Below are 56,597 nucleotides of genomic sequence, written 5' to 3' on the forward strand. Positions count from 1 at the left end.
TCTGCGCCATCAGCGCGGTATCGACACAGCCCAGCAGCAGCTGTTCGGCACGGCCCAGCTGAGCCTCAGGGCAGATTTGCTGGTGGCGGTTGAAGTCGGCGCAGAATACCCAAAACTCCGCTGCGGCGCTGACCCACGGCTGGCCGCCGGTGAGCTGCACCAGCTGCTCGCGCAGGGCGCGGTCGGTGATACGCACAATGGAAGAACACTGTAAAAAACTGGAGGTCGAGGCCGCCTGCGCCGCAGCGATAATCGCGCTGCGCTGGGCGTCATCAATCCCCTGCTCAGTAAAGGCGCGAATGGAACGGTGGCTGCAAAGCAAATCAATAGTCGGCGTCATAATCCTCTCCGGTTACTTCTTTTTGTGGGTGTGATTGAACAACTGCGGTGCCATCGCCTTTGCGGTGCGCCACATCATCAGCCACGCTGCCGGCAGCATCAGCGCAATGCCGAGGAAAAACAGCAGCGTTGCCAGCGGTTTTTTCGCCATGAATGCCGGTGCCGCCAGCCAGTCGTTGACCAGCAGCAGCGCGCCAATCACTGCCAGCACGCCCAACGCTTCCAGCAGTAGCACGGGTTTGGGCAATGTCGCCAGATTACGCATGGTTCAGGGCTCCTCAGTGTTCATCTGTTTCTGCTGCAGGTGATACCCGAATACTGTAGTACGGCATTGTGACCGGGTATAGACAGCGCGCATTAGAGTAACAGGCAATTTCTGCTTTTCTTAAGCAGGATGGGCGGGCATGATGTGACGCATTATTCACGCTGTGATGTGAGACAAGTCACAAAACAGCAGCGGAAGGAGAGAAGCAATGATTGCAGTGATTTTTGGCCGTTCCAGCTGCCCTTACTGCGTACGAGCAAAAGAGTTAGCCACGAAGTTAACCAGCGAGCGCGACGATTTTAATTATCAGTACGTCGATATTCAGGCGACCGGCATCACCAAAGCCGACCTGGAAGCGCGTGCCGGCAAACCGGTTTCTACCGTGCCGCAGATCTTCCTCGACGACCAGCACATCGGTGGTTACACCGAATTTGCGGCGTGGACCAAAGAAAACCTCGGCATCGAAGCCTGACCTGACGGGCCTGCGGGCCCGTCTTCGCTTCACTCAGCTGGTGCGCATCGCCAGCATAATGCGCAACAGGCGCACCAGCAGCGCACCGCACCCCGCCCAGAATAGAGCACTCAGGCTCCACGCCGTCACCAGCAGCAAGCTGTGCGTCATCGGCATCACCAGCCACACCCACATCATGCCCAGCAGCGTCCCGCCCAGCGCGATCCACAGGGTGCCGATCAGCGGACTGTCCGGCTGCAGCAGCGCCATCACGATGCCCGGCAGCAGAAACAGCAGCAGTTCCGGCTGTCCACGCACCGCCTGCGTCGCGGCGGCGGACCAAAAATGATGTGCAAAAATAAACACCAGCGTATAAAGCATCACGCCCAGAACCGATGCTGGCCAGCGATTATTGCGCTGCAACATACCTCTCCTCAACTTTGACGTTAACAATATTGAAACTTTTAACTGCCCTGATGCGCTTACGTGGAAATAAAAAGAAACAGCTGAAGGCAGAAGGAATGAAAACTGCTGATAGCTGAGGGTGTTAATTATGATTAGAATGGCGCCGCTTTATGTGGGTCACAGATTAAGAACATTCGGTGACCGGGCCGTGCGCTGCCGTCACAAGATAGCGAAAAAATCACCTTCCATCAACCCGTTACAGGTAAATAAGAAGTTAAACCGTGAACATTAACGTCGCAGAATTGTTAAGCGGAAATGACGTTCTGTTATTATTTGTCGTATTAGCCCTCGGCCTGTGCCTGGGTAAATTACGCCTTGGCTCCGTACAACTCGGTAATTCTATTGGTGTGCTGGTGGTTTCGCTGATTCTGGGTCAGCAACACTTCGCGATAAATACTGACGCCTTAAGTCTGGGCTTTATGCTGTTTATTTTTTGTGTCGGGGTGGAAGCCGGTCCCAACTTTTTCTCCATCTTTTTCCGCGACGGTAAGAACTATTTCTTTCTGGCAATCGTCATGGTGGTCAGCGCTCTGCTGATTGCGCTGACGCTCGGCAAACTGTTTGGCTGGGATATCGGCCTCACCGCCGGCATGCTGGCCGGCTCGATGACCTCAACGCCGGTGCTGGTGGGCGCAGGCGATACGCTGCGGCAAAGCATCAGCGACACGCAGCTGCTGGGTCGCATGCAGGATAACCTCAGCCTGGGTTACGCCCTCACCTATCTGATTGGGCTGGTCAGCCTGATTTTCGGCGCACGCTACCTGCCGCGCCTGCAGCATCAGGATTTGCCGACCTGCGCCCAGCAAATCGCGCGCGAGCGCGGTCTGGATGCGGACAGCCAGCGTAAAGTGTTCCTGCCGGTGATTCGCGCTTATCGCGTTGGTCCGGAGCTGGTTGAGTGGAGCGGCGGCAAAAACCTGCGCGAGCTGGGGATTCACCGTCAGACCGGCTGCTACATTGAGCGCCTGCGGCGTAACGGCATTCTCGCTAGTCCGGACGGTGATGCAGTTTTGCAGCTCGGCGACGAGATTTCTCTGGTGGGCTATCCGGATGCCCATGCGCGTCTCGACGCCAGTTTCCGTAATGGTAAAGAGGTGTTCGATCGCGATCTGCTCGACATGCGCATCGTCACCGAAGAGATCGTGGTGAAAAACCACAACGCGGTGAATAAACGCCTGAGCCATTTAAAACTGACCGATCACGGCTGCTTCCTGAACAGGGTGATTCGCAGCCAGATTGAGATGCCGATCGACGACAGCATTATGCTCAACAAAGGCGATGTGCTGCAGGTGAGCGGCGAAGCGCGCCGGGTGAAAAGCCTGGCCGATCGCATCGGCTTCATTGCTATTCACAGCCAGATGACCGATCTGCTGGCGTTCTGCGCCTTCTTTATCATCGGCCTGATGATCGGCATGATCACTTTCCAGTTCAGCAACTTCAGCTTTGGCCTGGGCAACGCCGCCGGACTGCTGTTTGCCGGCATCATGCTCGGCTTCCTGCGCGCCAACCACCCGACGTTCGGCTACATCCCGCAGGGCGCACTGACCATGGTGAAAGAGTTTGGCCTGATGGTGTTTATGGCCGGGGTCGGCCTGAGCGCCGGCAGCGGCCTGCAGCACGGTCTCGGCAGTGCGGGCGCGCTGATGCTGCTGAGCGGCCTGCTGGTGAGTCTGTTACCGGTGGTGATTTGCTATCTGTTCGGCGCTTACGTGCTACGCATGAACCGCGCGCTGCTGTTTGGTGCCATCATGGGGGCGCGCACCTGCGCACCGGCCATGGAGATCATCAGCGATACCGCGCGCAGCAGCATTCCGGCGCTCGGCTATGCCGGCACCTACGCCATTGCCAACGTCTTGCTGACGCTGGCGGGGACGCTGATCGTCATCATCTGGCCGCTTTTGCCTGTTTAAAAATATTTTTACACGCGTCAGAACTAATCGGACGCGATGCAGTCTGATTAAGTGCCACTGCTTTTCTTTGAAATCCCCAAATTGAGGAGCCCGTTAGCCTTCTGCTAGCGGGTTTTTTTATGCCTGCCGCGCGCGCCCTTAAGGTTTCCCTAAGCGTGATTTGCCACCCTGTGACTCTGGTTTCGCTATTTGCAAATATTCATGCAACTTTCATCAAAGTTAAACACTCCAACAACCCGCAGTGAGATTCGGAGCGCGGCTATTTATTCTCTGTCCGCACGCTTCTACGCTATCAACCTTATTTTGCTGGCAATTCTGGCGCTGGCGTTTCTGTGGTGGTCGCGCCACGAAAGCCTCGACATCGCCATCAGCCAGCGCTGGTTTGATCCGCTCACCCGGCGTTTTCCGTGGCAGCACAACCGCTGGCTGGATCTGATTAATCATCGGCTGATGAAGGATGTGATTATCGCTGGCGCGGTGCTGCTGTTACTGCGCGGCCTGCAACAGCGCGACGCCCGGCGCGTGCTGGTGGCCCTGCTGTTTGGCATGGGGCCGCTGGTGGTGGGCATGCTGAAGGCGCACAGCGCGCACTCCTGTCCGTGGGATCTGGCGCTGTTCGGCGGCAACGCCGCGAGCTTTCCGCTGCTGGCGGCGGTACCGGCCAACAGTGGCCCCGGCCAGTGCTTTCCGGGCGGCCATGCTTCCAGCGGCTTTGCGCTGATGGCGCTGTTTTTTTTGTGGTGGCCGGAGCGTCCACGCCGCGCGCTGCTGGCGCTGGCAATGGGTATCGCCTGTGGCCTGCTGATGGGCTATGGCCAGGTGATGCGTGGTGCGCACTTTTTCTCCCACAATTTGTGGGCGGGCTGGTGGGTGTGGCTCAGCCAGCTGCTGATTTTTGCCGCAATTTCTTTTTGGGTAAACAAGACGAGGACGAGGAAACGTGATGGAAGCTCTTAACCACACCCTCTTTTTATGGATTAACGCCACGCCGGATTCACCCGCGTGGCTGCTCAGCCTGGCGACCTTTATCGCCAAAGATGTGATTGCTATTGTACCGTTGCTGATTGTCGCCCTGTGGCTGTGGGGGCCGCGCGATCAGCTGCAGTCGCAGCGCGCACTGGTGCTGAAAACCGGCATGGCGCTGATTTATGCGCTGAGCATCTCCTGGTGCGTGGGCCAGCTGTTGCCACACCCGCGCCCGTTCGCCATTGGCTTCGGTCACCAGTTCCTGTCACACGCTGCTGATGACTCCTATCCCAGCGATCACGGCACCACAATTTTTACCTTCGCGCTGGCGTTTATTTTCTGGCACCGTCTGTGGTCCGGCGTGGTTTTGCTGGCGATTGGCAGCGCTATTGCCTGGTCACGCGTGTATCTCGGCGTGCACTGGCCGCTGGATATGCTGGGCGGTTTTCTGGTGGGGTTGCTTGGCTGTCTGGCTTCGCATCTGGCGTGGCAGCTGTACGGTCAGCGCATGCTGGCGCTGACGCATCAACTCTACCGCGCCCTGTTCGCGATGCCGATTAAAAAAGGCTGGGTGCGCGGATAAACTCAGCCGGCAGGCGGGTTAGCCACGGGCTGACCCGCCGTCCTGAGATTAACTGAACCACTTACCGAACCAGCCGTTGAATTTCATCATAATGAAATCCCAGATACGGCCAATAAAGCCGGCTTCCGGTACATCCTCCATCGCCACCAGCGGACGCTGCTCAATGGTTTTGCCATCCAGCTGGAAATCGATAGTGCCCACTACCTGATTCTTTTTCAGCGGCGCTTCCAGCTGCGGTGTGTTGAGGGTAAAGCTGGCCTTGAGATTTTTCATCTGCCCTTTCGGGATAGTGATCGCCGCATCCTTCGCCACGCCGAGGTTGACCTGGCTGTTTTCGCCAAACCACACGCGCTGCTGGGCAAACGGTTTATCCGCTTTAATCGGCGTAACGGTTTCATAGAAACGGAAGCCCCACGTCAGCAGTTTCTCACTCTCGCGGAAGCGAATGGCATCGGTCTGCGCGCCCAGTACCACCGAAATCAGGCGCATATCGCCGTCGACCGCTGAAGCAACCAGATTGTTGCCCGCCCCCGAGGTATGCCCGGTTTTGATGCCGTCAACCTTAAGGTTGCTGCTCCACAGCAGCCGGTTGCGGTTCATCTGTTTGATATTATTAAAGGTAAATTCTTTTTCGCTGTTCAGCGCATACTCTTCCGGCACATCACCAATCAGGCGCTGGCCGATAATCGCCATATCGCGTGCGGTGCTGTACTGGCCTTCGGCGTCCAGACCGTGCACCGTCATGAAGTGGGTGTTTTGCAGGCCAAAGGCTTTAACATAATTGTTCATCAGGCCAATAAAGGCATCCTGACTGCCGGCGACATAGTCCGCCAGCGCGATACAGGCATCATTCCCCGACTGGATCACCACGCCCTTATTCAGTTCCGAGACCGGGATGCGATCGCCCGGCTTGAGGAACATCAGCGACGACCCGCGCAGTTTCGGATTGCCGGTGGCCCACGCATCCTGGCCGATGGTCACCATGTCGTTACTGGTGATTTTGCCGGATTTCAGCGCCTGGCCGACCACGTAGCTGGTCATCATTTTGGTCAGACTGGCGGGATCAAGACGCTGGTCGGCATTGGACTCTGCCAGCACTTTGCCGCTGCTGTAGTCCATCAGAATCCAGGCCTTTGCCTCAATCTGCGGTGCCGCCGGTGCCTGCTCGGCCTGAGTGGTGACAGGGACGAAAAGCAACAATAATGAACTGGCCGCCAGTGGCCGCCAGACTGAAGTCAGGGATGTTTTTCTCATGAGCGTGACCCAATTGTCCTTGTAAAATCACGGATTTGTGCAGGTAAGACATGTCTTACCAAACGCTAACGGTTCACGCCGGTGAAAAAAACCGCCAAACCGTAAAGTTTTTTAGAGTTTGTTAGAGTAACCCTGGCATTAAGGCCGCTGCGCTGCCAGTGCGCGGGCGTCAGGGCAGAGGAAAAATTGCGAGAAATTCCGAATTTTCGCAGAACAGTTAAGCCAGTCACAAAATTCCGCTAACCTGATGCCAGTCAGCCCGAGGAGAATCATGATGGACTTAGCCGTTTTCGATCTGGATGAAACCCTGATTTGTGAAGACAGCACCAGCCTCTGGCTGCGCTGGCTGGTTTCGCAGGGGTTTGCACCGGAAGAGATCATTCGTCAGGAGCAGGCGCTGATGGCGCAATACCACGCCGGTAGCCTGTCGATTGAAGAGTACATGCGCACCACGCTCTCACCGCTCACCGGCATGGCGACGCTCACCGTCGCAGGCTGGGTGCGACGCTTTATTCATCGCGATATCCTGCCGCGCGTCTTTCCCGCCGCGCGCGAACGCATTCAGTGGCATCAGCAGCGTGGCGACACGGTAATGATTATTACCGCCAGCGGCGATCACCTCGCCGTGCCGATTGCGGAACGGCTGGGCGTACACGGCGCGCTGGCGATTGGCGTGGAAGTGGTCGATGAACGCTACAGCGGTGAGATTTACGGCACCGCCACTTACCGTGAAGGCAAAGTTTCACGACTCAGCGACTGGCGAGCACTGCAGCAGGATCGACGCTTTGAGCGCACCTGGGCGTACAGCGATTCGATGAACGATCTGCCGCTGCTGTCGCATGCCGATCATGCATGGGTGATTAACCCGGATGCGCTGCTGCAGCAGGAAGCGCAGCAGCGCGGCTGGCAGGTGTGTAACTGGGTGCGCTGATTTAACCCCGCGCGGCGCTGGCGGCATCCGCCAGCCCGACTTTCAGCAGCTTGCCATTGGCCTCATCGGTCAGCACATACAGATAACCATCCGGCCCCTGGCGAACATCGCGGATGCGTTCGCCACGGTCACCCAGCAGCCGCTGCGCCTCTTCAACCTTCTCGCCGTTAACGCGCAGACGGATCAGACTTTTATCTTTCAGCGCACCGATAAACAGCGAGTTTTTCCACTGGGGAAAGCGCGCACTATTGTAAAACGCCATGCCGCTGATGGCCGGCGATTGCTGCCAGTAGAACAGCGGCTGCTCAGTGCCGGCGACGGCGCTGCCCTGCGCTTCCGGAACTTTCTGCCCGCTGTAATCAATGCCGTATGTCGCCAGCGGCCAGCCATAATTTTTGCCCTTCGCCGCCAGATTCACCTCATCGCCGCCGCGCGGGCCGTGTTCACTCTCCCACATCTGCTGCGTCCACGGATTGAGCGCCAGCCCCTGCGGGTTGCGCACGCCGTAAGACCAGATCTCCGCGCGTGCGCCCTGACGATGGTTAAACGGATTATCCGCCGGCACCTTGCCGTCCTGCGTCAGACGGACAATCTTGCCCGACAGTTTGTCCAGCTGCTGCGCGCTGCGGCTGGCAAAGTTATCGCCGAACGCGATGTACAGATAGCCCTGGCGATCAAACGCCAGCCGCGTGCCGATGTTAGCACCGCCGGAGAGTTTCGGCGTTTGCTCCAGCACCACCTTAAAATCCTGCAGCTGACGGAGATCTGCGCTGAGCGTGCCGTAACCCACCACGCCGCCCGCGCGGCCGGTGTCATCGGCGGTGGTATAACTGAGCCACACCCGACGGCTTTGCGCGAAGTCCGGCGCCAGCACCACATCCAGCAGACCGCCCTGGCGCCTGGCCCACACGTTGGGTACGCCGCTAATCGGCTGCGATAGCCCCCGGCCCGGCTGCCAGCTGCGCAGCTGTCCGGAACGTTCGGTAATCAGCAGGGTTTGCTGGTCGGGCAGAAACGCCACTGACCACGGATGATCGAGCTTGTCCTGTAACACCTGCACCTGGACATCGGCCGCCAGCGCGGTAAAGGAACCGCTGAGCGCGCCAGCCAGCAGCGCAACACGCCATAAACGCATAGGATTCTCCTTTTCACAGTCTGCCGTTAAGGGTAGTCAGCCAGTAAGAAAGGATGTGCAGGATTTACAAAACATTAAGCCCGGCGCAGTGGCCGGGCTTGTAGCAGGCAGGATTATTCGAAGCAGGTTTCCGGGTTTTCCGACAGTGAAATGAAGGATTCACCGCCTTTGGTCAGGGCAATAATGCCGCCGCTTTCAATATCATAAACCCAGCCGTGCAGGCGCAGCTTGCCTTTGCGCAGCGCGACCGAAACGGAAGGATGCGTTTTGATATTGTTGAGCTGGGCAATCACGTTCTCTTTCACCATTTCGTTGAGACGTTTCTCAACTGATTCGTAGTTGCGCTCTTCCACCACCGCTTTTGCCGCATTGGCGTAGTGCAGCCAGTGATCAACCGCCGGCATGCTCTCGAGATCGGCGTTGGACGCAATCGCGTTCATCGCACCGCAGTTGGAGTGGCCACAAATGATAATTTCGGTTACGCCCAGCGCGACCACCGCGTACTCGATGGTTGCTGACACGCCACCCGGCTCCGGACCAAACGGCGGGACGATATTACCGGCGTTACGGATCACAAACAGCTGGCCCGGCTCCGACTGTGTCACCAGCTCTGGCACCAGACGGCTATCCGAACAGGAGATGAATAAAGCTTTAGGATTCTGGTTGGACGCCAGACTCTTGAAAAGATCCTTCCTTTCAGGAAACACATTCTGTTGAAAATTCAGAAAACCTTTGACGATCTCTTGCATTTGTCTGCTCTCACATTATCCACTTCAGCCCCGGCAGAGAGAAACTCACCGCTGGCGCGCTTTAAAATTCTGTAATGTCGATAATAACTTACAATTATCAACCCGATATTTAAGCAAAATCGACCCGCTTGCACAACCCGGATGTCCGCCACCCTGTGACTATTGAACGTGGGTTACCCTCAGCAAGCATAGCGTTAACATCAATTTTTGCCGCCGATCAGATTCTCACGCAGCCTATACATTTTCCCCGTCAACCTCTGTACAATCGCGCTCCTGTCCACCTTAATTATGATGAATTTTTATCCTTATGAGCCATGTCAAAAATCCGCCGCGTGTAGGCTTCGTCTCTCTCGGCTGCCCAAAAAACCTCGTCGACTCTGAACGCATCCTGACGGAGCTGCGGACAGAAGGCTACGACGTGGTGCCACGCTACGATGATGCGGAGATCGTCATCGTTAACACCTGTGGATTTATTGACAGTGCCGTACAGGAATCACTGGAAGCGATTGGTGAAGCGCTGAACGAAAACGGCAAAGTGATCGTCACCGGCTGCCTCGGCGCCAAAGTGGATCAGATTCGCGAAGTGCATCCGAAAGTGCTGGAGATCACCGGCCCGCACAGCTACGAGCAGGTGCTGTCGCACGTGCACACTTACGTGCCAAAACCCGAGCACAACCCGTTCCTCAGCCTGGTGCCGGAACAGGGCGTGAAACTGACGCCGCGCCACTACGCTTACCTGAAAATTTCCGAAGGCTGTAACCATCGCTGCACTTTCTGCATCATCCCGTCAATGCGTGGCGATCTGGACAGCCGTCCGATTGGCGCAGTACTTGATGAAGCTAAACGTCTGGTGGAAGCCGGCGTAAAAGAGCTACTGGTGATCTCGCAGGACACCTCCGCGTATGGCGTCGATGTTAAACACCGCACCGGTTTCTGGAACGGTTCGCCGGTGAAAACCAGCATGGTCAGCCTGTGTGAGCAGCTGGCGAAACTCGGCGTCTGGGTGCGTCTGCACTACGTTTATCCGTATCCGCACGTGGATGATGTGATCCCGCTGATGGCCGAAGGCAAAATCCTGCCTTACCTCGATATTCCACTGCAGCACGCCAGTCCGCGTATCCTGAAGCTGATGAAGCGTCCGGGCGCGGTTGAGCGCACGCTGGAGCGCATCAAACGCTGGCGTGAAATCTGTCCGGAGCTGACGCTGCGTTCCACCTTCATCGTGGGTTTCCCGGGCGAAACCGAAGAAGATTTCCAGATGCTGCTCGACTTCCTGCGTGAAGCGCGCCTCGATCGCGTTGGCTGCTTCCAGTACAGCCCGGTTGAAGGCGCCACGGCTAACCAGCTGCCGGATCAGGTTCCGGACGACGTCAAGCAGGCGCGTTTTGACCGCTTCATGCAGCTGCAGCAGCAGATCTCCGCAGAGCGTCTGCAGGAGAAAATCGGTCGCGAGATTCTGGTGATCATCGATGAAGTGGATGAAGAAGGCGCAGTCGGCCGCAGCATGGCCGACGCCCCGGAAATCGACGGTGCGGTGTACCTAAATGGCGATCGCCAGGTGAAGGTCGGCGAGGTGGTGCGGGTCAAAGTCGAACACGCCGACGAATACGACCTGTGGGGCACGCGCGTTTAACCGTACTTTTGCTGGTGCGCTTTTTTGCGCGCCAGATAATCGTTATCGGCGCGCAGCCGGTCCCAGCACGCTTTGAACACGGCCGCCGCAGCGGCCTTTTCTTTTTCTACCGTACGCGGCAGCTCTTTGCCGTCGGCATCGTATTTCCGTCCGCCCTGATGATTGCTGTAGCGGCGCGCGCGGGTGTAGCCCATCTGAATAAATTTGCGCGCCATATCCATACCGACAAAATCATCCTGCGCGCGATACGCCTCGAACAGCTGCATGATTTTTTCTGATGACTGCTGCGCCAGCTCGACGGTGCGAAAGCGCCAGTGCGGCAGAATTTCGCTTTTATAAGGTTCCACCATCAGCACCCCCTGCTCGCCGCGCCCGACCTGATACAGCTCCGGATGCTGACGGAAGTCGAGCTGTTTAAAATCCTGCTGGTAATTGAAGGGTTTCATCCCCTGGCCTCCTGTCCGTAACCATTACTGCGGTGAATTATTTCGCTGCCGCACTTTAGTGATGCTTTTTTCCACCGATAACATAACTACCGGCTCATTTGCTAAGAGATGCTCACATGTTCAACAAGATGAAAATTGTGACCGCCATTGTGGTTATTCTGGTGGTATTCACAGCCATGCAGGCCATATCCGGCTCGCTCTTTTTCTCCTCGCTGCGCGCGGGACAACATAATTTCACCGCCAGCAATCAGTTGTCTCATCAGCAGCGCGAGCTGGGCGACGGCTGGCAAACGCTGGTGAAAACCCGCGTCACCATCAACCGCGTGGCGATCCGTATTCTGAAAAATCAGACCGACGAGCAGTCGCTGGCGGCGATCAACAAGCTGCTACTGGCAGCCGGTGCCTCGCTGGAAGCGGCGCAGCAGCACTTCAATCAGTATAGAAGCTATCCGCGCATCGACGGCCAGAGTGCGTCGACTGCCGATCTGATCGACAATAAATTCAAAGCGTTTGCCGCGCTGCTGCAGCAGTCCGCCGTGTTTCTGAAAGCCAATAACTACGCGGCCTACGGCAACCTCGATGCGCAGCAGGCGCAGGATGAACTGGAACAGGCTTATCAGCAGTGGCGCGATGAAAACATGCAGCTGATCAATCAGCGCAGCCTGCAAAATGACAGCAACTATCAGCAGGTGCTGATCATGATTGCCGTCATCGCGCTGGTGGTGGTGCTGATGGTGGCGGCTGTATGGACGCTGGTACGCCGCGTGCTGCTGGCACCGATGCAGCAGGTGCAGCAGCAGATCGAGCGCTTTGCCGAAGGCGATTTGTCAGCCAGCCTGCAGGTGGCAGGCCGCAGTGAAATGGCGGCCATTGCCGCCAGCCTGAATCATATGCAGCAGGCGCTGCTTGGTACCATTAATAACGTGCGCGACAGCGCGGATGCCATTTTTGGCAGCGCTAGCGCCATCGCCAACGGTAATAACGATCTCTCGGCGCGGACCGAACAACAGGCTGCCTCACTGGAAGAGACCGCCGCCAGCATGGAACAGCTGACCGCGACCGTGAAGCAGAATGCTGACAACGCGCGTCAGGCCACGCAGCTGGCGAAAACCGCGTCGGACACCGCCGATAAAGGCGGTAACGTGGTGGAAGGCGTGGTGAAAACCATGCGTGACATTGCGGACAGCTCGAAGAAAATCGCCGACATTACCAGCGTCATTGACGGTATCGCTTTCCAGACCAACATTCTGGCGCTTAACGCCGCGGTAGAAGCAGCGCGTGCCGGTGAGCAGGGGCGCGGCTTTGCGGTGGTAGCGGGCGAAGTGCGCAACCTGGCCCAGCGCAGCGCGCAGGCGGCGAAAGAGATCAAACTGCTGATTGAAAACTCCGTGCAGCGCGTGGATCTCGGTTCGCAGCAGGTCAGCAGCGCTGGCGATACCATGCAGGAGATTGTCAGCGCGGTGACGCGCGTCACCGATATCATGGGCGAGATTGCCTCGGCCTCCGATGAGCAGAGCCGCGGTATTGACCAGATTGGCCAGGCGGTGAATGAGATGGATCGCGTGACGCAGCAGAACGCCACGCTGGTGCAGGAATCGGCCAGCGCCTCGGCGTCGCTGGAGCAGCAGGCCAGCCGATTGTCATCGGCGGTGGCGCGTTTCAACACCGGCGCGCGCGCGCCCGCTGCGGTAACCGAGCGGATGGTGAAACCGGTGCTGCCCGCCCCGACCCGCGCTCTGCCCGCGGCGGTGAGCCACGGTAACGATAACTGGGAAACGTTTTGATGCGCTGAAGTGTTAATAAAATCAATGGATTGAACAAAAGTCATACGCCAGGCATTGCAGTTATCGTAGCGGCGCAATTTATTGCGCGATGAATCGCGCCGCTACAACTGCAATGCGGTGTTCACCCTCAGCTCTTCAATTTGGGGTCCAGCGCGTCGCGCAGGCCGTCGCCCAGCAGATTGAACGCCAGCACGGTGAGAAAAATCGCCAGGCTGGGGAAGATCGCCACGTGCGGTGCAATCACCATATCGGCGCGCGCTTCGTTGAGCATCGCGCCCCACTCCGGCGTCGGCGGCTGCGCGCCCAGGCCGAGAAAGGACAGGCTGGCAGCGGTGATGATCGAAGTACCGACACGCATGGTGAAATAGACCACAATCGACGACACCGTACCGGGCAAAATGTGACGCATGATAATGGTCCAGTCGGAAGCACCAATACTGCGCGCCGACTCGATATAGGTCTGATGTTTCAGCACCAGCGTATTGCCACGCACCAGACGGGCAAATGCCGGAATACTGAAAATCGCCACTGCCACAATCACGTTGCTCATGCCGCTGCCCATGATCGCCACCACCGCGATCGCCAGCAGAATGCCGGGAAAAGCAAACAACACGTCGCAGATGCGCATGGTGATACGATCCCACCAGCCTTCGTAATAGCCCGCCAGCAGCCCCAGCACGGTGCCGATCACCGTGCCAATCGCCACCGAGAAGAAGCCGGCGATCAGCGAAATGCGCGTCCCGACCAGCACCCGGCTAAAGATATCGCGCCCAAGGGAATCGACGCCAAACAGATGCATCCACGACGGACCTTCGTTGAGCCGGTCGTAGTCAAAATAGTTTTCGGCATCAAACGGGGCGATCCATGGGGCGATAAACGCCACCACAATCAGCAGCAACACAAACGCGCCCGCCAGCAGCGCCACATGCTGACGGCGAAAGCGCCGCCAGAATTCACGCCACGGCGTGCGAACCCGGTTTTCCGTCATCAGCGGCAGGGATTTCAGTGCCGCCTCGCGTCGCCAGTTCTTCAATTGCGACTCCTTACCTGTAGCGAATAGCCGGGTTGATCGCCGCGTAAAGCATATCGACGATCAGGTTAATCAGAATGAACTCCAGCGAGAACAGCAGCACCTCGGCCTGAATCACCGGGTAATCGCGCATCTCCACCGAATCCACCAGCAGACGGCCCAGTCCGGGCCAGTTAAACACCACTTCCACCACAATCGAGCCGCCGAGCAGAAAGCCGAACTGCAGCCCCATCATGGTGACCACCGGAATCATGGCATTGCGCAGCCCGTGTTTGACCACCACCAGCGATTCGCGCACCCCTTTGGCACGTGCGGTGCGCATATAATCTTCCTGCATCACCTCAACGAACGAAGCGCGGGTAAAGCGCGCCATCACCGCGGCCACGGCGGCACCGAGCGTAATCGACGGCAGAATGTAGTGCTGCCAGCTGTCGGCGCCCACCGTCGGCAGCCAGCCGAGCTCGACCGAAAAGACCTGCATCAGCAGCATACCCAGCGCAAACGCCGGAAAGGAGATGCCGGAAACCGCCAGCGTCATGCCGATGCGGTCCGGCCAGCGATTGCGCCATACCGCCGAAACGATGCCGATCGCCATGCCAAACACCACCGCCCACACCATGCTGCTCAGCGTCAGCCACAGAGTAGGAAAAAAGCGCGCGGCAATTTCGGCAGAGACCGGCCGCTTTGACACCATCGACTGACCAAAATCACCCTGCAAGGCATTGAGGATAAAGTGCCAGAACTGCTGAATCAGCGGCTGATCGAGTCCCAGCTCCTGACGCACCAGCGCCACCACTGAGGCATCCGCTTCCGGTCCGGCAATCAGGCGCGCCGGGTCGCCCGGCAGCAGATGCACGAACAGGAACACCAGCACTGCGACAATCAGCAGCGTGGGAATCAGCCCGAGCAGGCGTTTAAGAAAATAGTTGAGCATGCGAAATCCCGCGCAGCATCGGCCAGCCCCGTAAGGCTGGCCGCGTCTGTTACTTCAGATCCGCCTCATCAAAATTGAATGAGGTATCGGGCATGACGTAAAAACCGGTCAGGTTTTTATTGTTCGCAGACAGCAGCTGCTCCACCACCAGCGGAATCCACGGGTGATCGTTCCAGATGCGGTCCTGCGCGTCTTTATACAGTCTGGCTTTCTGGTCGCGATCGGTGGTCTTCAGCGCATCCGCCAGGTCTTTATCCACCTGCGGGTTGCTGTAGAACGCGGTGTTGAAGATCGCCGGTGGCCACGAGCTGGTGGCGAACAGCGGCGTCAGCGCCCAGTCGGCTTCGCCGGTGGAGGCTGACCAGCCGGTGTAGAACATGCGCACCCCGCTCTCTTTCTGCCCTTTACTCTCCACTTCCGCCGCGCGCTGGCCGGCATCCATCGCCGTGACTTTCACCTTCACACCCACCTGCGCCAGCTGCTGCTGGGTGAACTGCAGCACTTTCTGCGCGGTGCTGTGGTTATGCGATGACCACAGCGTGGTTTCGAAACCATTCGGGTAGCCCGCTTCCTTCAGCAACTCGCGCGCTTTGGCCGGATCGTATTTGATGGCCGGATAGCTCTGGGCAAAATCAATGCGCGGCGGCACGATGCCGGTGGCTGGCGTGGCGTAACCGGCAAAGGCCACTTTAGCCAGCGCCTGGCGATTGATGGCGTACTCCAGCGCTTCGCGCACTTTCGGGTTATCGAACGGCTTTTGCGTCACGTTGAGGCTAATGTAACGCTGCATGATCGATGGTGTGGTCACCACATCCAGCTTGCTATTGCCCTGCAACAGTTTGGCCTGCTCTAACGGCACCGGGAAGGCAAAGCTGGCCTCACCGGTTTGCAGCATGGCCGCGCGGGTGTTGTTATCCACCACCGGACGCCAGGTAATGCTGTCGAGTTTTGGATAGCCCGGCTTCCAGTAGCCCGACCACTTTTTCACTTTGACAAAGTCGGTCTGGTTCCAGGTGTCAAAGGTATAAGGTCCGGTGCCTACCGGATGGAAACCGATGTCCTTGCCATATTTTTTCAGCGCGGTTGGCGAGATCATCACCGCAGCAGGGTGCGCCAGATTGTTGATAAACGCTGAGAACGGCTGCTTCAGGGTAATTTTCACCGTGGACGGATCGACCACTTCGGTGGTGGCGATATATTTAAACAGGTTATAGCGCTTGAGATGGTTGTCCGGATTGCTGGCGCGGTCGAGGTTGACCTTCACCGCTTCGGCATTGAAATCCGTGCCATCCTGGAATTTCACGCCCGGACGCAGTTTGATGGTGTAAGTCAGCCCATCGCTGCTGGCCTGATAGCTTTCGGCCAGTACGTTGACCAGCTTCATGTCTTTATCGAAGCCGAACAGGCCCTGATAGAAAGACTTGGCCACCGCCTGCGACAGCGTGTCGTTGGCGTCGTACGGATCCAGCGTGGTGAAGGTCGACGCCACGGCAATCACCGCATCTTTGGCCGCCCAGGCGGGCAGCGCCAGCGCCGAACTCAACAACCCGGCAGTGATAACCCCTTTTCGCATGATATGGTGCATCGTTATCGTTCTCCTGTAGTCCCTGTCTTGCGCGCCCTGCACAGAGGGCGCGGTTGGTTGCTGCTCAGGCGCCGCTAATGGCATGGCGGGCGACAAAATGGCCCGGCGCCACTTCCAGTAACGGTGCCACTTCCGGCTCATCACCCAGCGGGCGAATCGGGCTGGGGATCTCATCGACCATCAGCGCCCGCTCGCGATGCCGATGCGCCGGATCGGCCACCGGCACCGCGGCCATCAGTTTTCTGGTATAAGGATGGCGCGGCTGTTCGAACACCGCCTGACGCGGTCCCATCTCCACAATCTGTCCGAGATACATCACCGCCACGCGATGGCTGATGCGCTCCACCACCGCCATGTCGTGCGAAATAAACAGGAAGGCGATGCCAAATTCACGCTGTAAATCCAGCATCAGATTGATGATCTGCGCCTGAATCGACACATCCAGCGCGGAGACGGATTCGTCGGCGATCACCACTTTAGGATTGAGCGCCAGCGCGCGTGCGATGCAGATACGCTGGCGCTGACCGCCAGAAAATTCGTGCGGGTAGCGCTGCGCGTGTTCGGGTAGCAGACCAACGCGTTCCAGCAGCCAGGCGACGCGTTTCTCTGCCTGCGCGCGCCCCATGCTGCGATGCACCAGCAGCGGCTCCATAATTGAAAAGCCGACGGTAAGGCGCGGATCGAGCGACGCATACGGATCCTGAAAGATAAACTGAATATCGCGGCGCAGCGTGGCCAGTGCCCTGCCCTGCAGCGCATCAATGCGCTGGCCGTCAAAGGTGATGCTGCCGCCCTGGCTGGCGACCAGCCGCAGCAGCGAGCGTCCGGTGGTGGATTTACCGCAGCCGGACTCGCCCACCAGCGCGAGGGTTTCGCCTGCATAAAGATCGAAACTGACTTTTTCCACCGCGTGGACGCGACGCTTAACCCGATTGAGCAGCCCGCCACGAATATCAAAGCGCGTAACCAGATCGCGCACCTGTAAAATCGGCGGACGATCGTGACGCACGGTATCCTGCGGCGTGCTGGCCTCTTCGCGGCCGTTGGTATGCAGCAGCGGAAACTTCGCCGGCAGCGGCTGGCCGCTCATCGCCCCGAGCTTTGGCACGGCCGCCAGCAGCGCGCGGGTATACGGCTGCTGCGGCGCGTCGAAAAGCTGCTGCACTGGCGCGCGTTCAACCACATCGCCGCGATACATCACCTGCACGCGATCGGCCATCTCCGCCACCACGCCCATATCATGCGTAATAAAGATGACGCCCATCTGCATCTCTTTTTGCAGCACGCGAATCAGCTGCAGAATCTGCGCCTGGATGGTGACGTCCAGCGCGGTGGTCGGCTCATCGGCAATCAGCAGCGCTGGCTTGCACGACAGCGCCATGGCGATCATCACGCGCTGGCGCATACCGCCGGAGAGCTGATGCGGATAGCGCGACAGCACATTGTGCGCTTCCGGAATGCGCACCAGATCCAGCATGCGTCGCGCTTCGGCCTGCGCCTGCTGGTGACTTTTCCCCTGATGCAAACGAATGGATTCGGCGATCTGTTCACCGACGGTGAACACCGGGTTGAGCGACGTCATCGGCTCCTGAAAGATCATCGCCATGTCCGCACCCCGCACCCGGCGCATCTGGCTGGCGGACGCCCGCATCACATCCAGCACCTCGCCGTTGCGCCGTCGCAGCAGGATTTCACCGCTGACCGCGCCGCCGGCCTGTGCAATCAGACGCATCAGCGCCAGCGACGTCACCGATTTGCCCGAGCCCGATTCGCCCACCAGCGCCAGCGTTTCTCCGCGGTGCAGATCGAGTGAAAGCTGCCGCACGGCGTCCGTCACGCGCCCTTCATGCTCAAAGCGCACACAGAGGTCGCGTACCGCCAGCACCTGCTGCGGCGCAAACTGCTGCTGTAGATCCGTCATGCCTGCTCCTTAGCTGTCGCGGTAAATCGCCACCTCAACCTCGCCGCCCACGTATGCGAATCCGCGGTACATGCCTTCGCTGTTAAACGGCAGCGCCACGTTGCCGTGGGCATCAACGGCAATCAGCCCGCCGCTGCCCTCCAGCTCCTGCACTTTGTCATGAATCACGCTGGCGGTGGCCTGTTGCAGCGAACGACCGCCATATTCCATCTGCGCTGAGACATCGTAAGCCGCCAGCGTACGAATAAACACTTCGCCGGTACCGGTACAGGAGACCGCCACGGTGGCGTTGTTGGCATAGCAGCCGGCGCCCGCCAGCGGTGAATCACCGACGCGGCCCGCCTGCTTGTTGGTCATGCCGCCGGTGGAGGTGGCGGCCGCCAGATTACCCTGCAAATCGAGCGCCACCGCGCCCACGGTGCCAAATTTGCGATCCGGGTCCAGCGGATCGCTCCCCTGCGCCGCGCCATCATGATCCAGCAGCATTTGTTCGCTGCCCAGCGCGCGCTGCAGCTGCTCCCAGCGTTCTGGCGTCGAGAAGAAATCAGGCTCGACCGGCGTCAGCCCCTGTTGCGCGGCAAAGGCTTCCGCCCCGCTGCCAATAAAGAGCACGTGCGGACTGGCTTCCAGCACTTTACGCGCGGCAAGTATCGGATTGCGGATACGGCTGACGCCAGCGACGGCGCCGATGTCCAGCGTACGGCCATCCATCAGGCTGGCATCCAGTTCATGGGTGCCCTGATGGGTGAACACGGCACCTCTGCCGGCATTGAACAGCGGGCACTCTTCCAGCAGCCGCACCGCTTCGGTCACGGCATCCAGCGCGCTACCGCCGCTGGCCAGAATCTGCTGGCCGGCGCTGACAATCGCGGCCAGTTGCTGACGATAGTGCTGCTCTTTTTCGGCGCTCATTGCCGCACGCGTAATCGCGCCGGCGCCGCCGTGAATTGCGATAACTGCTTTAGCCATAACCGTTACCCTGTCAAGGAATCAGAGCCAAAAACACTGATTTAGAATGGTTTTCATCTTTTTTTGGCAATTTTCGACTATAGAAAGCCCCTCCCTGCTTGTAAAGCAGAAAGTGTATCAGCGGTCATAACCTTTTAATGTGGATTATGCTTTTTTGTGAATAAAGGGAGAAAACGCACCAGCTTTAATATTATGGCTGGCGCGCTTACGTCTGGCACCGGCAAGGCAGTGAACAACCTATTTTCCCTTACTTTCTGTGTGGCTTCAGTGCCGGTTAAAAATCGGGTAAGTTAAAGGCCCATTCATGAAAAGGAATATTCAGTGGAAGATGAAAAAGGGCTAAGGATTGCACTCTCCCCGGTGCAGCTGGCAGCCGTCCTTTCAGATCGCAGCGTCAGCGAGGGTGAAACGACCAGCAACCGCATTTTCGGAGGGCTCGGGCTCGCTGGCGGAGTGATTGAGCTTTTTGGTGCTGGCGCACTGTGCGTCGTGCCTGAGCCCACCATGCTGACCAAAGCTGGCTGCGTCTTTGTCGGCACTCACAGTCTCGACACGCTTCAGGCCAGCCTGCGCCAGGTATGGACTGGCAGACAGGTCGCTACCGACACGTTTAATTCGGCCGTGGCACTCGCAGAATCGCTCGGCGCTGACCGTCAGACCGCCATGAATGTCGGCCTGACGGTAGATATCGCCATTCCGATGGCATTTGCCTTTGCAGCCGGAGCAGAGCGCGTCATCGCGGTGCGTGCCGGGCGGGTCAAAATCGCCGAGCATGAGTCGCTTTCAGGGCGAGCACCCGGTGGGCACACGATTGAGCGACATATCGGCAAAACGCCGGATGAGCTGCGGGAGAGGCTTCGTAACCGGCCTCGTCTCGATGAGGCCAGTAGCTTTAAGTCTCTGAGCGAGGCGGAAGCACTGATCAGTAAGGTGCTGGCAGATAATAAGCATCAAATTCAAATGTGGGTGAAAAATATCCCTCCAGGCTTGCAAGCCCGTATGCGCCTGAGTCGGCGTTTTTCACATCCGGTTGGTATAGTCGTGAGTAAAGGGCGTGAAGAGGTTGAAACCTGCTACGCCGTTCGCGTCATACTGGATTTTAAGCCCTACAACGGCAAACCTTACTTTATCATTACCGCTTTCCCGGAGTTATGATGGACCGTATCAGTATCAGTGAACTGGATAATTTTATTGGCATCTGGTTTGGGCAGGATTATGACCTGTTTGAACCGGGCGATGAGATCGAGCCCAAAATCGAGGCGTATATCAGAGAAGCGCATAAAGGAAACCTGCACGCCATGCTGGCAGACATCGAGCTGTTTCTGGCAGAGTGCGATGACGTCGAATCTGATTTCCGCGACCGCTATAAAAGAGAGTTTGTTCCGGCCAACTGGGATACCACTGCGGGCGCGTTTCTGTCACTGGTGCATAAGAAAGTATCTGCCGCACTCACATCATAACGTCAGCACGGTTGTTAACATGACTATCACTTTCAGTCTGAACAAAGCATGTTCGCCGGCGGATTCGTCACCGCGCACTAATTTCCATTCCCTTTGATCTCGCATGTGACTCAGCCGACAACAGCCACCATAATAGGCAGCATTCGCCTTTAACCCGACAGAGATGGACATGGAACCTTTTACCGCCGGACTGATTTCCCTTGAAGACGCGCAGCAGAAAATGCTGCAGCAGCTGCAACCGATTAGCGATTGCCTGAGCGTCGCACTGGCCGATGCCGCCGGGCGCATTACCGCGAAGCCGGTGATTTCGCCGCTGGACGTGCCGCCATTCGATAACTCCGCGATGGACGGCTACGCGCTGCGCCTGAGCGACCTGTCCGCTGACCGCGTGTTGCCGGTAGCGGGCAAAGCGTTTGCCGGCGCCCCGTTTAATGGCGAGTGGCCAGCCGGCAGCGTGATTCGCATCATGACCGGCGCACCGATTCCTGCCGGCTGTGACGCCGTGGTGATGCAAGAGCAAACCGAATCGCGTGACGGCGGCATTGTCATCACCGCGCCAGTGCGTGCCGGGCAAAATATTCGCCGCATCGGGGAGGATATTCAGGCCGGTAAGCAGGTACTGGATGCCGGCGTGCGGCTCGGTGCCGCCGAGCTGCCGCTGCTGGCGTCGCTGGGTATTGCGGAGGTCAGCGTGCTGCGTAAGCTGCGCGTGGCCATTTTCTCCACCGGTGACGAACTGCAGGCGGTGGGCCAGCCGCTGGCCGAGGGCCAGATTTATGACACCAACCGCTTCACCGTGGCGCTGATGCTGCGCAAACTTGGCTGCGAGGTGATCGACCTTGGCGTGATCGCTGACAATCCTGCGAAGCTGCGCCAGGCCTTCAGCGAAGCCGATCGCCAGGCCGATGTGGTGATCAGCACCGGCGGCGTTTCAGTGGGCGAGGCGGATTTCACCAAAGCGATGCTCGAAGAGCTGGGCGCGATTACCTTCTGGAAACTGGCGATCAAACCCGGCAAGCCGTTTGCCTTTGGCCGTCTGGCCAACAGCTGGTTCTGCGGGTTGCCTGGCAATCCGGTGTCGGCGGCCGTGACCTTCTATCAGCTGGTGCAGCCGCTGCTGGCCACGCTGACCGGCCAGACCACGCGCATCATGCCGCTGCGCCAGCGCGCGCGCGCAACGCAGCGTCTGAAGAAAGCGCCGGGCCGACTCGATTTTCAGCGCGGCATCCTCAGTCGCGGCGATGATGGCGTACTGGAAGTGCGCAGCACCGGTGCGCAGGGCTCGCACGTGTTCAGTTCCTTTGCGCTGGCCGACTGCTTTATTGTGCTGGAGCGCGATCGCGGTGACGTTGAGCCGGGCGAATGGGTTGATGTCGAGGCCTTCAACAGCCTGCTGGAGGGCTAATGCACACAGAGCTGAGCGATGAAGAGATGCTGCGCTACAACCGGCAGATTGTGCTGCGCGGCTTCGATTTCGACGGCCAGGAACGGCTAAAAGCCTCACGGGTGCTTATCGTTGGCCTGGGCGGACTGGGCTGTGCCGCCGCGCCCTATCTTGCCGCCGCCGGCGTCGGTCATCTGACGCTGCTGGATTTTGATCGCGTCAGCCTGAGTAATCTGCAGCGCCAGATTCTGCACAGCGATGCGCGCATCGGCATGGCAAAAGTCGCCTCGGCCCGTCAGCAGCTGGCGGCGCTCAATCCGCACTGCACGCTGGAGCCGATCGATGCGCAGCTGGATGAAGCCGCGCTCGGCGAACTGATTGCGCGTCACGATGCGGTGCTGGACTGCAGCGACAATGTCACCACGCGCGAACAGGTGAACCGCGGATGTTTTCAGCATCGGGTGCCGCTGATCTCCGGCGCCGCCATTCGTATGGAAGGCCAGCTCAGCGTATTTACCTGGCAGCCCGGCGAGCCCTGCTACCGCTGCATCAGCCGCCTGTTCGGCGAGCAGACGCTGAGCTGTGTCGAAGCCGGCGTAATGGCTCCGCTGGTCGGCGTGGTGGGTGCGATGCAGGCGATGGAAACGCTGAAGGTGCTGAGCGCCTTTGGCCAGCCGGCCAGCGCGCGACTGCTGATGTACGATGCGATGAGCGCCGAGTTTCGCAGCCTGAAAGTGGCGCAGGATGCGCAATGTGAAGTGTGTGGCAAGCGTGAGGAATAACGCCGGGGCGTGACATAAGCGTCAGGTATTGCTGAGCGGCGCAAATTATCAGGCGATAAATTGCGCCGCTGATGATGGCGGCTGCTAAACGGCTACGCCATTAGACGATGCCCTGGCTGCGCAGGTAATCTTCGTAGTTGCCGGTGAAGTCAACGATGCGATCGCCTTTCATCTCGATCACGCGAGTCGCCAGCGAGCTGACGAACTCACGGTCGTGCGAGACGAAAATCAGCGTGCCTTCGTACATCTCCAGCGCCATGTTCAGTGACTCGATCGACTCCATATCCAGGTGGTTGGTCGGTTCGTCCATCACCAGGATGTTTGGCTTCTGCATCATCAGCTTGCCAAACAGCATGCGGCCCTTCTCACCACCGGACAGCACTTTTGCTGGCTTCTTGATGTCGTCGTGGCTGAACAGCAGACGACCAAGAATACTGCGCACCGCCTGCTCGTCGTCGCCTTCCTGCTTCCACTGGCTCATCCAGTCGAACACGCTCAGGTCGTCAGCAAAATCTTCGGCGTGATCCTGCGCGTAGTAACCAATGCGCGCATTCTCCGACCATTTCACCGTGCCGCTATCCGGCTGCAGTTCGCCAACCAGCGTTTTCAGCAGCGTGGATTTACCAATACCGTTGGCGCCGAGGATGGCCAGTTTCTCACCCACTTCCAGCAGCAGGTTAAGATTTTTAAACAGCGGACCGTTATCAAATCCTTTGGTCAGCGCTTCCACTTCCAGCGCATTACGGAACAGCTTTTTATCCTGCTCGAAACGAATATAGGGGTTCTGACGGCTGGAGGCTTTTACCTCATCCAGTTTGATTTTATCAATCTGCTTCGCGCGCGAAGTGGCCTGACGCGATTTTGAGGCGTTGGCGCTAAAGCGGCTAACGAAGGATTGCAGATCGGCAATTTGTGCTTTCTTCTTGGCGTTATCCGCTAATAAACGCTCGCGCGCCTGGGTCGCCGCCGTCATATATTCGTCATAATTGCCGGGATAAACGCGCAGCTCACCGTAATCCAGATCCGCCATGTGCGTACACACCATATTCAGGAAGTGACGGTCATGCGAAATGATGATCATGGTACTGTCACGTTCGTTAAGCACCTGCTCCAGCCAGCGAATGGTGTCAATATCCAGGTTGTTGGTCGGTTCGTCGAGTAACAAAATATCCGGGTTAGCAAATAATGCCTGCGCCAGCAGCACACGCAATTTCCAGCCTGGGGCAATTTCACTCATCGGACCGTAATGCTGCTCCACCGGAATGCCCACGCCGAGTAATAATTCTCCGGCGCGTGATTCGGCACTGTAACCGTCCATTTCACCGTAGGCGACCTCAAGATCGGCGACTTTATAGCCTTCCTCTTCGCTCATTTCCGGCAATGCATATATGCGATCGCGCTCCTGCTTCACCGCCCACAATTCCTGGTGACCCATAATCACGGTATCCAGCACGCTATATTGCTCGAAAGCAAACTGATCCTGGCGAAGCTTACCGATGCGCTCATTGGGGTCGAGGGAAACATTTCCGTTAGTCGGAACCAGGTCGCCGCCCAGTATTTTCATGAAGGTCGATTTACCGCTGCCGTTCGCACCGATTAAACCGTAACGATTACCGCCGCCAAATTTAACGGAGATATTCTCAAACAGTGGCTTACTGCCGAACTGCATAGTGATATTGCTGGAAACTAACACGGCATTGACCTTTGTTACGCAGTGGAGGAAAAAACAGCGGGCATTATGCCAGAAGCGGCCTGGATGAGCCACCTCTGCACCCGGATACGCAGAGGCAAGGCGGAGAACACCTTGTTGCCAGAGGTAAAATAATTGCGACCGTGCCGGACAGGTTATCCACGGCGCGGGAAGTGAACCGCCGCCCGTGCCCGGAGCGAGGCCAATAAAAAAGCCGGAGACGCTGACGCCTCCGGCTCCCGCTCCCGCTTACAAGGATTGTGCAGATTATTTGATCAGGAAGCTGTCGAGGCTTTTACCTGCATCCAGCGCTTTTTTAATCGCAGCTGGGGTACGGCCCTGACCGGTCCATGATTTCTCTTCACCGTTTTCGTCGGTGTAAGAATATTTCGCCGGACGCGGCGCACGCTTGGCGCGTTTTTTACCGGTTTCCAGTGCACCCAGTAATTCGTTCGGGTCGATACCGTCTGCCAGCAGCATTTCACGGTATTTAGACAGCTTCTCTTCTTTTTCGCGGTTCTGCGCTTCTTCCGCTTCAACTTCGTCGCGGCGCTCAGTCACCACGACGGTTAATTTTTCCAGAATTTCTTCCAGATCGCTCAGTGGCAGTTCACGAGCCTGTGCACGTAATGTGCGAATGTTGTTCAGAACTTTAAATGCGTCACTCATCACAATGTCCTTGCTTAAGGGGGTTAAATAAACTGTAGTGGCAAGATTACCCAATTCAAATAAAAAAATAAATTAATTTTGCAGACCGGATTAATCCGAATGGATTAGCATATTCCTGGCAGGCGCGTTTAAACCCAATGTGCGGCGTGAATTAACGGTGAATTAACATCAGCGGTTCAGTACCACCGGCTGGAACTGGAATCGATTTCATTGCTTATTCACGCGTAGGAAACAAGCGTTTAGCGCTTATTGTGCGCTGAGGCAGTAGTCAGCATAAAGGTAAAAAAACATTAATAGTGTAAGTAAAATCCTTTTTAACGCGGATGGCATTGGCGTCACAGATGCGAGCAATATCTCATTTTGCCATTAAATAAATAAAAAAAGGCCGGTTGTTAACCGGCCATCATGCAAAAATCGTATGTCTGTGGTTATCCGCTTTTCTTCACTGCCGGTCGCAATAGCTGGGGCGCCGGCGCATCAGACAGCCGGTCGTGCAAATAATGTTCAATCTGCTCCAGCGAACGATGGCGTGTTTCCGGTACCCAGCGAATAACAAAAATCGCGCCGCCTATGCCAATCAGCGCGAAAATAAAGAACGCGCCGGATAAGCCAACCGACGCCAGCAGAACCGGGAACAGCAGAGAAATAAGAAAATTGGCGATCCACAACGCAAATACCGCGCCGCCCATAAAAATACCGCGTAACCGTGTGGGGAAAATTTCTGACAGCAGCAGCCAGGTGACCGGCGATAACGCGCCCTGCTGGAAACTCAGAAACATCAGCATACCCAGCAGCACCATATAACTGCGCAAGATATCCGGCTGACCGTTAACTGTTTCCGGCATCAGGTAACTGACGGTGCCAATAAACACCAGACAGGCGGTACAACCAAACTGACCTATCATCGTCATGGTGCGGCGACCGATGCGCCCCAGCAGCCAGATCCCCACAAAGGTCATTAATACCGAGACCGCGCCATTGGCAATGGTGGCAAACAGCGCAGCGTCATTGCTCATCCCCACCGCTTTCAGCATGGTCGGCGCGTAGTACATGATAGTATTCACGCCGGTCAGTTGCTGGATGGCGGCAATACCGATACCGATCAGGAACAGTTTGATCAGCCACGGCTGGCGCAGTTCCCGCAGACGCGGACGCTGCTGTTGCTCGTCCGACAGCGTCTCTTCGATCTCCATCATCTCCCACTCAACGTCTTCGCGCGCGCGGGTGCGTTCCAGCACCTCGCGCGCCTCAGCGAGACGGCCTTTCATGGCATACCAGCGCGGCGTGTCCGGCATAAACATCATCCCGAACCACAGCAGCACCGCCGGCAGCGTGGCGACCGCCAGCATCCAGCGCCAGGTCGTGTCGCCCCCCCAGGCTGCGTTGAAGCCGGCGTTCGACATATAGGCCAGCATTTGGCCGGAAACGATCATCAGCTCCTGCATGGTCACCAGCTGACCCCGTTTGTTGGCTGGTGCCATTTCGGCGATATACACCGGTACGGTGGCGGACGCACCGCCCACGGCCACGCCAAGGACCAGGCGGAAGAAAATCATCCAGCTGACATCAGGTGCCAGTGCGGTACCCAGCGCGCCGAGTGCAAAAATAATCGCCAGTACCAGAATAATTTTTCTCCGCCCGACCGCGGCGGCAAAGTGACCGGAAGCCAGTGCGCCAAACGCCGCGCCGAACAGCAGACTGCTGGTCACCAGCCCGGTGGTAAATGGGGTGAGATGCAGATCGTCGCCCATGAATAACAGTGCGCCGGAGATCACGCCGGTGTCGTAGCCAAACAGCAAACCACCGAGGGTGGCAATCAGCGCAATGACTTTCACAAAAGGCTCGGTGCGCGTGCTGCTGTTTGGCCCTGATGCCGGATTAGGCGTCATCCAGGTTTCGCGGGACATAACCAACTCCTTTCCTGAGATAAGAAGCCTTAAAATAGATTATTTCCACCACAATGAATAAATATGAAATTTAAATTTTGCGCCACGGGTCATTCTCTTTGCCTTTAATTGAGATAACGATCACACAACCTGATTCAGGGCGCAGAGAAGGCAGTGCAAATTTTGCACAACAAACAGAAGGGAGAATATTTATTTCACGGAAGGCGCTGACCGCACGCCGTGGATGCGGTCAGCGATGTCAGATTAATTGACTGCGGTGGCCGGACCAAAAACGTCATAGTCCGGCAGCGTCACCTGCTGATACGGCTCCCAGCCGCCACCCAGCGCTTTATACAGCGCTACCAGGTCCAGCGCGCTTTGCATGCGCGCCTGGGTGGATTGCGCCTGCGACTGTGCCAGCTGACGCTGAGCATCCAGCACCTCAAGGAAGGTAGAGATGCCCTGTTTGTAACTGTCACTGGCGAGGTCAAAGGCGCGCTGCAGTGCGCCAGTGGTCTCATCCAGCGCAGTAACCTGTTGCTGATCGGCGCGGTAGCTGACCAGCGCATTTTCCACATCCTGCAGCGCCGTCAATACCGTCTGGCGATAATCGAGCGCCGCGCTCGCCTGCTGCGCGCGCGCCAGTTTCACGCTGGAAACCAGACGTCCGCCCTGAAAAATCGGGATCGACAGCGCCGGGCCGACGCTGAAGAAGTGGCTGCTCCAGTCGTCAAGGTAGCTGGCATCGGTGTTACGCACGCCCAGCTGCCCGGTGAGCGACAGGCTGGGGAACAGGTTCGCGACTGATACGCCGATATTGGCGGTCTGCGCATGCAGATTCGCTTCAGCCTGGCGGATATCCGGACGACGACGCGCCAGCGTCGAGGGAATGCCCACCGCCACCAGCTTCGGCAACGCCGGCAGCGCTTTGCTGCTCATCAGTTCGTTATCCAGCGCGCCCGGCGTTTTGCCCAGCAGCACTGCCAGCCCGTTCATCGCCTGACGTTCCTGGGCCTGATACTGTGGCAGCTGCGCGTTAAGGGAGGCCAGCTGCGCACGGGCATTCTCAACGTCGGTGAGTGGCGCCAGACCGTTACGCTGCTGGCTTTGCGTCAGCTCCCAGGTTTGCTGCGCCACGTTGATCTGCTGTTGCAACGTCGCCAGCACCGCCTGCGCGCCGCGCAGCTGCAGATACGCGCGCGCGACCTCGGCTTCCAGCGACACCAGCGCATCGTTACGCTGCTCGATCGCCGCCTGCTGCTGCGCGTCCGCCATCTCCATCTGGCGTCGTACTTTGCCCCATAAATCCAGTTCCCAGCTGGCGTCAAAGCTGCCCTGATACAGCGTGACCGAATGGGTCAGACCGTTGAGCTGATCTGCCACGTCATCATCCACCTGATCGTACACCCCGTTGGATTTCAGCATGCCTTTCAGGCCGAGCTGCTGACGCGTCACTTTGGCCGAGCCGTTAAGCGACGGGAACAGCCCGCCACGTGCCTGCGCCAGCTGTTCGCGCGCACCGGCGATGCGCAGCACCGATTGTTGCAGCGTCAGGTTGCCGGCGATGGCGCGCTCAATCAGGCTATCGAGCTGCGGGTCGTTAAAGCTTTTCCACCATGAAGGATTGGTCGCGGACGCCAGCGGTTTTGAGGCTTCCTGAGAGGGCAAATCACGGTAGCTACCGGGCGTGTGCGCCTGCGGCGGCTGATAATCGGGCCCGACGGCACAACCCGCCAGCAGCATGGACAGCGCCAGCAGCGTCAGCGACGGCGTAACGCGCGAAGAGGTGATCATGTTAATGTGCTCCTGCACTGCCTTCGCTCTTGATCGGCGAAAGCAACCAACAAAAAGGAATCAATAGCACGGCGACAATGCTCAGGCCCATGAACACGTCGATGTAAGCCAGAATACGCGCCTGGGCAATCATCTCCTGATAGAGCTGACCGCTGGCCAGCGTCAGCGGATCGCCCACCGCACTGGTAAAGTCACGAATCGCCTGCGCCCAGTGCTGCAGCGTGAGGTTGAACTGCTCATTGAGCGGCGACATGTTGTGCACCATGTGGGCCGATCGCACCTGTTCACGTTCGGTGATGCCAGCAGTGGCCAGCGAGATGCCGATCGAACCGGCCACGTTACGGAACATGGTGAACAGCGCGGAGGCATCCGCATTCAGGCGCTGCGGCACGGTGATAAAGGCAATGGTGGTGAGCGGCACAAACAGGAAGCCGAGGCCAATCGACTGCGCGCTGCGCATCAGCACCAGCGTGGTGAAATCCACGTTGGGCGTCAGGGTGCTGGAATAGAAGAAGGCCAGCGCCAGACAGGTAAAGCCAAAGGCGATGATGTAGCGCGTCTGCACAATCGGCATCAGCTTCAGCACCAGCGGGATGGTGAGCACGATCAGGACCGCGCCGGGCGACAGCACCAGCCCGGACCAGGTGGCGGTATAACCGAGATCCTGTTGCGCCAGCTGCGGTAACACCACCGAGCTGCCATAAAGAATCATCGCCATGCCCGCCATCAGCAGACCGGCCACCCAGAAGTTGCGATCCTTCATCACCGTGATATCCACCACCGGCTTGCGTGCATACAGCAGCCAGTAAACCGCACCGACGATGCCGACGGCCGCCAGCATGGCAAACAGGCGAATGAAGTGTGAGGCGAACCAGTCTTCATCTTCACCGCGATCGAGAAACACCTGCAAACAGCCGAGACCCAGGGTGATCAGGCTGATACCGATATAGTCGATTTTCAGCCGGCCCTTCGCCCACTTGCGCTCCCACGGCGGATCTTCCAGCAGCTGATAGATCGCCAGCACCGTGAGGATCCCCACCGGAATATTGATAAAGAACACCCAGCGCCAGCTGTAGTTATCGGTGATCCAGCCACCGAGCGTCGGGCCAATTACCGGCGCGACAATAATGGCAATCGATGACAGGCCAAAAGCCTTGCCGCGATCTTCCGGCTTGAAGTAATCCAGCAGCACCGACTGCTGCACCGGTTGCAGCCCGCCGCCGAAGAAGCCCTGCAGCACGCGGAACAGAATGATTTGCCACAGCTCGGTGGCAATGCCGCACAGGAAGGAGCAGATGGTAAACATCACGATGCAGATCAGAAAGAACTGCTTGCGCCCAAACAGGCGGCTGAAAAAGGCCGAGATCGGCAGCACAATGCCGTTGGCGACCAGATAGGAGGTCAGTACCCAGGTGGATTCATCGTAGCTGGATGACAGCGACCCGGCTATGTGCGGCAGCGCGACGTTAACGATGGTGGTGTCCAGAATCTCCATGAACACCGCCAGCGTTACCGTGATGGCAACCAGCCAGGGATTGCTGGCCGGACGCCAGCTTTCGCTCGCACTCATTCCACCGTCACCTTCGGTTCAACCGACAAGCCAAGCGGCAGCGGATGATTCGGGTCGAGTCCTTTATCAATCACAATTTTCACCGGCACGCGTTGCACAATCTTCACGTAGTTACCGGTGGCGTTCTCGGCCGGGAAGGTAGAGAAGCGCGAGCCGGAGCCCATCTGCACGCTGTCGACGTGCCCTTCCAGCTTCATGTCCGGCCAGGCATCAACGCCAATCTCCACTTTATCGCCCGGATTCATGCGCGCCAGCTGCGACTCTTTGAAGTTGGCGGTGATCCAGATATCCGGCGATACCAGCGAAAACAGCGCGCTGCCGGCCTGTACCAGCGTACCGGGCTGCACGTTGCGTTTGGTGACGAAACCGTCATAAGGCGCGCGGACTTCGGTGTAAGAGAGGTTAAGCTCGGCAGTGTTGAGCTGAGCCCTGGCTTGCTCGACCTGCTGCTGCCGCGCTTCGACATTGGTTTCCTGCTGGCGAATCTGCAACTGCACCTGCGAGGCCACTTCGACCTGCGCTTTGGCGCTTTGCAGCTGCGCTTCAGCCGAGCGTAACTGCGCAGCGGCGGTATCGATATTGCGCTGCGAGGTCGCGCGCGGGTCAACCCCGCGCTGACGACGGTAATCCGCCTGCGCATTGAGTAAATTGGCCTGCGCCCGCGCCTGGTCGGCCAGCGCCTGATCGCGCTGCGCCGGATATTGCACCCGTGCCAGCGCCAGCTGCGCCTGCGCCTGATGCAGCTGCGCCTGCGCCAGACCGAGCTGTGCTTTGGCCTGATCGCGCTGTGCGGCGTTATCACGCGGGTCGATCAGCACCAGCAGATCGCCCTTCTTCACCCGCTGGTTATCTTTTACCAGCAGCTGCACCACGTAGCCCGACGCTTTGGGCGCGATGGTCACGGCATCGCCTTCGGTGAACGCATCGTCGGTGGTTTCAATGTTGCGCGTGCTAAACCAGAACCAGAATCCCACCAGCAGCATAATCACCACCACAATCGCCAGAATGATCAGCGGCTTTTTGCCGGGGCGTTTACGCGGTGATTGCTCGTTATCCTGACTGGAATCTGACGTGTTGTTGTCTTTTTGCTCATCGGCGGATGGCGGATTGTGGTTTTCACTCATAATTTGTCATCACTGGCTGGTAATCCCGATCCCCGGGCGAAACGGTCAACTTAACCTTAGATGGGAAATTGACAAATGCCAGTGTAACTTTACATAAGCTAACATCCGACGCATTTTCTGCCACATCACTTAACGCGCTGATAAATCAGCGCGTCTTGCTAAGGCGGACAGGTTGGTCAGGGTTAACGCAGCAGCTGTAACAACAGCCAGCCGCACAGCATCGACCAGGCAAGCATCGGCAGGGAAAACAGATGGAAACGCCACCACACTTTGGCGTCCTGTGCCATGCGCAGCGCAATCAGGTTGGCCAGCGATCCCGGCAGCAGGCCAAAGCCGCCGATATTCACCGCCCAGGCCAGCACTTCGGAAGGCGGGACTTTTTGTAACAGCAGAATAGTGGCCGGCACGTTGCTGATCACCTGTGACAGGCCAATCGCCAGCAGATAGATACCACCCTCGCCCAGCTGACCGATGGCGGCAAAATGCGGCTGCAGAATGGGCAGATGCATCAGTAAAAAGACATCAATGAACATCGCCACGAACACCAGCAGCAGGCTCCAGTCGATGGTCGCCAGCACCTGACGCGCCATCAGCAGAAAACAGCCCGCCACCAGCAGCAGCGCCCAGCCGGTGAGTTTCAGCTCCAGCGCGACGATAAACACCACGTACAGCAGCACGCTGACGATAAACAGCGGTTTCTGCCACTGCTGATTGCCTGGTGCATCATGCTTCTCAATGCTGCGCGCCGGGAAGCTAAACCACGTCAGCCCCACTAGCGTCAGCATCAGCATCGCCGCCAGCGGCGCCATCTGACCGATGAAACCGGCCACGCTGAGCGTGCCGTGGCTCCACAGCAGGATATTTTGCGGGTTGCCGACCGGCGTCAGCAATGAGCCGGCATTGACCGCCAGCGCTTCAAAGATGATCAGTCTGGAGATAGGCAGGCGCGAGAACTTGCGCAGCGTCAGCGTGAGCGGCACCAGGATAAACAGCGCCACATCATTGGTCAGGAAGGTCGAGAGCAGCGCCGCCGCACACACCATAAACAGCGCCAGCGTGCGTTCGTGCTGGAAGCCCTGCGCCAGCCGCGCACCGAGCACATCAAAATAGCCGCTGTTTTCCAGCCCTTTTGTCAGCATCAGCAAACCGGTGAGCGTCATGATGGTGTGCCAGTCAACGGCGGCGGGCAGCTGCGGCCAGCGGTAATCCGCCAGCGGCAACAAAATCACGCCCAACAGCAACAGTAAATGCAAAACGCGGTCACGCATTAAGGAACGAAGCACGATGGGCATGATGGCAGAAGGCCTTGTAGGTTAGCGATTCTCGTAAAATTTCTGGAACACGGCGAGGGTTTCATCACTGACGTGATGCTCGAGCCCTTCGGAATCCCGGCGGGCGGTTTCCGGGCTGACGCCCAGCGCCAGCAGAAAGGTTTCAACGATATGATGGCGCACGCGGCTGGCTTCAGCCAGCTTCTCGCCTTCCGGAGTGAGGAACACGCCGCGATACGGCACCTGCTCAACCAGACCGGTGGTACTGAGACGCTTCAGCATTTTGGCCACGGTCGGCTGCGAAACGCCCAGGCGTGCCGCCATGTCGACCTGGCGCGCCTCGCCAAATTCACGAATTAAATCAGAGATTAACTCAACGTAATCGTCAATCAGCTCACGGCGATGCGCTTCGCGTACCTGACGAAATCCTTCGACATGCTCCTCAATATCTTTCAGCGGCCCCTGGGGCATGTGGGTGGCGCTTTTCGCACGACGACTCATTCAGCTTCCTCTTTATTATCTGCCGCACTTTACCTGCGGTGCGGGCTGGCTGCGCTCATTGTAAACCAGGCACAAATAAGCACAAATTTTTCCTGAATAGTGTTGGCTAAAGAGTATAGCCAGTGCTATCTTTGTACATGTTGTAAGCGAATAGCCTACAAAGGAGGCAACGATGAACGAACCCTGGCTGTTGCTGCTCCTTTTCCTGCTGTTTATTGCAGGGCTGTGCTTACTGTTGGGTTACCCGTTTTCCAGGAGGTAAAGATGAGCACGATGAAAAGCTGCCTCGACTGCGGCAAATGCTTCCAGACCGTACAAAGCAAACCGGCTTTTGAGCTGAAGTCGCTGTTGTGTCTGTTTAGCCGCTCGCCTTTTGCCCTGCGCCTGATGCTGCTTGAGAAACTGACCGGCAAAAAAATCGCCGCGCAGCCCTGCCCGAATCTGATCTGGCGCGGCTGAGTTTCCTCAGGGCTTCACAGTCTGACCCGCTGCCTGCAGCGGGTTTTATTTTGCCTGCGAAAAACGCCCTTCACGGCAGCGTTTTCAGGCATAAAAAAACGGCCCGTAAAGGGCCGTTTCTGTGCAACTCTGGTCTAAGCAAAAACTTAGAAGCTGTAACCTACGCCAGCAATCCAGGTGCCCACGTCGACGTTACGGATGCGGCTCTGCTCGTAGCCCACGTCCAGAGCAACGTTCTGGATTGGGTTGAACTGCATACCTGCGCCGTAAGAGAAGCCTACGTCGCTGCTGTCGGTTTTAGACTGACCGGCAGTCTGGTTCTGCTGGTATTTGCCGTAGCCGATACCTACTACGCCGTAGATGCTGGCCCAGTCGTTCAGACGGTAAGCCGGACCACCGGTGATGCCGTAGTACTGACCTTTGTTGTACACGCCATCTTCAGTGCGATCTTTTTCGGTGTAGGTGAAAGAACCGATCCAACCCAGTGGGTTAGAACCGTCTTCGTAGCGGTATTTCAGGTTGAAGCCGTTAGCTTTGTTAGCAACGCCCTGATAGTCGCTCTGCGCGTAGCCGGCAGAAACGGTGCTCTGTGCCATGGCGGAACCAGCGGAAACTGCCAGTACACAAGCCAGTGCTGAAAGACATGCAATTTTTTTCATAACCACCTCAAATGTGAATATACTTCTCTCCTGACAACGCTAAAAATATAACAAAACTTAGCAAGAAACTCTGCCCGCATTTTGTTGTCTAACAGATTGTTTGGTGTAACAGAAAGTTAATGAACTTTCCTATGTCATTCATTTTTCTTATAAAAAGCATCATCTTTCTGCAATAATCCTGCGCACAGAAAATTATCGGTTTAAGTAAATTCCTAAACTAACCTGACATTTCTTTACGGAAATGGCCCTGAAAACGCTGTTTTTTCAGCCAGTCGCTGGTGCATTTTTTCCACCGTCGCGCTTTATTCGCCGAAATTTCGCCCGAAAAGAGGTGTGAATGAGGCGTCACTGACGCCAGATGATGCGAGGCGGCCGCGCCCGATAAAAAAGCGGCGACAGAAACCCCGCATCATTGCCTCAGCCGCCTCCTTATTTCCCGCCGATTGCTTTACACTGGCTGCCCGTTGCCTGGTTATTCATCATCACAGGAATTGATCACAGGATGTCTGCACCTCTTTCCCACCCCAAACTAGCGCCGGTAGTGCTGCCGGTTGCCGTATTACTGATCGCCATGCTGTCGCTGCAGGGCGGCGCGTCACTGGCAAAATCGCTATTTCCTACCGTCGGTGCGCCTGGCATTACCGCGCTGCGTCTGGGACTGGGCACGCTCATCCTGTGCGCGATTTTCAAACCCTGGCGCCTGCGCTTCAGTGCAAAGCAGCGCAAGCCGCTGCTGATGTATGGACTGGCGCTGGGCTGCATGAATTACCTGTTCTATCTCTCGATCCGCACCGTGCCGCTGGGCGTAGCGGTGGGGCTGGAGTTTCTTGGCCCGCTGACGCTGGCGCTGGCCGGCGCACGCCGTCCGCTGGATTTTCTCTGGGTGCTGCTGGCGGTCACCGGCCTGTGGTTCCTGCTGCCGATTGGCCATGGCCTGAGCCATATTGATCCCACCGGCGCGCTGCTGGCCGTGGGTGCCGGCGCCTGCTGGGCGGTCTATATTCTGACGGGCCAGCGGGCAGGCGCGGAACACGGCCCGGCCACGGTGGCAATGGGCTCGCTGATCGCCTCAGTGATTTTTGTGCCGCTCGGTCTGACCTTTGCCGCGCCCGGTATCTGGCAGTGGGAAATTCTGCCGCTGGCGTTGCTCATCGCCCTGCTCTCCAGCGCCATTCCTTACTCGCTGGAAATGATGGCGCTGACGCGTCTGCCGGCGCGCATTTTCGGCACGCTGATGAGTCTGGAACCGGCGATGGCGGCGCTCTCCGGCATGTTGTTCCTCGGCGAGCTGCTGACGCTGCAGCAATGGCTGGCGCTGCTGGCGATTATCGCGGCGTCTGCCGGCTCGACGCTCACCATGAAACAGAAAGCGGCACATATAAATGAAGTGGATATCAACACGCCGCAATAAGCCGTACCGGTCAGCCGGTTATTTAACCGGCTGTATATAGACACATTCTCATTATCATTTCTTAAATAGCCGCACGGTAAGCAGTTATTATTTTGCAACATGATAGAAAAATAATTAACACATGAAATAAAATATTGATTTTAATGTGTTTTAATAAAGCCGTTATTTTCACGGCTTAACATTAAGCTTTAGCTATTCCTGTCATTGATTTAATCAATCCTGCAGAGTGAAAAACTGCTGCTATACTTATTCCCGTGCTTGATTAGGACAACCATCAATAAGAGGACATTAATGATGAGTACCGCAAAACTGGTTAAAACAAAATCTTCCGATCTGATTTATACCCGCAATGACGTGGCTGATAGCGAGAAGAAAGCTACCATCGAGGTGCTCAACCGTCTGGTCGTGGAATTTATTGACCTGTCGCTGATCACCAAGCAGGCGCACTGGAACATGCGTGGCGCGAATTTCATTGGCGTACATGAAATGCTGGATGGCTTCCGTACCGCGATTACCGATCACCAGGACACCATTGCAGAACGTGTGGTACAGCTGGGCGGCGTTGCGCTGGGCACCACGCAGGTGGTTAACGACAAGTCTCCGCTGAAAAGCTATCCGCTGAATATTCACAGCGTACAGGATCACCTGAAAGCGCTGGCCGATCGTTACGCCGTCGTCGCTAACGATACGCGTAAAGCCATCAGTGAAGTGAAAGACGAAGATACGGCCGATATCTTTACTGCCGCATCACGTGACCTTGATAAGTTCCTGTGGTTTATCGAATCAAATATCGAGTAATGCTCAAACAGGCGGGTTATCCCGCCTTTTTTATGCCTGCTACCCGCCCGGCTTTTTTGACGCCGTTAACAATTCCTTAATCCTTTCTTTCCCTTATTATCACTCTGATGCACACTGTGCCTGCACCACCACAGCACAATGCACCATTTTGGTGATTCATTCTGGTGCAAACTTTTCCCGGCGTGCAGAATCGTGTCAGCCTGCCCCGGCAATCTGTTGATTTCCGCGTTTGAGAAAAGTTGGCATAATTTTTTCATATGATGAGCCGTACATCAGGCCACCAGGCCTGAAGGGTAATAAGGAAAAAAATGATGAAGTCGTTGATTAAAGTCTCCGTGGCCGCGCTGGCGCTGGCCTTCTCGCTTTCCTCCACTGCAGCAGAGAAAAAACTGGTGGTCGCTACCGACACCGCCTTCGTTCCGTTTGAATTTAAACAGGGCGACAAGTACGTCGGCTTTGATATCGACCTGTGGGACGCTATCGCTAAACAGCTGAAGCTGGATTACACCCTGAAGCCGATGGATTTCAGCGGCATCATTCCGGCGCTGCAGACCAAAAACGTTGACCTGGCGCTGGCCGGCATCACCATTACCGAAGAACGTAAAAAAGCCATCGAATTCTCTGACGGCTACTACAAAAGCGGCCTGCTGGTGATGGTGCGTAACAACGAAAACGACATCAAGGGCATCGACGATCTGAACGGTAAAGTGGTGGCAGTGAAAAGCGGCACCGGTTCGGTGGATTACGCCAAAGCGCATATCAAAACCAAAGACCTGCGCCAGTTCCCGAACATCGATAACGCGTACATGGAGTTAGGCACTAACCGTGCTGACGCCGTGCTGCACGACACGCCAAACATCCTGTACTTCATCCACACCGCTGGCAAAGGCCGTTTCAAAGCCGTCGGTGACTCCATCGAAGCGCAGCAGTATGGCATCGCTTTCCCGAAAGGCAGCGACGACCTGCGTGAGAAAGTGAATGGCGCGCTGAAAACCCTGCACGACAACGGTACCTACAACACTATCTATAAAAAATGGTTCGGCAGCGAACCTAAATAATTCAGGCCTGACGCCTTTTTATCAGCAGGGAGCTTTGTTCTCCCTGCTTTTTACATTTCCACTGCAACAGATTCTGGAGTCACACCATGGAGTTTGACTGGAGCGTCATCTGGCCCGCCTTACCGATCCTGATCGAAGGCGCCAAAATGACCCTGCTTATCTCGATCCTCGGCCTGATTGGCGGCCTGGTTATCGGCCTCGTAGCCGGTTTCGCCCGCGCCTACGGCGGCTGGATCACCAACAACATCGCGTTAGTGTTCATTGAACTGATTCGCGGCACGCCGATCGTGGTGCAGGTGATGTTCATCTACTTCGCCCTGCCGATGGCCTTCCCGGACCTGCGCATCGACCCGTTCACCGCCGCCGTCGTGACCATCATGATCAACTCCGGTGCCTACATTGCGGAGATTACCCGCGGTGCGGTGCTGTCGATCAACAAAGGTTTCCGTGAAGCCGGCCTGGCGCTTGGCCTGTCGCGCCGCGAAACGCTGCGCTACGTAATCATGCCGCTGGCGCTGCGCCGCATGCTGCCGCCGCTGGGTAACCAGTGGATCGTCAGCATCAAAGACACCTCGCTGTTCATCGTGATTGGCGTGGCGGAACTGACCCGTCAGGGCCAGGAGATCATCGCCGGTAACTTCCGCGCGCTGGAGATCTGGAGCGCCGTTGCCATCATTTACCTGGTTATTACGCTGGTGTTGAGCTTTGTGCTGCGCCGTATTGAGAAAAGGGTGAAAATCCTGTGATTGAATTTAAAAACGTCTCGAAAAACTTCGGCCAGACTCAGGTACTGCACGACATCAACCTGAAAATTAATCAGGGTGAAGTGGTGGTGATCATCGGGCCGTCCGGCTCCGGTAAATCTACCCTGCTGCGCTGCATCAACAAGCTGGAAGAGATCAGCAGCGGCGAACTGATTGTCGATGGCATGAAAGTTAACGATCCGAAAGTGGATGAACGCCTGATTCGTCAGGAAGCCGGTATGGTGTTCCAGCAGTTCCATCTGTTCCCGCAGATGAGCGCGCTGGACAACGTGGCCTTTGGTCCGATCCGCGTGCGCGGGGCGAAGAAAGACGCCGCACACAAACTGGCGCGTGAGCTGCTGGGCAAGGTCGGCCTCGCCGAGCGTGCGCACCACTTCCCTTCTGAGCTGTCCGGCGGCCAGCAGCAGCGCGTGGCGATTGCCCGTGCGCTGGCGGTGAAGCCGAAGATGATGCTGTTCGATGAGCCAACCTCGGCACTCGATCCCGAGCTGCGTCACGAAGTGCTGAAAGTGATGCAGGATCTGGCGGAAGAAGGCATGACCATGGTGATCGTGACCCATGAAGTGGGCTTCGCACAGAAAGTGGCGTCGCGCCTGATCTTTATCGACAAAGGTACCATCGCGGAAGATGGCAATCCGGACGATCTGATCACCAACCCGCCGAGCGACCGCCTGCGTGAGTTCCTGCAGCACGTCTCTTAATACGGCGTAGAAACAACAAAGCCGCTGCGGTTCCCCGTAGCGGCTTTTTTTTACCTGAGCAGCGGTTAACGTGCCAGACGCTGCGCGCGCGTGGCGGGCGGTAAAAATGTCCAGGCGATAAAGCGGCTCTGCTTCTGGCCCTGCGCCATGTCGACGATGCGTACCTGATAAGCGTCGTGCGCCTTCAGCCGATCGCGCAGCTCGGGCAGATGCTCTTTGCGCGACACCAGCGAGGTAAACCAGACGATGCGATCGCCCAACGCGACGCTTTCATCGATCATCCGGCCGATAAACGCACGCTCACCGCCGTCGCACCACAGCTCGTTATGCTGACCGCCGAAGTTAAGCGGCGCCTGCCTGCTCAGGCCGAGATTGCGCACTTTACGCTGGCTGCCGGCCGCCGCATCGGCCGCCGAGGCGTGGAACGGCGGATTACACAGTACTGCGTGATAGCGTTCGTTCTTATGCACCACGCCAGCAAAAATCGCGCTCTCCTGCTTCTGACGGCGCAGGCGAATGGCGCGCTGCAGGCCGGGATTGCTGGACACAATCTGACTGGCGGCGTTAACAGCGTCCGCGCTGATGTCGGTGCCGGTAAAGCGCCAGCCATACTCCGCGTGACCGATCAGCGGATAGATGCAGTTGGCGCCGCAGCCAATATCCATCACGTCGAGATCGCGCGGCAGCACGCCACCGTTATCGCTGGCCAGCAGATCCGCCAGCGCATGGATATAGTCAGCGCGGCCCGGCACCGGCGGCGTCAGATAGCCTTCCGGCAGCTGCCAGTTCAGGTTATAAAACAGTTTCAGCAGCGCCTGATTCAGCAGCAGCACCGCGTGCGGATCGGCGAAATCGACCGACAGCTCACCGTAACCATTGGGGCGCACTTTGTCCGCCAGCGGCGGATGCGCGGCAGTCAGGGCAGCAAAATCATAACGGCCCTGATGGCGGTTACGCGGATGAAAGAGCGCGGTAGCGGCAGGCTTGTTCATAGATTCTCCGGACATTAATGCGCGCGTAAGATACGCTGGATGACGGCAGCGCACAATCCGCCAGGAAAATTTAGTGCAACGAATTTAAATCTATTCTCCCTAAAACTGCATCCGCAATACTGCGTCCAGCCGCCAGCGCCGCCGGAACACGCAGTATCCAGGACGAATCAGGAGCGCAAATGCGTCAACGTTACACTTATCAGCCACGCAGTGGACACGGTCTGCCTCACGATCCGCTCAACGCCATCGTCGGCCCGCGCCCGATTGGCTGGGTTAGCTCGCAAAGCGCCAGCGGCCAGCGCAATCTGGCACCCTATAGTTTCTTTAACTGTTTTAACTACCATCCGCCAATCATTGGTTTTGCCAGCAGCGGCTGGAAAGACAGCGTGCAGAATATCAGTGAAACCGGCGAGTTCGTCTGGAACCTGGCGACGCGTCCACTGGCAGAAGCCATGAATGAGAGCTCCGCCTCGGTGCCGTCCGATCACGACGAGTTTGCCCTCGCCGGCCTGACGCCGCTGGCCGCTTCCCACGTTAACGTCAGCATGGTGGCAGAAAGCCCGGTCAACTTTGAGTGTCGCCTCACGCAGCTGATTCGCCTGCAGGATGCACAGGGGGGCGAGCTGGAGAGCTGGCTGGTACTGGGCGAAGCGGTGGCGATTCACATCGATGAAGCTCTGCTGGAGAACGGCATCTATCAGACCGCCAAAGCGCAGCCGATTCTGCGCGCCGGCGGTCCTTCCGCCTATTACGCGATCAGCGAAGATCAGCGTTTTGATCTGGTGCGCCCGGACGCGCGCCGCGGTTAAATCAGGACACTGGCGGCGCGACACATTGCGCCGCTAGCAGGCCAGCGTCTGTAATACCTTCACCGCCCGGGCTATCTCCGGTGCCAGCCAGCGATCCTCCTGCCAGGTAGCAACCTCAGCGCGCAGCGCACGTAGCGCCCGGCCCGTGCCGCGGGCCAGCTGCGCCTCACCGTGAAAATCCAGCGCCTGCGCCGCCAGCAGGTACTCAATCGCCAGCACCTGCCAGAGGTTATTCAGCAGTCTGAGCAGCTTGAGCGCCGCGCCGGTACCGAGGCTGAGGTGATCCTCCTGCAGTCCCGAGGTGACGTAATTGTCCAGCACCGCCGGCTGCGCCAGCTGACGATTCTCCGCGCACAGGGAAGCCGCCACGTATTGCGCGATCATCATGCCGGAGTTGACGCCCGGCTGCGCTACCAGAAACGGCGGCAGCCCGCTGACCAGCGGATTGACCAGCCGATCCAGCCGGCGCTCGGCAATGCTACCAATCTCCGCCATGGCAATCGCCAGCAGATCGGCCGCCATGGCAACCGACTCGCCGTGCGGATTGGCCTGCGACACCACGCGCCAGTCGTCCGGCGTGCCCAGCACCAGCGGATTATCGGTGCAGGCATTCAGCTCGATCTCAAGCTGACGCGCCGCGTGGGCGAACTGATCGCGGCTGGCGCCGTGCACCTGCGGCATCGAACGCAGGCTGAGTGCATCCTGGGTGCGTATGCCGCAGCTCGCCGCCAGCAGCGGGCTGTCGCTCAGCAGCGCACGCAGACGCTGGCCGCTGTGCTGCATACCGGGGCTGGCTTTCAGCGCAATCACCTCGGCATCAAAGGCCGCCAGCTGACCGCGCAGCGCTTCAAAGCTCATCGCGCCGGTGACATCCGCACAATCCAGCAGCCGCGCCGCATCGTCCAGCGCCAGACAGCTCAGCCCGGTCATGCACGGCGTACCGTTGACCAGGCTCAGGCCCTCTTTGGCACCGGGGCGATACGGCTGTAAACCGGCCAGCCGCAGCGCCTGCTCCGCCGGCATCACCTGTTGCTGGTACTCAACCTCGCCCACGCCAATCAGCGCCAGCCCGATATGCGCCATGTGGGTGAGATAACCGACTGAACCCTGCGACGGCACCTGCGGCGTGATCTGCTGATTGAGCAGCGCCAGCAGATGCTGCACCAGCGCCACCGAAACGCCGGATTTGCCGTGGCTGTAGTTGGCGATGGCCGCACACAGAATGGCGCGCGTCTGCTCGCGTGTCAGCAGCGGACCGACGCCGCAGGCGTGGCTCAGCAACGTATTGCGTGACAGCTGGCTGAGCTGGTCTTCTGGCAGCGTGATGTTACACAGCGCCCCCAGCCCGGTGTTGATGCCATAGGCAATCTGACCGCTGGCAACGATCTGTTCGACGATCTCGCGACCGCGCGCAATGCGCTGCCAGGCGGCGGCGCTCAGCGTCAGTTCGGCGTTATGTCGCGCTACCTGTACCAGCGCCTGCCAGGTCAGCGGCGCATCGCCCCAGACGACGGTCATACTGGCTGCTCCGCGTGATGGCTCTGATGGCTGGAGATAAACTGCTTAAAGCGCGATGAACCGCTGGCGCCAAACATCGCTTCCGGCGTGCCCTCGCAATCAATGTTGCCCTGATGCATAAACACCACGCGATTTGAGACGTTGCGCGCGAAGCCCATCTCGTGCGTCACCACCAGCATGGTGCGCCCCTCTTCCGCCAGGCTGCGCATCACTTTGAGCACCTCGCCGACCAGTTCCGGGTCGAGCGCCGAGGTTGGCTCATCAAACAGCATCACTTCCGGATCCATCGCCAGCGCGCGGGCAATTGCCACACGCTGCTGCTGGCCGCCGGAGAGCTGCGCCGGATAAAAATCCTTGCGGTTAAGCAGCCCGACGCGATCCAGCAACTGCTCTGCCTGGGCGATACAACTCTTTTTGTCGCGCTTCAGCACATAGTGCGGACCTTCAATCACGTTCTGCAGCACCGTCATGTGCGACCACAGATTGAAGCTTTGAAACACCATGCCCAGCCGCGAGCGCAGGCGTTCAATCTGCTTAGGATTCGCCGCCAGCTGATGGCCGCGCGCGTGGCGCTTCATTTCAATGGTTTCGCCGCCGACGCTCACCACGCCGGCATCCGGCGTCTCCAGCAGATTGATGCAGCGCAGCAAGGTACTTTTGCCCGAGCCGCTGGCACCGAGAATTGAAATAACATCGCCCTGATGCGCCTGCAGCGAGATGCCTTTGAGCACCTCCATAGCGCCAAAGGATTTATGGATATCAGTGGCGGACAAGGTGACTGGTGAAGTGGAATGCATATTACTCTCCGGCAAGCGGTTTAACGGCGGGCAGCGGCTTTTTTTCAGCGCGGTGCACCGGGGTCAGACGGCGCTCTAACAGCGCGTACAGCTGGACGATAATAAAGTTGAGAATCAGGTAGATCGCCGCAGCGCAGACAAATACTTCCATGGTGCGATAGGTACGCTGGATGATCTGCTGCGCCACGCCGGTGACATCCCACACCGTGACCAGGCTGGCGAGCGCGGTGGATTTCACCAGCAGAATCGCCTCGGTGGAGTACGCCGGCAGCGCATAGCGCAGCATGATCGGCGCGATGATGCGGCGCAGCAGCAGCCAGCGTGACATGCCGCAGGCCAGCCCGGCTTCGACCTGACCTGCCGGCACCGCCAGCAGCGCACCGCGCAGGATCTCAGCGGTGTAAGCGGCGGTACACAGCGACAGCGCCAGCACCGCGCAGATAAACGGCTCGCGCAGAAACGGCCAGACGAAGCTGTGGCGAATCACGCCAAACTGGCCGAGCCCGTAGTAGATAAGAAACAGCTGAATCAGCAGCGGCGAGCCGCGAAACACCAGAATATAGCCGCGCGCAAAACCACTCAGCAGCCGCCAGCGGCTCATGCGCAGCGCCAGAATGCCCAGCGCCAGCAGCCCGCCGCAAACAAAGGCGCTGATAAACAGTCCGAGCGTCACCGGCAGCGCCGCGCTCAGCTTAAGAAAAGTGTCGGCAAGAAAAGCGAAGTCGATCATGCTGCTGCTCCTTAGTGCTGTGCCGCAGTGCGACTTTGCCATGCGCGGCCGAGGCGCGATTCCGCGCGGCGAAACGCATGGTTCGACAGCAGTGTCAGCAGCAGATAGCAGCCACCGCCAATCAGGTAAAAGGTGAAGTAATCGCGCGTTGACCCGGCCGCCACCTGGCTGGCGCGCATCAGCTCGACGATGCCGGTCACTGACACCAGCGCCGAATCTTTCAGGCTCATCTGCCAGACGTTGGACATCCCCGGCAGCGCGTAGCGCACAATCTGCGGGACGAGGATGCGCTGGGCGATACGCCAGCGCGGCATCCCGATGGCTACCGCCGCTTCGACTTCGCCCTTGGCCAGCGCCAGGCGCGCAGCGCGATACACTTCACCCTGATAGGATCCGGAGATGAGCCCGATCGCCAGCGCGCCAATCAGGAACGGCGGCGCTTCAATAAAGCCGTCAGCACCAAACAGCTGGCCGACCAGCGTGATCAACCCCGATCCACCGAAGTAGAACAGGTAGATCACCAGCAATTCCGGGATGCCGCGAAACACCACCGAATAGCTTTCACCCAGCCAGCGCAGCCAGCGCTGGTGCGAGAGTTTCGCCGCCGCCACGCCGGAACCGACCACAGCGCCAATCATCAGCGCCGCCAGCGACAGCAGCAGCGTGGTACCGGCGGCGCTCAGAATCAGGCGACCCCAGCCATCTGCACCAAAACTCAGCAGGCTCATCATCTTTCACCTCACTTACGGCGTTACGTCAGTTTTAAACCACTTCTCGCTCAGCTTTTTCACCGTGCCGTCCGCCAGCGCAGCGTGAATGGCCGCATCGAGTTTGGCCTTCAGATCGTTATCAGCCATGCGCACGCCCATCGCTTCGCCTTCCCCCCAGATCGGACCGCCCAGCTGCGGGCCGCTGAACGTCAGGTTGCTGTTCTCTTTACGCGCCAGCATCGACTGCGCGAAGGTCACGTCATCAAACACCGCATCAATGCGGCCCGCCTGCAGATCGAGAATCGCATCCGCCGAAGCGGTGTATTCGCGCACATCGGCCACGTCTTTAAAGTATTTATCGATAAACGGCGTATACACGGTGCCGGAGGCAATGCCGATGGTTTTGCCCTTGAGCGCCGCCTTCAGCGGGGCGATGGCCGCATTGATGGCAGCCTCGTCGTCGTGCAGTTTGATGATGTTCTTATCGGCCGGCAGCAGCGGGTTATCTTTGCTGGTGATGAAGGTCGCCGGCGTTGACGCGTACGGCGTGGTGAAGTTGACTACTTTTTTCCGGTCCGGCGTAATCACAATCGCATCCATGATGACGTCATATTTCCCGGCGTTCAGTCCGGCAATCATCCCGTCCCAGTTCTGCACCACCAGCTTGCACTGAATGCTCATGCGCTTGCACAGATCTTCCATCAGTTCAGGTTCGAAGCCGCCCAGCTTGCCGCCCGGCAGCGTCAGGTTCCACGGCTCATAGCTGCCTTCAGTGGCGATGGTGATGGATTTCCACTCTTTGGCCTCGGCAGCCACGCCGGCCAGCATCAGGCTGGCAAACAGCGTGGTAAGGCAAAAACGGCGAAACGGGGCACGGTGTGTCATACGTCTTCTCCTGGTGGTTAACAAATCTGGCTGTCTCTGTTGGCTGATACAGCGCAAATGACATTTCATGTATATACAAGTTAGCTTGCGGCAGATCATTGTCGGCATAAGCTTTTTGTGAGCCAGCCAGAATGAATAGTCATCATTGCCGCGCGGTCTTTACTTGTACATACAAGCTAGCAAGGGCTGTGCCAGATCGGCAAAGACGGTAAACGTAGGGGATCGGCGTCAGGCGGACCGCGTCGTGCACACTTTCAGGGCAGGGGTTGCACAGCATTGGGGAGTGAGGCAGCGGTTGTACATCCGCCACATGAGAAACGGGGTCACCGTGATGGCGACCCGCATCAATTAAACGGCTTTCCCCGCCTGCAGAAACGCCTGTAGCAGCGGCTTCAGCACGTGCTGCAACCGCGTGGCGCGACCCTGCTGCCAGGCAAACGGCGGCGCCTCATCCATGTAATTCAGCTGCGCCAGCTCCAGCTGCACCGCCTGCACGCCCTGCGCTGGCTGGCCGTAAGCGCGCGTGATATAGCCGCCTTTGAAGCGTCCGTTCACCACCCAGCTGTAGTCGCTTTGCGCGGCACACACCTGTTCAATCGCCGCGATGCTGGCCGCCGAACAGCTGGCGCCATCGTTGGTGCCGATGTTCAGATCCGGCAGCTGGCCGTCGAACAGGCGCGGAATCACCGAGGCGATGGAGTGCGCATCAAACAGCAGCGCATAGCCATGTTCAGCTTTCAGCCGCGCCAGCTCCTGCTGAATCTGCTGATGATAGGGCTGCCAGATAGTCTCCAGATAGCGCTGACGCGCCGCGTTGTCTGGCGTCATGCCGGGTTTGAAGGTCGGCGTGCCATCAAACAGCGTCTCCGGATAGAGCCCGGTGGTGGCCGTGCTGTACAGCGGCTGGTTGTCCGGCGGACGGTTGAGATCGATCACGAAGCGCGAGTAGTGCCCAATCAGCACGCTGGCACCGAGGTCGCGCACAAAGTCGTACAGCAGCGGAATATGCCAGTCGGTATCCGGCAGGCCGCGCGCGGCCTCGCTCAGCCCGGCGTCAACCTCCGGCGTCAGTTGGGTACCGGCATGCGGAATACTGACCAGCAGCGGTAGCTTACCGGCGGTGAAATGAAAAGGGGTCATTGCGCTTCTCCACGATAGATAACCTGGCACGGCAGTTCGCCGCCCAGCCAGTAAACCAGCTCAGCCGGGCGAGCCAGCGGCCAGTGGACAAAATTGGCTACTTTGCCTGGCTCCAGCGAGCCGTGCGTGGCCTGCAGGCCAAGCGCCTTCGCGCCCCACAGTGTGACGCCGGCCAGCGCTTCCTCCGGCGTCAGGCCAAACAGCGTACAGCCCATGTTCAGCATCAGCCGTAGCGACAACGCCGGTGACGTGCCCGGATTGGCATCGCTGGCCAGCGCCATCGGCACGCCGTGCTGGCGGAACAGTTCGACCGGCGGACGCTGCGTCTCGCGCAGCAGGTAGAACGCTCCGGGCAGCAGTACCGCCACCGTGCCATGTTCCGCCATCGCGCGCGCATCCTGTTCGGTGGCATATTCGAGGTGATCGGCAGAGAGCGCGCCATAGCGCGCCGCCAGTGCGGCACCGCCGAGCGCCGACAGCTGTTCAGCATGCAGCTTCACCGGCAGGCCGAGCGCTTTGGCGGCATCAAATACCGCGCTCACCTGCTGCGGTGACAGCGCCAGGTGTTCGCAAAACGCGTCGACCGCATCCGCCAGCCCCTCCGCTTTCACCCGCGCTAACAGGCGTTGACAGATAATATCAATCCAGCCCTGCGGGTTATCCCTGAACTCTGGCGGGAAGCCGTGCGCCGCCAGGCAGGTGGCCTGCACATCGGCAGGCACCGACTGCGCCAGCTCGCGGATAGCGCGCAGCAGAGTGAGCTCGCTCTCTTCGTCCAGGCCGTAGCCGGATTTAATCTCCACCGTGGTAACGCCTTCGGCCAGCAGGCGATCGAGCCGCCAGCGCGCCGAATCCACCAGCTGCTGCTGGCTGGCCGCGCGCGTGGCGCGCACCGTCGACAGGATGCCGCCGCCCTGCGCGGCGATCTCCGCGTAGCTCACGCCGTTGAGCCGCTGTTCGAACTCCTGGCTGCGATCGCCGCCAAACACCAGATGCGTGTGGCAATCCACCAGACCGGGCGTAATGATGCCGCCGTCAAACTGCTGCTGCCGGCGCGGGGCAAAGTCCGGTAACGCACTGCGCGGGCCGACCCACACCAGCTCGCCGTTATCCACCGCCACGGCGCCATCCTCAATCAGGTTATAGCGACCGTCACGCATGGTGACCACATCGGCCCCCAGCCACAGGCTGTCGATCTGTTTACTTGCCATCCCACTCCCCTTTTGTCTGGCGATTTACACTGCGCCTCAAAGTATGTATATGTATATACAACTTTCCGCCATTGAGGATCAACCATGGCAGTTTATTTTGCCCCACGCGCACGCCTGGCCGACGGCTGGCAGGAAAACGTGCTGATCGCAACCGACGATCAGGGATTTATTCGCGCCCTTACCGCCGACAGTACGCCCGGTGACGCCGTGCGCCTGGCCGGCCCGGTGATTCCGGCAATGGCCAACCTGCATTCCCATGCCTTCCAGCGCGCCATGGCCGGGCTGGCGGAAGTGGCAGGCGATCCGCAGGACAGCTTCTGGACGTGGCGCGATCTGATGTACCGCATGGTGCAGCGCCTGTCGCCTGAGCAGGTCGGTGCCATCGCCACCCATCTCTACATTGATATTCTCAAAGGCGGCTACAGCCAGGTGGCGGAATTTCACTATCTGCATCACGATCCGCACGGCCAGCCGTACGCCGACGATGCGATGCTGCACCAGCTAATGCAGGCGGCGCACACCGCCGGTATCGGCCAGACGCTGCTGCCAGTGCTGTACAGCTACAGCGGCTTCGGTGCGCAGCCGGCCAGCGACGGTCAGCGACGCTTCATTCAGCACACCGATGCCTATCTGCAACAGCAGCAGCGCGTCGCGCAGTGGAGCGCGCAGCAGCCGCTGATCAATCACGGCCTGTGCTTCCACTCGCTGCGCGCGGTGAGCGAAGCCCAGATGCATGAAGTGCTGGCCGCCAGCGCTGCGCATCTGCCGGTGCACATTCACGTTGCCGAGCAGGAAAAAGAGGTCAATGACAGTCTGGCGTGGAGCGGCGAGCGGCCGGTGGCGTGGCTGTATAACCGCTTTGCCGTCGATGCGCGCTGGTGCCTGATTCACGCCACCCATCTCGATCAGCCGGAGATCGCGCGCATGGCGGAGAGCGGTGCCATTGCCGGGCTGTGTCCCACCACCGAAGCCAACCTCGGCGACGGCATCTTCCCGGCGGTGGAGTACATCGGGCGCGGCGGGCGCTGGGGCATTGGCTCCGACAGCCACGTTTCGCTCAGTGCGCTGGAGGAGCTGCGCTGGCTGGAGTATGGCCAGCGGCTGCGCGACCGTCGCCGCAACCGCATCACGCTCACCGATCAACCTTCGGTCGGCGATCTGCTGTGGCAGCAGGCAGCGCAGGGCGGCGCGCAGGCCTGTGGTATTGCCGGCGGTGAGCTGGCGGTGGGCAAACGCGCCGACTGGCTGGTGCTGGAGGAGGATGCGCTGCTGGCCAGCGTCAGTTCCGCCGCGCTGATCAATCGCTGGCTGTTTGCCGGCAGCAGCCAGCAAATTCGAGACGTGTTTGTTGCCGGACAGCCGGTGATTCAGCAAGGCCACCACGCGGCGGAAGAAGCGGCCGCCGCTGGCTTCGCCCGGGCAATGCGGGCACTGCAATGATCGCGCGCTTTGACTACGCGCAGCTGCCGGTCAGCCGCTGGCGCAACGGCGGTGGGGAAACGCGCGAAATTATCAGCTATCCGCCGGGCGCAGCAGAGTTCCAGTGGCGCGCCAGCATCGCCACCATCGACGCCGACGGGCCGTTCTCGCCCTTCCCCGGCGTCGATCGGGTAATTACCCTGCTTCAGGGCGATAGCGTGCTGCTGCGCTGTGAACAGGCCGAACAGCCGTTGCTGCCCCATCAGCCGTGGGCCTTTCCCGGCGAATGGGCGATAGAGGCGCAGGTTAGCGGCAGCTGTCAGGACTTCAATATCATGACGCGGCGCGACAGCTGGCGCGCGGCGGTAAGCGTGGAGCAGCAGACGGTCAGCAGCCTGCATGGCGTGGCGTATGTGCTGGCCGGTACATGGCGCAGCAGTGCGGGCGAGACGCTGCAGGCGCAGCAGGGAATGTGGTGGCTGCAGGAGCAGCAGCAGCTGGTGCCGCAAACGGCAGAGGCCAGCCTGCTGTTTATCGCGCTTAGCCGTGTCCCCTGAAGCGGCCCAGCAATTTGTAGCGTGAGCCTGGATAGAGCAGGCGCGCATAGGTAACGATTTTGTTGTCGCTCCACGTCTGGCGACGGATAAGCAGGCACGGCTCGTGCTCATCCAGCGCCAGATGCTTACGCTGGCGCAAATCCGGCAGTACCGCTTCAACGATATGCTCACCGGCAGTCAGCGGGGCGACGCGCATCAGATAGGTATACGGCGTCAGGCTGTGGTAATCCTGGCTGAGGTAGTCAGGCGCGACCAGCGGATTGACCAGACGATCTTCCAGCTGCACCGGCAGCTCATTTTCGTAGTGCACGATCAGCGAATGATACAGCGTCTGGCCGGTGGAGAGTCCCAGCACCGCCGCCTGTTCCGGATCGGCCTTCATCTGACCTATCGAGAGAATTTTGCAGCTGTGCGTGTGGCCGCGCTGGGCAATTTCATCGGCGATGTTATGCACTTCCAGCATTGCGGTGTAGCCCTTCATCTCCGCGACAAAGGTCCCGACGCCCTGCATGCGCACCAGAAATCCTTCGCTGGTGAGCTCCCGCAGCGCGCGGTTGATGGTCATGCGGCTGACGCCCAGTTCATTGACCAGCTCGCTCTCCGACGGCACCCGCTGATTGGCTTTCCAGTGACCTTCGCGGATCTGGCTGACGATTGCCTGCTTAACGCGCTGGTAAATGGGCGCGGGTTCATCCCCCATCGCTGCCGCCAGCTGTGCGATTGCCGTTTGCTCCGCCATTTCCTGTTCCTTTTCCGAATGATGTGTGAAGTTTACTGTCTCGCCGCCTAAATGTATATACATCCAATAGTGCAAAGCCTGCCCGCGTGGTGCAGTCGCCGCCCGCTTTTGGTGCAGCGTACCAGGCTGGAGGTTGCCGCGCCCGCATTGCGGCACGTTTCACAGAATACGATCAATCTGGCACAGCGCTTGCTACTTGTATAGACAAGATTAGACACTTATGCTTCACTCACAACACTTATAGCGTCTCTGGCGGATGCCATCGCATCTTGCGCACCGCCACAACGTGGCAGATAACTTGTATAGACAGGAGTAGACTATGTCAGGTTCGGTTCAGGCAATTCGCCTCGTTCCCGGTGAAGTGGACCTCGCCACCTTACGCCGTATTTATCAGGAGAAGGTGATGCTGCAGCTGGCAGAGGAAGCGCGGGCGGATATTGACCGCGCCCGTGAAACCGTCGAGGCCATCGTCGCCTCCGGCAAGGTGGTGTACGGCATCAACACCGGCTTCGGCAAGCTGGCGCAGACGCAGATTCCCGCCGAACGCCTGGCGGAACTGCAGCGTAACCTGGTGCTGTCACACAGCGTCGGCCTCGGCGATCTGCTGCCGGACAACGTCACCCGCCTGGTGGTCGCCAGCAAAATCATCAGCCTGGCACGCGGCCACTCGGGCATCCGCATGGAACTGATTGACACGCTGCTGGCGCTGTTCAACGCTGGCGTGATGCCGTGCATCCCGGCGAAGGGATCGGTTGGCGCATCCGGCGATCTGGCGCCGCTGGCGCATCTCTCCCTGATGCTGCTCGGTGAAGGCCAGGTGCGCATTGACGGCCAGCTGGTGCCCGCCAGCGAAGGCCTGGCCCGCGTCGGCCTGCAGCCGATTGTGCTGGGGCCAAAAGAGGGTCTGGCGTTGCTCAACGGCACTCAGGTCTCTACCGCGCTGGCGCTGCGTGGTCTGTTTGAAGCCGAAAATCTGTTTGCCGCCGGGCTGATGGCCGGTGCGCTGTCGCTGGAAGCGATCAAAGGTTCGGTAAAACCTTTTGATGCACGCATTCATCAGGCGCGCGGCCAGCACGGGCAGATTGCCGTCGCCGCTGCGGTAGCCTCGCTGCTTGAAGGCAGCGAAATTCTCAGTTCGCACAGCAACTGCGGACGCGTACAGGATCCCTATTCGATTCGCTGCGTGCCGCAGGTGATGGGCGCCTGTCTCGATAACCTCAGCCATGCCGCGCGCGTGCTGCAGATTGAAGCCAACGCCGCCTCCGACAACCCGCTGGTCTTCAGCGACAGCGGCGACGTGATCTCCGGCGGTAACTTCCACGCCGAGCCGGTGGCCTTTGCCGCCGACATCATCGCGCTGGCGATTGCGGAAGTCGGCGCGATTTCCGAACGCCGTCTGGCGCTGCTGCTCGACACCGGCCTTTCCGGTCTGCCGCCCTTCCTGGTGCGCGACGGCGGCGTGAACTCGGGCTTTATGATTGCGCAGGTCACCGCTGCCGCGCTGGCCTCAGAAAACAAATCGCTGGCGCACCCGGGCAGCATCGACAGCCTGCCGACCTCAGCCAATCAGGAAGATCACGTATCGATGGCCACCTACGCGGCACGCCGCCTGGGCGAGATGTGCTTCAACACTGCTGCCGTGGTCGGCATTGAAGCGATGGCGGCGGCGCAGGGCATCGACTTCCACCGCCCGCTGCAAAGCTCTGCCGCGATCGAACAGGAGATGAGCCGCATTCGTGCGCAGGTCGCCTTCCTCGATCAGGACCGTTTACTGGCGCCGGACATTGATGCCATGCGCCTGTGGGCCAGCAGTTATGTCTGGCCTGAAACCCTTACTGCGCTGCTGCCAAGCCAGCGTTCTACTGCTAATTAAGGAACCGATGATGAGCGAAACTTTGACTCAGGCTGTTGCCCGTGAAATCCGTGCGCCGCGCGGTAATGAACTGCACTGCGCCAACTGGCTGATTGAAGCGGCATACCGCATGATTCAGAACAACCTCGATCCTGACGTGGCCGAACGCCCGGAGGATCTGGTGGTGTATGGCGGAATCGGCAAAGCCGCGCGCAACTGGGCGTGCTTTGAGCAGATTCTGCGCTCGCTGCGCGCGCTGCAGCCGGAAGAGACGCTGCTGATTCAGTCCGGCAAGCCGGTCGGTGTGTTCCGCACCCATGCCGATGCGCCGCGCGTACTGCTGGCCAACTCCAACCTGGTGCCGCACTGGGCGACATGGGATCACTTCCACGAACTGGATAAGGCCGGGCTGATGATGTATGGCCAGATGACCGCTGGTTCATGGATCTATATCGGCGCGCAGGGCATCGTGCAGGGTACCTTTGAAACCTTCGCTGAAGCCGGTCGCCAGCACTACAACAGTGACCTGACGGGCCGCTGGATCCTCACCGCCGGTCTGGGCGGCATGGGCGGCGCGCAGCCGCTGGCGGGCGTGCTGGCCGGTGCCTGCGTGCTGGCGATTGAGTGCCAGGAGTCGCGCATCGATTTCCGTCTGCGCACCCGCTACCTCGACCATAAAGCCTACAGCCTGGATGAGGCGCTGGCGCTGATCAAAGATGCCACCGAAGCCGGCCAGGCGATCTCCGTGGGCCTGCTGGGCAACGCGGCCGAGCTGGTCCCGGAACTGGTGCAGCGCGCGAAAGCGGGCGGCATGAAGCCTGACATCGTGACCGATCAGACCTCCGCGCACGACCCGATCAATGGCTATCTGCCGGTGGGCTGGGACGTGGCGCGCTGGGAAGCCGAGCGCGTCAGCAATCCGAAAGCGGTAGAGAAAGCGGCACGCGCTTCCATGGCGCAGCACGTACAGGCGATGCTCGACTTCCACCACATGGGTGTGCCGACCGTGGATTACGGCAACAACATTCGTCAGGTAGCGCTGGATGAAGGGGTGAAAAATGCCTTTGACTTCCCGGGCTTCGTGCCGGCGTATATTCGTCCGCTGTTCTGCGAGGGTAAAGGCCCATTCCGCTGGGTGGCGCTCTCGGGCGATGCGGAAGATATCTACAAAACCGACGCCAAACTGAAAGAGCTGTTCCCGGAACACAAAAACCTGCACCGCTGGCTGGATATGGCGCAGGAACGCATCGCCTTCCAGGGCCTGCCAGCGCGTATCTGCTGGCTGGGGCTGGGCGAGCGGCATAAAGCCGCGCTGGCGTTCAATGAGATGGTGCGCAACGGCGAGCTGAAAGCGCCGATCGTGATCGGCCGTGACCACCTCGACTGCGGTTCGGTGGCCTCGCCTAACCGTGAAACCGAGGCGATGAAGGATGGCTCGGATGCGGTGTCGGACTGGCCGCTGCTGAACGCATTGCTGAACACCGCCGGCGGAGCCACGTGGGTCAGTTTGCACCACGGCGGCGGCGTCGGTATGGGCTTCTCGCAGCATTCCGGGGTGGTGATCGTCTGTGACGGTACGGCTGAAGCAGATGCGCGCCTTGGTCGCGTGCTGTGGAACGACCCAGCCACCGGCGTGATGCGTCATGCCGATGCAGGCTACGAGCTGGCGCAGTCCTGCGCAGAGCAGCACGGCCTTAATCTGCCAATGCTGAAGTAGTTTCCAGGTGCGCATCAATGCGCACCCTACGGTAGGTTACCCCGGCTAAACAATAACGTCGTGTTGGCCTGTTAAGCCGTAACATTGTTCCAAAAGAGTGCATTGTGTAGGGTCGGCATTCATGCCGACCTTGTCCCTTTATGCCATTCCGCTATAGCCTATAGCCAAATTATTCCTTTCCACGATAGACGCCCCCTGCGCTTGCCACTACAGTGGACACTTAACTTCCCGCGTCGGAGATTGCGCAGCTGACGCTGCTGATGGAGCCTTACTTTATGAGCCTGCCTGCTGTCCTGCTGGAAAACGCCCTCACCTGGCGTCGTCAGTTACATCAACATCCTGAACTGGGTTACCAGGAGCAGCAGACCAGCGAGCTGGTGGCACAGGTGTTGACCGATGCCGGACTGCAGGTGTTTCGCGGCCTCGCCGGCACTGGCGTGATCGGCACGCTGGAAAACGGCCCCGGTCCGGTCATCGGCCTGCGCGCCGATATGGATGCCCTGCCGATCACCGAAAAAGGCGATGCGCAGTGGAAATCGAGCCGGCCAGGCGTGATGCATGCCTGCGGTCACGATGGCCACACCGCGATACTGCTGGCCGCAGCCTGTCAGCTGGCCGCCACACGCAACTTTAAGGGCACCGTACATTTCCTGTTTCAGCCAGCCGAAGAGAATCTCGGTGGTGCGCGCAAGATGGTGGAAGAAGGTCTGTTTCAGCGCTTCCCGATGGATGCGGTGTACGCGATGCACAACTGGCCGGGGCTGCCGGTGGGAACGCTGGCGGTAAATCCGGGCGCGATGATGGCATCGCTGGATTCGTTTGAGATTACGCTGCACGGCAAAAGCTGCCACGCGGCGATGCCGGAAAGCGGTGCCGACCCGATGGTGGTGGCCGCCGAGCTGATTCTGGCGCTGCAAACCATCCCGTCGCGCCGCCTGTCACCGCTGGCGTCGGCGGTGGTCAGCGTCACCCAGATTCACGGTGGCGAAGCCATCAACGTCATTCCGGAGCAGATCACGCTGCGCGGTACGGTGCGATGTCTGCAGACCGACGTGCGCAACCGCGTGCGCGGTCTGATTGAAGATTTTGTGACGACCCTGCCGCGCCCGTTTGGCGTCAGCGGCGAGATTCACTGGTATCCCGGCTATCCGGTCACCGCCAACCATGTTGCCCCGGCTGAGCAGGTGCGTGACGTGGCGTGCCAGCTACTGGGCGAACAGCAGGTGCACTGGCAGGTTAACCCGTCAATGGCGTCTGAAGATTTCGCCTGCATGCTGGAAGCCTGTCCCGGCGCCTATTTCTGGCTCGGCGCCGACGGTGCCACGCCCTCAGCCCCGCTGCACAATGCGAACTATGATTTCAACGATGCGCTGCTGCCGATTGGTATTACGTTCTGGCAGCAGCTGGTGGAGAGCGTACTGATTAAACGCTGATGGCGCTGCTCAGCAAGCTCCTTCAGCTGCGCAGGCGTGCACCCCCTGCGCAACCGCTGCGGTGACCGCCGTCACCGCCCAGGTTTTTCGTGCATAGCCGGCCGGGCAGCCCGGTTAAATTCCCGCCTGCTGTAACCGCGTTTCGGCATCGGCCATTGTTGCGGCTTCGCCGGTCGCCACCAGACAGCACGCCAGCTGCAGGCGCAGCGCCTGCGGCACCGCGCGTTCACCGGCCAGCACCTGACGGATCCACGCTGCGGTATCCTGGGCGCCTTTGCTCTCTGCTAACGCCAGCGCGACCTCCGGCTGCCGCTCGACCCACACTTCCGCTTCTGCGCCAGCACCGCGAATATAATTAATCGCCGGGCAGCGCTGCGGATTGGCATAGACCTCACCTTCAGTGCCGTTCAGCAGAATGGCCGGTGCATCGATATCCTGGAAGAATTTCCCCACGCGCGGCACATATTCCGGATGCGACACGCTCGCCAGCCGCAGCGCGGCGCGTTCGGCAAACGGCGTCGCCAGCTTGGCCAGCGTGTGCGCGCTGTTACGCACGCCCATGCGCCAGCGCAGCGCCAGCTGTTTAGCCATTGGCGCACATAAATTATCGATGGTGATGAACGCCAGCTCGCCAGCGTCGAGTTTCGCCTGCGCCTGTTGCGCGCTGGTCACTGGCGCGATATCCAGTGCCGCCAGCACCGCTTCGCTGGTTACGCGGGTTGGGTCGTCGCTGACGCCGTGCAGCAACACCGGAAAA

54 protein-coding genes (2 of these 54 only partly in view) are annotated in these 56,597 nt (G+C 58.9%); 23 read left to right on the forward strand and 31 right to left on the reverse strand.

From position 1 onward, the window contains the following. On the reverse strand, positions 1–340 hold the start of the coding sequence (nfsA, locus tag AC6I8P_RS12280; protein ID WP_241797763.1) for an oxygen-insensitive NADPH nitroreductase. Its footprint begins 383 nt before the window's first position; only the first 340 of its 723 coding nucleotides appear in the window; it begins with the start codon at positions 338–340; its stop codon lies beyond the left edge, outside the window. 12 nt (positions 341–352) lie between these two features. Next, the gene (locus tag AC6I8P_RS12285; RefSeq protein ID WP_058769528.1) at positions 353–604 is read right to left on the reverse strand and encodes a DUF1418 family protein; all 252 of its coding nucleotides are present in this window, start codon (positions 602–604) and stop codon (positions 353–355) included. A gap of 208 nt (positions 605–812) precedes the next feature. Here AC6I8P_RS12285 and AC6I8P_RS12290 point away from each other — a divergent pair, with 208 nt between their 5' ends. Then, the gene (locus AC6I8P_RS12290; protein ID WP_010618314.1) at positions 813–1,076 is read left to right on the forward strand and encodes a GrxA family glutaredoxin; all 264 of its coding nucleotides are present in this window, start codon (positions 813–815) and stop codon (positions 1,074–1,076) included. A 33-nt stretch (positions 1,077–1,109) separates the two neighbouring features. Here the strand turns inward: AC6I8P_RS12290 and ybjM are convergent, their stop codons facing one another. Next, positions 1,110–1,481 (reverse strand): inner membrane protein YbjM, encoded by a 372-nt coding sequence (gene ybjM, locus AC6I8P_RS12295; protein WP_021508386.1) that lies wholly within the window; start codon positions 1,479–1,481, stop codon positions 1,110–1,112. A gap of 260 nt (positions 1,482–1,741) precedes the next feature. Here ybjM and AC6I8P_RS12300 point away from each other — a divergent pair, with 260 nt between their 5' ends. The 3 genes from AC6I8P_RS12300 (at position 1,742) to ybjG (ending at position 4,979) form a co-directional block, all read left to right on the forward strand. Further along, positions 1,742–3,430, forward strand: coding sequence for an aspartate:alanine antiporter (locus AC6I8P_RS12300; protein WP_021508387.1), 1,689 nt, complete (start codon positions 1,742–1,744; stop codon positions 3,428–3,430). Positions 3,431–3,631: 201 nt separating this feature from the next. Continuing rightward, entirely contained in the window at positions 3,632–4,387 is a 756-nt protein-coding gene (locus tag AC6I8P_RS12305) for a phosphatase PAP2 family protein (protein ID WP_141496503.1), read from the forward strand. Beyond that, positions 4,374–4,979, forward strand: a complete 606-nt coding sequence (gene ybjG, locus AC6I8P_RS12310; protein ID WP_021508389.1) for an undecaprenyl-diphosphate phosphatase — start codon at positions 4,374–4,376, stop codon at positions 4,977–4,979. The genes AC6I8P_RS12305 and ybjG overlap by 14 nt, the downstream gene beginning before the upstream one ends. Before the next feature lie 48 nt (positions 4,980–5,027). Here the strand turns inward: ybjG and AC6I8P_RS12315 are convergent, their stop codons facing one another. After that, positions 5,028–6,233: a serine hydrolase gene (locus tag AC6I8P_RS12315; RefSeq protein ID WP_477529630.1), complete on the reverse strand. Its 1,206-nt coding sequence runs from the start codon at positions 6,231–6,233 to the stop codon at positions 5,028–5,030. Positions 6,234–6,507: 274 nt separating this feature from the next. Here AC6I8P_RS12315 and AC6I8P_RS12320 point away from each other — a divergent pair, with 274 nt between their 5' ends. Beyond that, complete coding sequence (locus tag AC6I8P_RS12320; protein ID WP_021508391.1) at positions 6,508–7,164, forward strand: HAD family hydrolase; 657 nt, start codon at positions 6,508–6,510, stop codon at positions 7,162–7,164. A 1-nt stretch (position 7,165) separates the two neighbouring features. On the opposite strand, the gene AC6I8P_RS12325 is transcribed toward AC6I8P_RS12320, so the two are convergent. Both AC6I8P_RS12325 and AC6I8P_RS12330 read right to left on the reverse strand, forming a co-directional pair. Next, positions 7,166–8,299 (reverse strand): PQQ-dependent sugar dehydrogenase, encoded by a 1,134-nt coding sequence (locus AC6I8P_RS12325; protein ID WP_238561037.1) that lies wholly within the window; start codon positions 8,297–8,299, stop codon positions 7,166–7,168. 113 nt (positions 8,300–8,412) lie between these two features. Further along, on the reverse strand, positions 8,413–9,048 hold the full coding sequence (locus tag AC6I8P_RS12330) for a carbonic anhydrase (RefSeq protein WP_021508393.1): 636 nt from the start codon (positions 9,046–9,048) through the stop codon (positions 8,413–8,415). Positions 9,049–9,355: 307 nt separating this feature from the next. Between AC6I8P_RS12330 and rimO the strand changes: the two genes are divergently transcribed. Further along, the gene (gene rimO / locus AC6I8P_RS12335) at positions 9,356–10,681 is read left to right on the forward strand and encodes a 30S ribosomal protein S12 methylthiotransferase RimO (protein ID WP_021508396.1); all 1,326 of its coding nucleotides are present in this window, start codon (positions 9,356–9,358) and stop codon (positions 10,679–10,681) included. Here rimO and AC6I8P_RS12340 read toward each other — a convergent pair. Continuing rightward, positions 10,678–11,127 carry a DUF4385 domain-containing protein gene (locus tag AC6I8P_RS12340; protein ID WP_058775349.1) on the reverse strand — a complete coding sequence of 150 codons (450 nt, stop codon included), beginning with the start codon at positions 11,125–11,127 and terminating at the stop codon, positions 10,678–10,680. The genes rimO and AC6I8P_RS12340 overlap by 4 nt on opposite strands. A 116-nt stretch (positions 11,128–11,243) precedes the next feature. On the opposite strand from AC6I8P_RS12340, the gene AC6I8P_RS12345 reads away from it, so the two are divergent. Then, complete coding sequence (locus AC6I8P_RS12345; RefSeq protein WP_215786250.1) at positions 11,244–12,911, forward strand: methyl-accepting chemotaxis protein; 1,668 nt, start codon at positions 11,244–11,246, stop codon at positions 12,909–12,911. 127 nt (positions 12,912–13,038) lie between these two features. On the opposite strand, the gene gsiD is transcribed toward AC6I8P_RS12345, so the two are convergent. The 5 genes from gsiD to AC6I8P_RS12370 form a co-directional block, all read right to left on the reverse strand. After that, a complete protein-coding gene (gene gsiD / locus AC6I8P_RS12350) occupies positions 13,039–13,944 on the reverse strand; it encodes a glutathione ABC transporter permease GsiD (RefSeq protein ID WP_498030642.1) in 906 nt (301 codons plus the stop codon). A 10-nt stretch (positions 13,945–13,954) separates the two neighbouring features. Then, positions 13,955–14,875 (reverse strand): glutathione ABC transporter permease GsiC, encoded by a 921-nt coding sequence (gene gsiC / locus AC6I8P_RS12355; protein ID WP_021508400.1) that lies wholly within the window; start codon positions 14,873–14,875, stop codon positions 13,955–13,957. Between the two features lie 49 nt (positions 14,876–14,924). Continuing rightward, on the reverse strand, positions 14,925–16,460 hold the full coding sequence (gene gsiB, locus AC6I8P_RS12360) for a glutathione ABC transporter substrate-binding protein GsiB (RefSeq protein ID WP_058757797.1): 1,536 nt from the start codon (positions 16,458–16,460) through the stop codon (positions 14,925–14,927). Positions 16,461–16,524: 64 nt separating this feature from the next. Next, positions 16,525–18,381 (reverse strand): glutathione ABC transporter ATP-binding protein GsiA, encoded by a 1,857-nt coding sequence (gene gsiA / locus AC6I8P_RS12365; protein ID WP_104187022.1) that lies wholly within the window; start codon positions 18,379–18,381, stop codon positions 16,525–16,527. 9 nt (positions 18,382–18,390) lie between these two features. After that, entirely contained in the window at positions 18,391–19,350 is a 960-nt protein-coding gene (locus AC6I8P_RS12370) for an isoaspartyl peptidase/L-asparaginase family protein (RefSeq protein WP_058769516.1), read from the reverse strand. 321 nt (positions 19,351–19,671) lie between these two features. On the opposite strand from AC6I8P_RS12370, the gene AC6I8P_RS12375 reads away from it, so the two are divergent. The 4 genes from AC6I8P_RS12375 (at position 19,672) to moeB (ending at position 22,976) form a co-directional block, all read left to right on the forward strand. Next, positions 19,672–20,505, forward strand: a complete 834-nt coding sequence (locus AC6I8P_RS12375) for an RNase A-like domain-containing protein (RefSeq protein WP_021508404.1) — start codon at positions 19,672–19,674, stop codon at positions 20,503–20,505. Next, the gene (locus AC6I8P_RS12380; RefSeq protein WP_021508405.1) at positions 20,505–20,810 is read left to right on the forward strand and encodes a contact-dependent growth inhibition system immunity protein; all 306 of its coding nucleotides are present in this window, start codon (positions 20,505–20,507) and stop codon (positions 20,808–20,810) included. Before AC6I8P_RS12375 ends, AC6I8P_RS12380 begins: the two co-directional genes overlap by 1 nt. A gap of 169 nt (positions 20,811–20,979) precedes the next feature. Next, a complete protein-coding gene (gene moeA, locus AC6I8P_RS12385; protein ID WP_318249587.1) occupies positions 20,980–22,215 on the forward strand; it encodes a molybdopterin molybdotransferase MoeA in 1,236 nt (411 codons plus the stop codon). Then, positions 22,215–22,976, forward strand: a complete 762-nt coding sequence (moeB, locus tag AC6I8P_RS12390; RefSeq protein ID WP_059009016.1) for a molybdopterin-synthase adenylyltransferase MoeB — start codon at positions 22,215–22,217, stop codon at positions 22,974–22,976. The genes moeA and moeB overlap by 1 nt, the downstream gene beginning before the upstream one ends. A gap of 100 nt (positions 22,977–23,076) precedes the next feature. Here the strand turns inward: moeB and AC6I8P_RS12395 are convergent, their stop codons facing one another. The 8 genes from AC6I8P_RS12395 to mntR form a co-directional block, all read right to left on the reverse strand. Beyond that, complete coding sequence (locus AC6I8P_RS12395; protein WP_031279866.1) at positions 23,077–24,669, reverse strand: ABC-F family ATPase; 1,593 nt, start codon at positions 24,667–24,669, stop codon at positions 23,077–23,079. A gap of 264 nt (positions 24,670–24,933) precedes the next feature. Continuing rightward, positions 24,934–25,335, reverse strand: coding sequence for an H-NS family histone-like protein (locus AC6I8P_RS12400; RefSeq protein ID WP_021508409.1), 402 nt, complete (start codon positions 25,333–25,335; stop codon positions 24,934–24,936). Between the two features lie 428 nt (positions 25,336–25,763). Then, complete coding sequence (locus AC6I8P_RS12405; RefSeq protein ID WP_481657734.1) at positions 25,764–27,242, reverse strand: sugar porter family MFS transporter; 1,479 nt, start codon at positions 27,240–27,242, stop codon at positions 25,764–25,766. 243 nt (positions 27,243–27,485) lie between these two features. Continuing rightward, the gene (locus AC6I8P_RS12410) at positions 27,486–29,015 is read right to left on the reverse strand and encodes an efflux transporter outer membrane subunit (protein WP_021508411.1); all 1,530 of its coding nucleotides are present in this window, start codon (positions 29,013–29,015) and stop codon (positions 27,486–27,488) included. A 1-nt stretch (position 29,016) separates the two neighbouring features. After that, positions 29,017–30,585 carry a DHA2 family efflux MFS transporter permease subunit gene (locus tag AC6I8P_RS12415; protein ID WP_058757803.1) on the reverse strand — a complete coding sequence of 523 codons (1,569 nt, stop codon included), beginning with the start codon at positions 30,583–30,585 and terminating at the stop codon, positions 29,017–29,019. Further along, positions 30,582–31,709: an HlyD family secretion protein gene (locus AC6I8P_RS12420; protein WP_021508413.1), complete on the reverse strand. Its 1,128-nt coding sequence runs from the start codon at positions 31,707–31,709 to the stop codon at positions 30,582–30,584. Before AC6I8P_RS12420 ends, AC6I8P_RS12415 begins: the two co-directional genes overlap by 4 nt. Before the next feature lie 182 nt (positions 31,710–31,891). Next, complete coding sequence (locus tag AC6I8P_RS12425; protein WP_031279868.1) at positions 31,892–33,001, reverse strand: SLC13 family permease; 1,110 nt, start codon at positions 32,999–33,001, stop codon at positions 31,892–31,894. A gap of 21 nt (positions 33,002–33,022) precedes the next feature. Then, entirely contained in the window at positions 33,023–33,481 is a 459-nt protein-coding gene (mntR, locus tag AC6I8P_RS12430; protein ID WP_021508415.1) for a manganese-binding transcriptional regulator MntR, read from the reverse strand. A 264-nt stretch (positions 33,482–33,745) separates the two neighbouring features. On the opposite strand from mntR, the gene AC6I8P_RS12435 reads away from it, so the two are divergent. Continuing rightward, positions 33,746–33,940 carry a hypothetical protein gene (locus tag AC6I8P_RS12435; protein WP_021508417.1) on the forward strand — a complete coding sequence of 65 codons (195 nt, stop codon included), beginning with the start codon at positions 33,746–33,748 and terminating at the stop codon, positions 33,938–33,940. Positions 33,941–34,086: 146 nt separating this feature from the next. Here AC6I8P_RS12435 and ompX read toward each other — a convergent pair whose 3' ends face one another. Next, entirely contained in the window at positions 34,087–34,599 is a 513-nt protein-coding gene (gene ompX, locus AC6I8P_RS12440; RefSeq protein ID WP_031279869.1) for an outer membrane protein OmpX, read from the reverse strand. 502 nt (positions 34,600–35,101) lie between these two features. Between ompX and rhtA the strand changes: the two genes are divergently transcribed. From rhtA to glnQ, 5 genes are all read left to right on the forward strand, one after another. Then, positions 35,102–36,010 carry a threonine/homoserine exporter RhtA gene (rhtA, locus tag AC6I8P_RS12445; protein WP_159378331.1) on the forward strand — a complete coding sequence of 303 codons (909 nt, stop codon included), beginning with the start codon at positions 35,102–35,104 and terminating at the stop codon, positions 36,008–36,010. 294 nt (positions 36,011–36,304) lie between these two features. Continuing rightward, complete coding sequence (dps, locus tag AC6I8P_RS12450) at positions 36,305–36,808, forward strand: DNA starvation/stationary phase protection protein Dps (protein WP_021508421.1); 504 nt, start codon at positions 36,305–36,307, stop codon at positions 36,806–36,808. A 311-nt stretch (positions 36,809–37,119) separates the two neighbouring features. After that, the gene (gene glnH, locus AC6I8P_RS12455) at positions 37,120–37,866 is read left to right on the forward strand and encodes a glutamine ABC transporter substrate-binding protein GlnH (RefSeq protein ID WP_222986696.1); all 747 of its coding nucleotides are present in this window, start codon (positions 37,120–37,122) and stop codon (positions 37,864–37,866) included. Between the two features lie 86 nt (positions 37,867–37,952). Continuing rightward, complete coding sequence (gene glnP / locus AC6I8P_RS12460; protein WP_021508423.1) at positions 37,953–38,612, forward strand: glutamine ABC transporter permease GlnP; 660 nt, start codon at positions 37,953–37,955, stop codon at positions 38,610–38,612. After that, positions 38,609–39,331 carry a glutamine ABC transporter ATP-binding protein GlnQ gene (gene glnQ, locus AC6I8P_RS12465; RefSeq protein WP_021508424.1) on the forward strand — a complete coding sequence of 241 codons (723 nt, stop codon included), beginning with the start codon at positions 38,609–38,611 and terminating at the stop codon, positions 39,329–39,331. The genes glnP and glnQ overlap by 4 nt, the downstream gene beginning before the upstream one ends. Before the next feature lie 65 nt (positions 39,332–39,396). Here glnQ and rlmF read toward each other — a convergent pair whose 3' ends face one another. Next, positions 39,397–40,323, reverse strand: coding sequence for a 23S rRNA (adenine(1618)-N(6))-methyltransferase RlmF (gene rlmF / locus AC6I8P_RS12470; RefSeq protein WP_125308424.1), 927 nt, complete (start codon positions 40,321–40,323; stop codon positions 39,397–39,399). A gap of 179 nt (positions 40,324–40,502) precedes the next feature. On the opposite strand from rlmF, the gene AC6I8P_RS12475 reads away from it, so the two are divergent. Beyond that, positions 40,503–41,132: a flavin reductase family protein gene (locus AC6I8P_RS12475; protein ID WP_104187031.1), complete on the forward strand. Its 630-nt coding sequence runs from the start codon at positions 40,503–40,505 to the stop codon at positions 41,130–41,132. A gap of 33 nt (positions 41,133–41,165) precedes the next feature. Here AC6I8P_RS12475 and AC6I8P_RS12480 read toward each other — a convergent pair whose 3' ends face one another. The 7 genes from AC6I8P_RS12480 to hutI all read right to left on the reverse strand — a co-directional run bounded on the left by AC6I8P_RS12480 (position 41,166) and on the right by hutI (position 48,123). Beyond that, positions 41,166–42,650: an HAL/PAL/TAL family ammonia-lyase gene (locus AC6I8P_RS12480; protein WP_125308422.1), complete on the reverse strand. Its 1,485-nt coding sequence runs from the start codon at positions 42,648–42,650 to the stop codon at positions 41,166–41,168. Continuing rightward, positions 42,647–43,447 carry an ABC transporter ATP-binding protein gene (locus AC6I8P_RS12485; protein WP_021508428.1) on the reverse strand — a complete coding sequence of 267 codons (801 nt, stop codon included), beginning with the start codon at positions 43,445–43,447 and terminating at the stop codon, positions 42,647–42,649. Before AC6I8P_RS12485 ends, AC6I8P_RS12480 begins: the two co-directional genes overlap by 4 nt. A 1-nt stretch (position 43,448) precedes the next feature. After that, positions 43,449–44,177, reverse strand: coding sequence for an ABC transporter permease (locus AC6I8P_RS12490; protein WP_058757808.1), 729 nt, complete (start codon positions 44,175–44,177; stop codon positions 43,449–43,451). Between the two features lie 11 nt (positions 44,178–44,188). Then, positions 44,189–44,908: an ABC transporter permease gene (locus AC6I8P_RS12495; RefSeq protein ID WP_031279871.1), complete on the reverse strand. Its 720-nt coding sequence runs from the start codon at positions 44,906–44,908 to the stop codon at positions 44,189–44,191. Between the two features lie 12 nt (positions 44,909–44,920). Continuing rightward, on the reverse strand, positions 44,921–45,772 hold the full coding sequence (locus AC6I8P_RS12500) for a transporter substrate-binding domain-containing protein (protein WP_058769505.1): 852 nt from the start codon (positions 45,770–45,772) through the stop codon (positions 44,921–44,923). Between the two features lie 348 nt (positions 45,773–46,120). After that, positions 46,121–46,912, reverse strand: a complete 792-nt coding sequence (gene hutG, locus AC6I8P_RS12505; RefSeq protein WP_125308418.1) for an N-formylglutamate deformylase — start codon at positions 46,910–46,912, stop codon at positions 46,121–46,123. Next, positions 46,909–48,123: an imidazolonepropionase gene (gene hutI / locus AC6I8P_RS12510; RefSeq protein WP_498030643.1), complete on the reverse strand. Its 1,215-nt coding sequence runs from the start codon at positions 48,121–48,123 to the stop codon at positions 46,909–46,911. Before hutI ends, hutG begins: the two co-directional genes overlap by 4 nt. Positions 48,124–48,207: 84 nt before the next feature. Between hutI and AC6I8P_RS12515 the strand changes: the two genes are divergently transcribed. Further along, positions 48,208–49,563 carry a formimidoylglutamate deiminase gene (locus tag AC6I8P_RS12515; protein WP_421039384.1) on the forward strand — a complete coding sequence of 452 codons (1,356 nt, stop codon included), beginning with the start codon at positions 48,208–48,210 and terminating at the stop codon, positions 49,561–49,563. Then, the gene (locus AC6I8P_RS12520; protein WP_421039385.1) at positions 49,560–50,099 is read left to right on the forward strand and encodes a HutD/Ves family protein; all 540 of its coding nucleotides are present in this window, start codon (positions 49,560–49,562) and stop codon (positions 50,097–50,099) included. The genes AC6I8P_RS12515 and AC6I8P_RS12520 overlap by 4 nt, the downstream gene beginning before the upstream one ends. Here the strand turns inward: AC6I8P_RS12520 and hutC are convergent. Further along, positions 50,083–50,838 (reverse strand): histidine utilization transcriptional repressor HutC, encoded by a 756-nt coding sequence (hutC, locus tag AC6I8P_RS12525; protein ID WP_021508436.1) that lies wholly within the window; start codon positions 50,836–50,838, stop codon positions 50,083–50,085. The genes AC6I8P_RS12520 and hutC overlap by 17 nt on opposite strands. A gap of 319 nt (positions 50,839–51,157) precedes the next feature. On the opposite strand from hutC, the gene hutH reads away from it, so the two are divergent. The 3 genes from hutH to AC6I8P_RS12540 all read left to right on the forward strand — a co-directional run bounded on the left by hutH (position 51,158) and on the right by AC6I8P_RS12540 (position 55,840). Further along, a complete protein-coding gene (hutH, locus tag AC6I8P_RS12530) occupies positions 51,158–52,711 on the forward strand; it encodes a histidine ammonia-lyase (protein WP_498030644.1) in 1,554 nt (517 codons plus the stop codon). 10 nt (positions 52,712–52,721) lie between these two features. Beyond that, entirely contained in the window at positions 52,722–54,407 is a 1,686-nt protein-coding gene (hutU, locus tag AC6I8P_RS12535; RefSeq protein WP_104092735.1) for a urocanate hydratase, read from the forward strand. A 275-nt stretch (positions 54,408–54,682) separates the two neighbouring features. Then, on the forward strand, positions 54,683–55,840 hold the full coding sequence (locus AC6I8P_RS12540) for a M20 aminoacylase family protein (RefSeq protein WP_421039387.1): 1,158 nt from the start codon (positions 54,683–54,685) through the stop codon (positions 55,838–55,840). A gap of 114 nt (positions 55,841–55,954) precedes the next feature. On the opposite strand, the gene ybiB is transcribed toward AC6I8P_RS12540, so the two are convergent. After that, positions 55,955–56,597, reverse strand: the 3' portion of a protein-coding gene (gene ybiB / locus AC6I8P_RS12545) for a DNA-binding protein YbiB (RefSeq protein ID WP_021508440.1). 326 nt of this gene lie beyond the right edge of the window; only the last 643 of its 969 coding nucleotides appear in the window; its start codon lies off the right edge, out of view; the stop codon is at positions 55,955–55,957.

The sequence above is a fragment of the gamma proteobacterium symbiont of Lampromicra miyakona genome (assembly GCF_059730895.1).

What these genes read in the sequence shown, in the direction of transcription:
- AC6I8P_RS12285 (WP_058769528.1), bottom strand. Translation starts at nt 604, where the DNA reads ATGCGTAATCTGGCGACATTGCCCAAACCCGTGCTACTGCTGGAAGCG.
- AC6I8P_RS12290 (WP_010618314.1), top strand. Translation starts at nt 813, where the DNA reads ATGATTGCAGTGATTTTTGGCCGTTCCAGCTGCCCTTACTGCGTACGA.
- ybjM (WP_021508386.1), bottom strand. Translation starts at nt 1,481, where the DNA reads ATGTTGCAGCGCAATAATCGCTGGCCAGCATCGGTTCTGGGCGTGATG.
- AC6I8P_RS12305 (WP_141496503.1), top strand. Translation starts at nt 3,632, where the DNA reads ATGCAACTTTCATCAAAGTTAAACACTCCAACAACCCGCAGTGAGATT.
- ybjG (WP_021508389.1), top strand. Translation starts at nt 4,374, where the DNA reads ATGGAAGCTCTTAACCACACCCTCTTTTTATGGATTAACGCCACGCCG.
- AC6I8P_RS12315 (WP_477529630.1), bottom strand. Translation starts at nt 6,233, where the DNA reads ATGAGAAAAACATCCCTGACTTCAGTCTGGCGGCCACTGGCGGCCAGT.
- AC6I8P_RS12320 (WP_021508391.1), top strand. Translation starts at nt 6,508, where the DNA reads ATGGACTTAGCCGTTTTCGATCTGGATGAAACCCTGATTTGTGAAGAC.
- AC6I8P_RS12325 (WP_238561037.1), bottom strand. Translation starts at nt 8,299, where the DNA reads ATGCGTTTATGGCGTGTTGCGCTGCTGGCTGGCGCGCTCAGCGGTTCC.
- AC6I8P_RS12330 (WP_021508393.1), bottom strand. Translation starts at nt 9,048, where the DNA reads ATGCAAGAGATCGTCAAAGGTTTTCTGAATTTTCAACAGAATGTGTTT.
- rimO (WP_021508396.1), top strand. Translation starts at nt 9,356, where the DNA reads ATGAGCCATGTCAAAAATCCGCCGCGTGTAGGCTTCGTCTCTCTCGGC.
- AC6I8P_RS12340 (WP_058775349.1), bottom strand. Translation starts at nt 11,127, where the DNA reads ATGAAACCCTTCAATTACCAGCAGGATTTTAAACAGCTCGACTTCCGT.
- AC6I8P_RS12345 (WP_215786250.1), top strand. Translation starts at nt 11,244, where the DNA reads ATGTTCAACAAGATGAAAATTGTGACCGCCATTGTGGTTATTCTGGTG.
- gsiC (WP_021508400.1), bottom strand. Translation starts at nt 14,875, where the DNA reads ATGCTCAACTATTTTCTTAAACGCCTGCTCGGGCTGATTCCCACGCTG.
- gsiB (WP_058757797.1), bottom strand. Translation starts at nt 16,460, where the DNA reads ATGCACCATATCATGCGAAAAGGGGTTATCACTGCCGGGTTGTTGAGT.
- gsiA (WP_104187022.1), bottom strand. Translation starts at nt 18,381, where the DNA reads ATGACGGATCTACAGCAGCAGTTTGCGCCGCAGCAGGTGCTGGCGGTA.
- AC6I8P_RS12370 (WP_058769516.1), bottom strand. Translation starts at nt 19,350, where the DNA reads ATGGCTAAAGCAGTTATCGCAATTCACGGCGGCGCCGGCGCGATTACG.
- AC6I8P_RS12380 (WP_021508405.1), top strand. Translation starts at nt 20,505, where the DNA reads ATGGACCGTATCAGTATCAGTGAACTGGATAATTTTATTGGCATCTGG.
- moeA (WP_318249587.1), top strand. Translation starts at nt 20,980, where the DNA reads ATGGAACCTTTTACCGCCGGACTGATTTCCCTTGAAGACGCGCAGCAG.
- moeB (WP_059009016.1), top strand. Translation starts at nt 22,215, where the DNA reads ATGCACACAGAGCTGAGCGATGAAGAGATGCTGCGCTACAACCGGCAG.
- AC6I8P_RS12400 (WP_021508409.1), bottom strand. Translation starts at nt 25,335, where the DNA reads ATGAGTGACGCATTTAAAGTTCTGAACAACATTCGCACATTACGTGCA.
- AC6I8P_RS12405 (WP_481657734.1), bottom strand. Translation starts at nt 27,242, where the DNA reads ATGTCCCGCGAAACCTGGATGACGCCTAATCCGGCATCAGGGCCAAAC.
- AC6I8P_RS12410 (WP_021508411.1), bottom strand. Translation starts at nt 29,015, where the DNA reads ATGATCACCTCTTCGCGCGTTACGCCGTCGCTGACGCTGCTGGCGCTG.
- AC6I8P_RS12415 (WP_058757803.1), bottom strand. Translation starts at nt 30,585, where the DNA reads ATGAGTGCGAGCGAAAGCTGGCGTCCGGCCAGCAATCCCTGGCTGGTT.
- AC6I8P_RS12420 (WP_021508413.1), bottom strand. Translation starts at nt 31,709, where the DNA reads ATGAGTGAAAACCACAATCCGCCATCCGCCGATGAGCAAAAAGACAAC.
- AC6I8P_RS12425 (WP_031279868.1), bottom strand. Translation starts at nt 33,001, where the DNA reads ATGCCCATCGTGCTTCGTTCCTTAATGCGTGACCGCGTTTTGCATTTA.
- mntR (WP_021508415.1), bottom strand. Translation starts at nt 33,481, where the DNA reads ATGAGTCGTCGTGCGAAAAGCGCCACCCACATGCCCCAGGGGCCGCTG.
- AC6I8P_RS12435 (WP_021508417.1), top strand. Translation starts at nt 33,746, where the DNA reads ATGAGCACGATGAAAAGCTGCCTCGACTGCGGCAAATGCTTCCAGACC.
- ompX (WP_031279869.1), bottom strand. Translation starts at nt 34,599, where the DNA reads ATGAAAAAAATTGCATGTCTTTCAGCACTGGCTTGTGTACTGGCAGTT.
- rhtA (WP_159378331.1), top strand. Translation starts at nt 35,102, where the DNA reads ATGTCTGCACCTCTTTCCCACCCCAAACTAGCGCCGGTAGTGCTGCCG.
- dps (WP_021508421.1), top strand. Translation starts at nt 36,305, where the DNA reads ATGAGTACCGCAAAACTGGTTAAAACAAAATCTTCCGATCTGATTTAT.
- glnH (WP_222986696.1), top strand. Translation starts at nt 37,120, where the DNA reads ATGAAGTCGTTGATTAAAGTCTCCGTGGCCGCGCTGGCGCTGGCCTTC.
- glnP (WP_021508423.1), top strand. Translation starts at nt 37,953, where the DNA reads ATGGAGTTTGACTGGAGCGTCATCTGGCCCGCCTTACCGATCCTGATC.
- rlmF (WP_125308424.1), bottom strand. Translation starts at nt 40,323, where the DNA reads ATGAACAAGCCTGCCGCTACCGCGCTCTTTCATCCGCGTAACCGCCAT.
- AC6I8P_RS12475 (WP_104187031.1), top strand. Translation starts at nt 40,503, where the DNA reads ATGCGTCAACGTTACACTTATCAGCCACGCAGTGGACACGGTCTGCCT.
- AC6I8P_RS12480 (WP_125308422.1), bottom strand. Translation starts at nt 42,650, where the DNA reads ATGACCGTCGTCTGGGGCGATGCGCCGCTGACCTGGCAGGCGCTGGTA.
- AC6I8P_RS12485 (WP_021508428.1), bottom strand. Translation starts at nt 43,447, where the DNA reads ATGCATTCCACTTCACCAGTCACCTTGTCCGCCACTGATATCCATAAA.
- AC6I8P_RS12490 (WP_058757808.1), bottom strand. Translation starts at nt 44,177, where the DNA reads ATGATCGACTTCGCTTTTCTTGCCGACACTTTTCTTAAGCTGAGCGCG.
- AC6I8P_RS12495 (WP_031279871.1), bottom strand. Translation starts at nt 44,908, where the DNA reads ATGATGAGCCTGCTGAGTTTTGGTGCAGATGGCTGGGGTCGCCTGATT.
- AC6I8P_RS12500 (WP_058769505.1), bottom strand. Translation starts at nt 45,772, where the DNA reads ATGACACACCGTGCCCCGTTTCGCCGTTTTTGCCTTACCACGCTGTTT.
- hutG (WP_125308418.1), bottom strand. Translation starts at nt 46,912, where the DNA reads ATGACCCCTTTTCATTTCACCGCCGGTAAGCTACCGCTGCTGGTCAGT.
- hutI (WP_498030643.1), bottom strand. Translation starts at nt 48,123, where the DNA reads ATGGCAAGTAAACAGATCGACAGCCTGTGGCTGGGGGCCGATGTGGTC.
- AC6I8P_RS12515 (WP_421039384.1), top strand. Translation starts at nt 48,208, where the DNA reads ATGGCAGTTTATTTTGCCCCACGCGCACGCCTGGCCGACGGCTGGCAG.
- AC6I8P_RS12520 (WP_421039385.1), top strand. Translation starts at nt 49,560, where the DNA reads ATGATCGCGCGCTTTGACTACGCGCAGCTGCCGGTCAGCCGCTGGCGC.
- hutC (WP_021508436.1), bottom strand. Translation starts at nt 50,838, where the DNA reads ATGGCGGAGCAAACGGCAATCGCACAGCTGGCGGCAGCGATGGGGGAT.
- hutH (WP_498030644.1), top strand. Translation starts at nt 51,158, where the DNA reads ATGTCAGGTTCGGTTCAGGCAATTCGCCTCGTTCCCGGTGAAGTGGAC.
- hutU (WP_104092735.1), top strand. Translation starts at nt 52,722, where the DNA reads ATGAGCGAAACTTTGACTCAGGCTGTTGCCCGTGAAATCCGTGCGCCG.
- AC6I8P_RS12540 (WP_421039387.1), top strand. Translation starts at nt 54,683, where the DNA reads ATGAGCCTGCCTGCTGTCCTGCTGGAAAACGCCCTCACCTGGCGTCGT.